General features: G+C 71.0%; 45 protein-coding genes (1 of these 45 running past the window's edge). 30 read left to right on the forward strand and 15 right to left on the reverse strand.

Annotated features, from left to right (window positions below):
* Nucleotides 1–614 precede the first annotated feature (614 nt).
* The 3 genes from AC3EO4_RS14740 to AC3EO4_RS14750 all read right to left on the reverse strand — a co-directional run bounded on the left by AC3EO4_RS14740 (nt 615) and on the right by AC3EO4_RS14750 (nt 3,016).
* Nucleotides 615–1,745 carry a MalY/PatB family protein gene (locus AC3EO4_RS14740; RefSeq protein ID WP_431896036.1) on the reverse strand — a complete coding sequence of 377 codons (1,131 nt, stop codon included), beginning with the start codon at nt 1,743–1,745 and terminating at the stop codon, nt 615–617.
* A gap of 260 nt (nt 1,746–2,005) precedes the next feature.
* A complete protein-coding gene (lexA, locus tag AC3EO4_RS14745; protein ID WP_379573577.1) occupies nt 2,006–2,713 on the reverse strand; it encodes a transcriptional repressor LexA in 708 nt (235 codons plus the stop codon).
* A 27-nt stretch (nt 2,714–2,740) separates the two neighbouring features.
* Nucleotides 2,741–3,016 (reverse strand): hypothetical protein, encoded by a 276-nt coding sequence (locus tag AC3EO4_RS14750; RefSeq protein ID WP_379573578.1) that lies wholly within the window; start codon nt 3,014–3,016, stop codon nt 2,741–2,743.
* A 922-nt stretch (nt 3,017–3,938) separates the two neighbouring features.
* Between AC3EO4_RS14750 and AC3EO4_RS14755 the strand changes: the two genes are divergently transcribed.
* The 6 genes from AC3EO4_RS14755 to soxR all read left to right on the forward strand — a co-directional run bounded on the left by AC3EO4_RS14755 (nt 3,939) and on the right by soxR (nt 12,287).
* Nucleotides 3,939–4,244, forward strand: coding sequence for a LysM peptidoglycan-binding domain-containing protein (locus tag AC3EO4_RS14755; protein ID WP_379573579.1), 306 nt, complete (start codon nt 3,939–3,941; stop codon nt 4,242–4,244).
* Nucleotides 4,245–4,406: 162 nt separating this feature from the next.
* Nucleotides 4,407–5,318 carry a diacylglycerol/lipid kinase family protein gene (locus AC3EO4_RS14760; protein ID WP_431896039.1) on the forward strand — a complete coding sequence of 304 codons (912 nt, stop codon included), beginning with the start codon at nt 4,407–4,409 and terminating at the stop codon, nt 5,316–5,318.
* A 1,627-nt stretch (nt 5,319–6,945) separates the two neighbouring features.
* On the forward strand, nt 6,946–7,185 hold the full coding sequence (locus AC3EO4_RS14765) for a hypothetical protein (RefSeq protein ID WP_379573581.1): 240 nt from the start codon (nt 6,946–6,948) through the stop codon (nt 7,183–7,185).
* 856 nt (nt 7,186–8,041) lie between these two features.
* A complete protein-coding gene (nrdR, locus tag AC3EO4_RS14770; protein ID WP_183647109.1) occupies nt 8,042–8,497 on the forward strand; it encodes a transcriptional regulator NrdR in 456 nt (151 codons plus the stop codon).
* Entirely contained in the window at nt 8,494–11,301 is a 2,808-nt protein-coding gene (locus AC3EO4_RS14775) for a vitamin B12-dependent ribonucleotide reductase (RefSeq protein WP_379573582.1), read from the forward strand. The genes nrdR and AC3EO4_RS14775 overlap by 4 nt, the downstream gene beginning before the upstream one ends.
* A gap of 530 nt (nt 11,302–11,831) precedes the next feature.
* Nucleotides 11,832–12,287: a redox-sensitive transcriptional activator SoxR gene (soxR, locus tag AC3EO4_RS14780; protein WP_431896042.1), complete on the forward strand. Its 456-nt coding sequence runs from the start codon at nt 11,832–11,834 to the stop codon at nt 12,285–12,287.
* 141 nt (nt 12,288–12,428) lie between these two features.
* Here the strand turns inward: soxR and AC3EO4_RS14785 are convergent, their stop codons facing one another.
* Nucleotides 12,429–13,442 carry a LacI family DNA-binding transcriptional regulator gene (locus AC3EO4_RS14785; RefSeq protein WP_431896044.1) on the reverse strand — a complete coding sequence of 338 codons (1,014 nt, stop codon included), beginning with the start codon at nt 13,440–13,442 and terminating at the stop codon, nt 12,429–12,431.
* 231 nt (nt 13,443–13,673) lie between these two features.
* Here AC3EO4_RS14785 and AC3EO4_RS14790 point away from each other — a divergent pair, with 231 nt between their 5' ends.
* Genes AC3EO4_RS14790 through AC3EO4_RS14800 form a run of 3 tightly spaced genes read left to right on the forward strand, consistent with a single transcriptional unit; the run spans nt 13,674 to nt 16,635 of the window.
* Nucleotides 13,674–14,981, forward strand: a complete 1,308-nt coding sequence (locus tag AC3EO4_RS14790) for an ABC transporter substrate-binding protein (RefSeq protein ID WP_379573585.1) — start codon at nt 13,674–13,676, stop codon at nt 14,979–14,981.
* Nucleotides 14,978–15,832: a carbohydrate ABC transporter permease gene (locus AC3EO4_RS14795; protein ID WP_431896046.1), complete on the forward strand. Its 855-nt coding sequence runs from the start codon at nt 14,978–14,980 to the stop codon at nt 15,830–15,832. Before AC3EO4_RS14790 ends, AC3EO4_RS14795 begins: the two co-directional genes overlap by 4 nt.
* The gene (locus tag AC3EO4_RS14800; protein ID WP_431896047.1) at nt 15,829–16,635 is read left to right on the forward strand and encodes a carbohydrate ABC transporter permease; all 807 of its coding nucleotides are present in this window, start codon (nt 15,829–15,831) and stop codon (nt 16,633–16,635) included. The genes AC3EO4_RS14795 and AC3EO4_RS14800 overlap by 4 nt, the downstream gene beginning before the upstream one ends.
* Before the next feature lie 5 nt (nt 16,636–16,640).
* Here AC3EO4_RS14800 and AC3EO4_RS14805 read toward each other — a convergent pair whose 3' ends face one another.
* On the reverse strand, nt 16,641–17,087 hold the full coding sequence (locus tag AC3EO4_RS14805) for a hypothetical protein (RefSeq protein ID WP_379573588.1): 447 nt from the start codon (nt 17,085–17,087) through the stop codon (nt 16,641–16,643).
* 104 nt (nt 17,088–17,191) lie between these two features.
* On the opposite strand from AC3EO4_RS14805, the gene AC3EO4_RS14810 reads away from it, so the two are divergent.
* Nucleotides 17,192–18,400 carry an amidohydrolase gene (locus AC3EO4_RS14810; RefSeq protein WP_431896049.1) on the forward strand — a complete coding sequence of 403 codons (1,209 nt, stop codon included), beginning with the start codon at nt 17,192–17,194 and terminating at the stop codon, nt 18,398–18,400.
* Between the two features lie 600 nt (nt 18,401–19,000).
* On the opposite strand, the gene AC3EO4_RS14815 is transcribed toward AC3EO4_RS14810, so the two are convergent.
* Nucleotides 19,001–19,519: a winged helix-turn-helix transcriptional regulator gene (locus AC3EO4_RS14815; protein ID WP_379573590.1), complete on the reverse strand. Its 519-nt coding sequence runs from the start codon at nt 19,517–19,519 to the stop codon at nt 19,001–19,003.
* A 44-nt stretch (nt 19,520–19,563) separates the two neighbouring features.
* Between AC3EO4_RS14815 and AC3EO4_RS14820 the strand changes: the two genes are divergently transcribed.
* Nucleotides 19,564–20,922, forward strand: coding sequence for an MFS transporter (locus AC3EO4_RS14820; protein ID WP_379573591.1), 1,359 nt, complete (start codon nt 19,564–19,566; stop codon nt 20,920–20,922).
* Here AC3EO4_RS14820 and AC3EO4_RS14825 read toward each other — a convergent pair.
* On the reverse strand, nt 20,830–21,402 hold the full coding sequence (locus AC3EO4_RS14825; protein ID WP_431896050.1) for a CGNR zinc finger domain-containing protein: 573 nt from the start codon (nt 21,400–21,402) through the stop codon (nt 20,830–20,832). The genes AC3EO4_RS14820 and AC3EO4_RS14825 overlap by 93 nt on opposite strands.
* A gap of 53 nt (nt 21,403–21,455) precedes the next feature.
* On the opposite strand from AC3EO4_RS14825, the gene AC3EO4_RS14830 reads away from it, so the two are divergent.
* Nucleotides 21,456–22,304, forward strand: coding sequence for an alpha/beta fold hydrolase (locus AC3EO4_RS14830; protein ID WP_379573593.1), 849 nt, complete (start codon nt 21,456–21,458; stop codon nt 22,302–22,304).
* On the opposite strand, the gene AC3EO4_RS14835 is transcribed toward AC3EO4_RS14830, so the two are convergent.
* Both AC3EO4_RS14835 and aceE read right to left on the reverse strand, forming a co-directional pair.
* Nucleotides 22,305–23,336, reverse strand: a complete 1,032-nt coding sequence (locus AC3EO4_RS14835) for a PrsW family intramembrane metalloprotease (protein WP_379573594.1) — start codon at nt 23,334–23,336, stop codon at nt 22,305–22,307. It lies immediately after the preceding gene.
* Between the two features lie 107 nt (nt 23,337–23,443).
* Nucleotides 23,444–25,879, reverse strand: a complete 2,436-nt coding sequence (aceE, locus tag AC3EO4_RS14840) for a pyruvate dehydrogenase (acetyl-transferring), homodimeric type (RefSeq protein ID WP_379573595.1) — start codon at nt 25,877–25,879, stop codon at nt 23,444–23,446.
* 37 nt (nt 25,880–25,916) lie between these two features.
* Here aceE and AC3EO4_RS14845 point away from each other — a divergent pair, with 37 nt between their 5' ends.
* The gene (locus tag AC3EO4_RS14845; RefSeq protein ID WP_379573596.1) at nt 25,917–26,522 is read left to right on the forward strand and encodes a GntR family transcriptional regulator; all 606 of its coding nucleotides are present in this window, start codon (nt 25,917–25,919) and stop codon (nt 26,520–26,522) included.
* On the opposite strand, the gene AC3EO4_RS14850 is transcribed toward AC3EO4_RS14845, so the two are convergent.
* Entirely contained in the window at nt 26,510–27,937 is a 1,428-nt protein-coding gene (locus AC3EO4_RS14850) for an MFS transporter (RefSeq protein WP_431896051.1), read from the reverse strand. The two genes, AC3EO4_RS14845 and AC3EO4_RS14850, sit on opposite strands and share 13 nt — an antisense overlap.
* Nucleotides 27,938–28,001: 64 nt before the next feature.
* Between AC3EO4_RS14850 and AC3EO4_RS14855 the strand changes: the two genes are divergently transcribed.
* Nucleotides 28,002–28,631, forward strand: coding sequence for a TetR family transcriptional regulator (locus AC3EO4_RS14855; RefSeq protein ID WP_431896052.1), 630 nt, complete (start codon nt 28,002–28,004; stop codon nt 28,629–28,631).
* 62 nt (nt 28,632–28,693) lie between these two features.
* Entirely contained in the window at nt 28,694–29,317 is a 624-nt protein-coding gene (locus tag AC3EO4_RS14860) for a pyridoxamine 5'-phosphate oxidase family protein (RefSeq protein WP_379573599.1), read from the forward strand.
* On the opposite strand, the gene AC3EO4_RS14865 is transcribed toward AC3EO4_RS14860, so the two are convergent.
* Complete coding sequence (locus AC3EO4_RS14865) at nt 29,318–29,491, reverse strand: hypothetical protein (RefSeq protein ID WP_379573600.1); 174 nt, start codon at nt 29,489–29,491, stop codon at nt 29,318–29,320.
* Between the two features lie 359 nt (nt 29,492–29,850).
* On the opposite strand from AC3EO4_RS14865, the gene AC3EO4_RS14870 reads away from it, so the two are divergent.
* From AC3EO4_RS14870 to AC3EO4_RS14920, 11 genes are all read left to right on the forward strand, one after another.
* Nucleotides 29,851–33,303: a WD40 repeat domain-containing serine/threonine protein kinase gene (locus AC3EO4_RS14870; protein WP_379573601.1), complete on the forward strand. Its 3,453-nt coding sequence runs from the start codon at nt 29,851–29,853 to the stop codon at nt 33,301–33,303.
* 16 nt (nt 33,304–33,319) lie between these two features.
* Complete coding sequence (locus AC3EO4_RS14875) at nt 33,320–34,273, forward strand: serine/threonine-protein kinase (RefSeq protein ID WP_431896054.1); 954 nt, start codon at nt 33,320–33,322, stop codon at nt 34,271–34,273.
* Nucleotides 34,246–36,663 (forward strand): WD40 repeat domain-containing protein, encoded by a 2,418-nt coding sequence (locus AC3EO4_RS14880; RefSeq protein ID WP_431896056.1) that lies wholly within the window; start codon nt 34,246–34,248, stop codon nt 36,661–36,663. Before AC3EO4_RS14875 ends, AC3EO4_RS14880 begins: the two co-directional genes overlap by 28 nt.
* Nucleotides 36,664–36,726: 63 nt before the next feature.
* Entirely contained in the window at nt 36,727–37,830 is a 1,104-nt protein-coding gene (locus AC3EO4_RS14885; protein ID WP_379573603.1) for an MFS transporter, read from the forward strand.
* Nucleotides 37,831–37,876: 46 nt separating this feature from the next.
* On the forward strand, nt 37,877–38,629 hold the full coding sequence (locus AC3EO4_RS14890) for an SDR family NAD(P)-dependent oxidoreductase (RefSeq protein ID WP_379573604.1): 753 nt from the start codon (nt 37,877–37,879) through the stop codon (nt 38,627–38,629).
* A 498-nt stretch (nt 38,630–39,127) separates the two neighbouring features.
* Entirely contained in the window at nt 39,128–39,844 is a 717-nt protein-coding gene (locus tag AC3EO4_RS14895) for a hypothetical protein (RefSeq protein ID WP_431896058.1), read from the forward strand.
* Nucleotides 39,841–41,034: a S8 family peptidase gene (locus AC3EO4_RS14900; RefSeq protein WP_431896060.1), complete on the forward strand. Its 1,194-nt coding sequence runs from the start codon at nt 39,841–39,843 to the stop codon at nt 41,032–41,034. Before AC3EO4_RS14895 ends, AC3EO4_RS14900 begins: the two co-directional genes overlap by 4 nt.
* A gap of 58 nt (nt 41,035–41,092) precedes the next feature.
* Nucleotides 41,093–41,344 carry a hypothetical protein gene (locus AC3EO4_RS14905; protein ID WP_379573607.1) on the forward strand — a complete coding sequence of 84 codons (252 nt, stop codon included), beginning with the start codon at nt 41,093–41,095 and terminating at the stop codon, nt 41,342–41,344.
* A gap of 15 nt (nt 41,345–41,359) precedes the next feature.
* Nucleotides 41,360–41,626: a hypothetical protein gene (locus tag AC3EO4_RS14910; protein WP_379573608.1), complete on the forward strand. Its 267-nt coding sequence runs from the start codon at nt 41,360–41,362 to the stop codon at nt 41,624–41,626.
* Entirely contained in the window at nt 41,619–43,022 is a 1,404-nt protein-coding gene (gene sthA / locus AC3EO4_RS14915) for a Si-specific NAD(P)(+) transhydrogenase (protein WP_431896062.1), read from the forward strand. The genes AC3EO4_RS14910 and sthA overlap by 8 nt, the downstream gene beginning before the upstream one ends.
* Nucleotides 43,023–43,190: 168 nt before the next feature.
* Nucleotides 43,191–45,113, forward strand: a complete 1,923-nt coding sequence (locus AC3EO4_RS14920; protein WP_431896064.1) for a S9 family peptidase — start codon at nt 43,191–43,193, stop codon at nt 45,111–45,113.
* Nucleotides 45,114–45,167: 54 nt separating this feature from the next.
* Here the strand turns inward: AC3EO4_RS14920 and AC3EO4_RS14925 are convergent, their stop codons facing one another.
* Together AC3EO4_RS14925 and AC3EO4_RS14930 are read right to left on the reverse strand one after the other, a co-directional pair.
* A complete protein-coding gene (locus AC3EO4_RS14925) occupies nt 45,168–45,659 on the reverse strand; it encodes a hypothetical protein (protein ID WP_379573611.1) in 492 nt (163 codons plus the stop codon).
* Between the two features lie 75 nt (nt 45,660–45,734).
* Nucleotides 45,735–46,175 carry a MarR family winged helix-turn-helix transcriptional regulator gene (locus AC3EO4_RS14930; protein WP_431896066.1) on the reverse strand — a complete coding sequence of 147 codons (441 nt, stop codon included), beginning with the start codon at nt 46,173–46,175 and terminating at the stop codon, nt 45,735–45,737.
* A 150-nt stretch (nt 46,176–46,325) separates the two neighbouring features.
* On the opposite strand from AC3EO4_RS14930, the gene AC3EO4_RS14935 reads away from it, so the two are divergent.
* The 4 genes from AC3EO4_RS14935 to AC3EO4_RS14950 all read left to right on the forward strand — a co-directional run bounded on the left by AC3EO4_RS14935 (nt 46,326) and on the right by AC3EO4_RS14950 (nt 52,136).
* Nucleotides 46,326–46,721 carry a DnaJ family domain-containing protein gene (locus AC3EO4_RS14935; protein ID WP_431896068.1) on the forward strand — a complete coding sequence of 132 codons (396 nt, stop codon included), beginning with the start codon at nt 46,326–46,328 and terminating at the stop codon, nt 46,719–46,721.
* Between the two features lie 232 nt (nt 46,722–46,953).
* Nucleotides 46,954–48,159: an ROK family transcriptional regulator gene (locus AC3EO4_RS14940; RefSeq protein WP_431896070.1), complete on the forward strand. Its 1,206-nt coding sequence runs from the start codon at nt 46,954–46,956 to the stop codon at nt 48,157–48,159.
* A 381-nt stretch (nt 48,160–48,540) separates the two neighbouring features.
* Nucleotides 48,541–50,223: an ABC transporter transmembrane domain-containing protein gene (locus tag AC3EO4_RS14945; protein ID WP_431896072.1), complete on the forward strand. Its 1,683-nt coding sequence runs from the start codon at nt 48,541–48,543 to the stop codon at nt 50,221–50,223.
* A 176-nt stretch (nt 50,224–50,399) separates the two neighbouring features.
* Entirely contained in the window at nt 50,400–52,136 is a 1,737-nt protein-coding gene (locus AC3EO4_RS14950; protein ID WP_431896073.1) for an ABC transporter ATP-binding protein, read from the forward strand.
* Between the two features lie 37 nt (nt 52,137–52,173).
* Here the strand turns inward: AC3EO4_RS14950 and AC3EO4_RS14955 are convergent, their stop codons facing one another.
* Complete coding sequence (locus AC3EO4_RS14955) at nt 52,174–52,389, reverse strand: MbtH family protein (protein ID WP_379573617.1); 216 nt, start codon at nt 52,387–52,389, stop codon at nt 52,174–52,176.
* 3 nt (nt 52,390–52,392) lie between these two features.
* On the reverse strand, nt 52,393–57,671 hold the end of the coding sequence (locus AC3EO4_RS14960; RefSeq protein ID WP_431896076.1) for an amino acid adenylation domain-containing protein. Its footprint extends 9,541 nt past the window's final position; only the last 5,279 of its 14,820 coding nucleotides appear in the window; the start codon falls outside the window, past its right edge; the stop codon is at nt 52,393–52,395.

The raw sequence follows: 57,671 nt of genomic DNA on the forward strand, positions 1-57,671 counted from the left end.
CGGCATTGCCCCGCGGTGCGCCTGCTCTACGGTGCGCCTGCTCTACGGTGCGCCTGCTCTACGGTGCGCCTGCTCTACGGTGCGCCTGCTCTACGGTGCGCCTGCTCTACGGTGCGCCCGCTCCACCGTGCACCGGCCACCCGCTCGCCTCTCGTGCCCCGCATACCGTCGGGGTCACGAGAGGCGGTCACGGGCGAAGGTCCTGGGTGAGGCCCACACCTGGTGCGACGTCCGTCCACGCCTGTGCCGACCGGAGCGGCCTGCCGCCGGCAGTGTCCTCCGTGTGGAAGCCTCGGCGAACATCGGGGGCAGGTACCTCTGTGCATCCGCGTTGTGCCCGGTGCGCATCCGCGTTGGTGCCCGGAGAGCGCACCCGCGCTGTGCCGGCGCGGTCGAGCCCGCCTGCCTTCCCGGCTGGGCGGGGAGGTCCAACCAAAAGTTTCCGGGGGCGACCTGGCAGCCCCGCCCTTTCCAGCTGGGATGGGGCAGTGTCGTTGACAGCGTCAGGCCGACCTGAGCGGAGGCTGTCCTGCCGTTTCAGGTTGGGATGGGGCGGTCTCGTTGACAGCGTCAGGCCGACCTGGGCGCAGGCCCCCCGCCGTGCGCAGGGGTTGTCAGCGGCCGGTGAGCGGTTCGGGCCGAGGTGACGTCGCCGCCGGGATCGCGCACACGCGAGTCAGGCGGTCCAGGACCTCGGTGAGGATCTCGGCCGAGGTCGCGAAGTTGACCCTGACGAACCTCTCCCCACCGGGCCCGAAGGTGGCGCCGTCGCTCACCAGGATGCGCGCCTCTCGCTCGAGCACCTCGGCCATCCCCGGACGGCCCACGTCCAGCCACGCCAGATACGTCGCGTCGGGCGCCACGTACCCGGGCACCCGTGAGGCGATCAGCTGCCGGTTGCGGTCCAGGACGGTCATGGTGTCGCTCAGCCACCCGTCGGCGTGCTTCCACGCGGCCACCGTGGCCTCGACGCCGAACACGTTCGCGCCGCCGTACAGGAAGGAGGGATGGGAGCGGAGTGTCTCGCGGATCCGCGGCGGGCCGAGGTGGGCCAGCGCGCAGCGGACGCCGCCGAGGTTGAAGGCTTTGGTCGCGGACGTGAGGGTGATCGTGCGTTCGGGCAGGATCGAGGCGAACGGGATGTGTTCGGCGGGGGAATAGACCAGGTCGGCGTGGACCTCGTCGGAGACGACTAGCAGGTCGTGCCGTTCGACCTGCTCGGCCAAGGCGGCCAGCTCGGATCTCGTGAAGACCCTGCCCGTCGGGTTGTGCGGGTTGACCAGGACGAGCGCGCGGCAATCAGCCAGGTCCGACAGGTCGGTGCGCAGCACGCGGCCCATCTCCTCGAGTGTGCCGAGGAACGGAGGGTAGGCCGGGGCGTGCATCGCGACCGTGTCACCAGGATCTGTGGCGATGTGGAGCACGACCTGGAGCGCCTGGTTGAGGTCGGAGAAGGCGCGGACGGCTGACGGGTCGGCGTCCCAGCCGTACCGGACGAGCATGCGTTCGGTGAACGCCTCGGCCAGCGGGCCCGCCTGCGGGTCGGCCGCCCAGGCGGGATAGCCCAGGTCGCCGCGGGCGCGTCGCTGGAGTGCCTCGACGATCGCGGGCGCGGTGGGGAAGTCCATGTCGGCGATCCAGCAGGCGATGACGTCAGGACCCGCGTTCGCCCATTTCAGGCCGTCTTTGGTGGGCCGGGGGAAGGTATCGTCCACCCGATCAGTGTCACCCAGAATGTGCGACATGCCCGATGGATACGGATTGCGAGCTGATCTGCCCGCTGGGAGGAGTCGACGGGCGAACCGCCGTGGTGGCCGAGAGCTCGGTACCGGAACACGTTCTGCGGCATGGCCCACCATGCCGGTTCGGCTGTGTCACCTCACAGTAAGGTCGGACGTTGCCTGATGCGGCACTGGAACACGTGCGCCATGAAGACCCAGCTCGGGGTACGCCGACTCGATCGACCCTCGGGAAAGGTGAGGGCCGATCGAGCGGCGAGACACGGCTAGAGGCGGCGGAGGACCGCCACGACCTTGCCGAGCACGCTGGCCTCGTCGCCCGGGATCGGGTCGTAGTTGGCGTTGTGCGGGACCAGCCAGATGTGGCCATCCTTGCGCTTGAACGTCTTCACCGTCGCCTCGCCGTCGATCATGGCTGCCACGATGTCGCCGCTCTCGGCCACCGGCTGCTGCCGTACGACCACCCAGTCGCCGTCGGCGATCGCGGCCTCGATCATCGAGTCACCGGCGACCTGGAGGAGGAAGAGAGTGCCCTCACCGACGAGCTGCTTGGGCAGCGCGAAGACGTCCTCGACGCTCTCCTCGGCCAGGATCGGACCACCGGCGGCGATGCGGCCGACCAGAGGCACGTAGGCGGCCGTCGGCCTGCTGACCGGCGACTCGTCCTCGCCACCGTCGGGGTCCACCCACAGCACCGGCTCGCCGGGGAGCCTGACCTCAAGGGCGCGGGGGCGGTGCGGGTCACGCCGCAGGTAGCCCTTGCGCTGCAACGCGGTCAGCTGGTGCGACACACTGGAAGTGCTGGTCAGCTGCACGGCCTCGCCGATCTCGCGCATGGACGGCGGGTAGCCGCGCTGCTGCACCGAGTCGCGAATCACCTCAAGGATCTTGCGTTGCCTGGGTGTCAGGCCCAGTGAGTCACGACGGCGGACCGCAAGGTCGCTGACGCCATTGCCGTCATTCGGCTCGCTCATGCTCTCCTCCTCGCCCGGCGGCATGCCTCACCGGCCCACCTTCCGGTCCGTGGTCTTCATGTCGCACACAGCGACCGTACCGCCGATGAAGATCAACTTCAAACAATTGTTCGAGTCTTCCTCGAAATCGTCGGTGACGTGGTGTACAACATCGTACGGGAGTTCGATCGACACCGTGTTCGATTCGCTGATCTTTATTTGACCTTTTCCTTGGGTCGACGGTGGCGGGAGGTCATCAGTGCGAGCGACCACAACGACAGATTCGACCAGCCAAGACGAACAACTCACCTTGATCGCGGACATCACGAGAGAGGAGCGCGTGCGTCCTCCCGCTCCTGGAGGCCGACTCCGCCTGGTTCCCCCACCTCGTGGTACGGCAGGGCGCGGCGCGGCGCCTCGCACGGCGAAGGGGCGCGGCGCAGGGGAAGCGTCCGCGGGGGCGGACGGACGGGAGGCCCTGGCCGCCGACGGCGGCGCCCAGGGCAAGCAGGTCGGCGGACGGCCCGCGGGGCCGCGCGAGGCCGGGGGTGGGCGGTCTGCCGGGTCACGAGGGGCATCGGGCGGACGGTCCACGGGGCCACGCGCGGCAGGTGGCGGGCGGTTGCGGGTCGTCCGCGACCAGGGGGTGCAGGACTCGGACGCGCGGGAGGGCACGAGCGGTCCTGAAGGCGGGACGAGAGAGCCGGGGGCGGAGATGGACGGCATGCGGGGCCGGGCGATCGCGACAGGCGATCGATCAGGGCGGACAGGACGCGGCGAAGGTACGCGCGGAGGGCGGGAGGGGCGCCAGAGCGGTCGACGGGGCAAGCGAGGCGGGCTGCGCGGTACGTCGCTGGGCAGGCCGGCCTGGCGACGAAGGGGCGGCGGTCTCCAGACGGGCGCGACACAAGGGCAGAACGCGTTGCCGGGCGGGAACCGGCCCCAGGAGGTGGGGTCGCCCACGGAGCGGACGCGGGAGGTGGGATCGGCGGCGGCCCGGTCCCACGAGGCGCGGTCGGCCACGGTGCCTCAGATCGCGCGGGCGGCGTTGCCCCTGAGTGAGGCCGTCGCGGATCGGCCCAGGCCGATGGCGGTCGACCGAGCCCCGAAGGTGCGCACCGCGGCGAATCGGGGGAAAGCGAGGAAGCGTAGAGCGCGCGAGACCAGGCCGAGGTCGGGCCGGGGTGGGCTCAGGGTGGTCCCGGCAGGGCCGGAGCCGGGTGGAGAGCAGATCCAGCACCCTCCCATGAGGCTGACCAGACGGGGGAGGGTCGTGCTCGTGGGGTTGTTCGCCGTATTGTCCCTGGGAGGCTTCGTGCTCGGCGCCAAGGCCACCAGTTGGGCCATCGCGCAGGAGATGACCGGGACGGGGCGCGAGGGGCTGCCCTGGGTGGTCGTCGAGAAGGGCGACACGCTGTGGACCATCGCGGCCGCGGTCTCTCCGGGCGACGACCCCTCCGCGGTGGCGGGAGAGATCATGCGGCTCAACGGGCTGAACAGCTCACTCATCCGCCCCGGCGGTCGGCTCTACCTGCCCGACCGCGCGCCCTGACCGGCACCTGGGGTATGCGTCGGCCGCCGGCCGAGAGTCGGCGCCCCTTCTTCCTGGGAGACGACGTCCGCTCCACGGCACGCGCTCGGCAACGGCCTGCCCTCGCCAGGTGTGTCGCCCCGGCACGGGAGGGCAGGTGAGCGGTTCTCCGAAGGAGGAACCGTGAAGCTGCTCGTGATCCGTAACTCGAAGGCAGGCGGGGCCGACGACGACCTCCGCCGCGCCGCGGTGGCGGCCCTGGAGGCCGGGGCCGATGTGCGGATCTGTGAGGATCCCGAGGATCTCGGCAGGGTGCTGGGGGAGCATTCCGACCGCGTACCCGTGGTCATGGGCGGCGACGGCACCCTGCACGCGCTGGTGGCGGCGCTCGCCGACCGCGGGGAACTGGAAAGCAGGCCGGTCGGGCTGGTGCCGATGGGCACGGGCAACGACCTGGCGCGCGCGGCTGGTCTGCCGCTCGACCCTTCGAGAGCCGCCCGCGTGGTCCTGGACGGGCACGTGCGCCCCATGGATCTCCTTGCCGATGACAGAGGCGGCATCGTGATCAACGCCGTCCATCTCGGAGTCGGGGCGCTGGGTTCGCGCGAGGCTGTACCGCTCAAATCGCTGCTCCGCCGGGCCGCGTACGTCGTGGGGGCGGTGATCGCGGGCGTGCGGGCGCCGGGCTGGAGGCTGCGCGTCGTCGCGGACGGCGGGACGCTCGCCGACGGGCGGCGCAGGGTCCTGCTGGTCGGCATCGGCAACGGCAGGTCGATCGGCGGCGGAACCCCTCTGACGCCCGACGCCCTGCTCGACGACGGGCTGGCCGACGTGGTGGTCTCCTTCGCCACGGGCCCGCTCGCCCGCCTCGCCTTCGCCCTTCGGCTGCGTCGCGGCGAGCATCCCGATCATGCCGACGTGCGCACCTGCCGGGCAAGGGAGATCACGATCGCGGGGGAGCCCGTTCCCGTCAACGCCGACGGCGAGGTGGGTCCCGAGGTGACGCGCCGTACCTGGACGGTCCGCCACGCGGCCTGGCGCCTTCTGGTCCCCGCACCCGGTAGGAGCGACGATTCCGTGACAAGCCGACCATGACCCGGCCGCCCGATGGAGATACGGGTACGGCGACCGGCGCATCGCCGGCGTTGCTGATCTCGACGGGCGCCCGATGGGGATACGGGGTACGGCCCTGTGTTGTTTCTGAAATGCCGCCAAGCCGGTGCACACACAAGGGGTGATGACGGCGGCCCCACTTTGATGCCGATAGCGCTGGTTCGGCGACCGGGCTGATGTTCGCGTGCTGATGTCGGCCGCGGATCCATGCGGACGTATGGTCGCACCGGGGTGGCGGATCCGGAGTGTGCTGACGGCACTCACGGCCATTCTCGCCCTGGCCGGTTGCTCCGCAACTGTGGCACCTCCGCAGATTCCACGGTCGCAGCCGTCATGGGATTCTCTGACGGATGCCGATTCGCGTGCCGCGGCCGATGACATCTGCCCAAGGGGTAAGGGGTCGAGAGGGTTGGACTGCCGGTCGAAAGCGCCAGGATATGAGGACTGCGTCACGCGCCATAAGGCGAAGAACTCGGCCACATCGTGCCAGCGAGCACTGATCGTCGGAATTGAAGGTAGATGCGGAGCGGGCGGCGTTCCCTGATGGAGAGGGCTGTGCCGCATCCGTCGAACCCCACTTGTCGTGCCGTACGGGAGCCCCCATCCGGTCTGACGTCGTGTGCGCTGCGAGTGAAAGAGAGTTCTCGCGCTGTCAGGGGAACGTTGATCCGGCTGTCGATTTCGACTGTTCGAAGGCCCGAGACGCCAACTATGAGTGCCGCGACGACCCGCGAGGTGACAACGCGTTCTGCTCGACATATATCGAGGTTCTCGGTTCGTGTCACACGCTTCTTGCGTGCGCCGGTGAAGGACTGTCCCCCATGAGTGCGCATTCGGGATCACTATGAGGATTCAATTGCTTGAGGGATCTGGGAGACGGCGTCTTCCAGCAGATCGCGACGTGCGACACCATCTGGCGTCATGCCGTGAGACTGCGGCGGTCACCAAGGGCTCAGAATGGACGGTCCTACGCGTTGTACAAGCGGTGCGGGCTGGGATGTAGCGAGCTACTCCCCACCTCCGAGAGACAGGGCGAACCTGCCGGAGCGGTGGGTGTGGCGTACGTGTATCCGTTGCACGGAGCCGTTGACCGTGTACATGTGTGCTGGGCGCCTGGGATGGGAGCTATTCCATGGTCGAGGCGGCCATGCACGCCTCTGGCGAACGGGGCGTTGGCGCCGTACATCGCCATGGTGAAATCACCTGTCAACCCCTGTGATCCGCATCTACAGCCGGTCAGACTTCCTCCCCTTCCGTGCCTGATGGTCCATCTCGTGCCTGATGGTTCATCTCGTGCCTGATGGTTCATCTCGTGCCTGATGGTTCATCTCGTGCTTGACGGTTCATCTCGTGCTTGATGGTCCATCTCGTGCTTGATGGTCCATCTCGTGAGGCGTCGCCGCCGCCGTGGTCGGCTCGCGTTCGCCGGTGGGAAGCGGGGGCTCGATCGCTGAGTTCGATCGCCACACCCCACCAGACGAACCAGGTCGTCATGATCGGCACCCAGGCGAGGCGGCAAGGCGCCGAGTGCGGTGTTGGCGGCGCTCCGAAATTGTCGGTGCCGTCTGGTGGGATGGAATCCACACCGGCGAGGTGAAGGAGGGATGGCATGGGCTTCGATTTGTGGCTGCCGTTCCTGAAGTGCTGGGGCAGGCAGTGGCCGTTCGCTCGCCTGGCTGCGCCTCGTTCGGCCTTCGAGCAGTCGATCATCGGCGGCCTGCCGGCCTTCTCACCTATCTCTGAGGGGGAGTCGGACGCGGCCGAGATGCGGCTTGGATGTGCGTTCACGCCCTCGTTACGCGCGTTACTCCCGGCGATCAACGACCGGCGGTACGCCGGCCTCGTCTGAGGGTTCCGTGTGGCCGGCGACCGGCGTATGCGAGCCTCGTCCGAGGTTCCGTGCGTCGAGCGCGGAGGTAGGCGGGCTTGGTCCGAGGTTCCGTGCGGCCAACGCGGCGGTAGGCGAGCCTCGTCCGAGGTTCCGTGTGCCGAGCGCGGAGGTAGGCGGGCTTGGTCCGAGGTTCCATGTGCCGAACGCGCTGGTGCGCGGGCTTGGTCCGAGGTTCTGTGTGGCCGGCGACCGGCGTACGCGGGCCTCATCCGAGGGTTCCGTCGTACGGCGGGTGGCGGCGCGGCGTTGAGGCAGAGGCGGATCAAAGGCCTCGGCGATCATGACGGCGTCATCCTCCGCCGGTCGGATGTGAGGGGACACGGATCTGGTCGTCCTGTCGCTCGGTCCGGGACGTACCGACGAGTGCTCGAATTGAGCCGCGCATTCGCCGGTGTCGTGGTCGAGAGTGGGCGCGCGGCGGCATAGGGTCTTGCCTCGTGCCGACGTTCGCCCCCTTCGCGGAGATCATCTGCGCCTGTCGACGAGCCGCGACGCGAGGGTGGCGGACCCGAGAACGGCGGCGCGGGCGGTCGTGCCGTGACGGGTCACAGGAGCGTGCGTACGTCACTCACGTGCGACACGCCCGACCCTGAGCGGCTGATCAGCGACTTCGATTCACCGGGCCCGGCCAACTTGCGTTCATGGTCGCGCGCTTCTACGGTTGGACCACAACATCTAGTAGTTACACCGATGTAGGTTCACCATAACTTGTGTTTCCGTGACCGGTCCATGGCAGCCCGTGGAGCGGGCGCGAGCATCTGCCGACGAGCATTTTACGAGTGGTGAGCCAGGTGGAGTGTCGAGGAGGCGAAGCGTGCACTGTCCGTTCTGTCGTCACCCGGACACCAGGGTCATCGACAGCCGCTCCACGGACGACGGAGGCGCGATCAGGCGTCGCCGTACCTGCCCTGAATGCGGGCGCAGGTTCACCACGCAGGAGACGGTCCTGCTGATGGTGAGCAAGCGCAGCGGAGTGACGGAGCCGTTCTCGAGGGACAAGGTGGTGGCGGGCGTACGCAGGGCCTGCCAGGGCCGGCCTGTCACAGAGGATTCGCTCGCGCAGCTCGGGCAGCGGGTCGAGGAGGCGATCAGGGCCAGAGGCGCGGCTGAGATCCCCTCCAACGAAGTCGGCCTGGCGATCCTCGGGCCGCTGCGCGACCTGGACGAGGTGGCGTACCTGCGGTTCGCATCGGTATATCGCGGTTTCGAGAGCCTGGCGGACTTCGAGGCCGAGATCAAGCAACTTAAAGCCGAGAAGGGGGAGTCATGACGGAGACGGTCAGCGGGTCAGCGACGCGTGGGGGCAAGCGCAAGGGGTTGAAGATGAAGAGGATCTTCACCAAGCCCGGAGTGCATCCCTATGACGAGATCACGTGGGAGCGCCGCGACGTTGTCATGACCAATTGGCGCGACGGCTCGATCAACTTCGAGCAGCGGGGTGTGGAGTTCCCCGAGTCGTGGTCGGTCAACGCGGCCAACATCGTGACGACCAAGTACTTCCGCGGCGCGGTCGGCACCCCGCAGCGCGAGTGGAGCCTGAAGCAGCTCGTCGATCGCGTGGTCGGGATGTACACCAGGACCGCGGTCGAGAACGGCTACTTCGCCACTGACGAGGATGTCGAGATCTTCGACCACGAGCTGAAGCACGCCCTGGTCAACCAGGTGTTCGCCTTCAACTCGCCGGTGTGGTTCAACGTGGGCACGCAGAGCCCGCAGCAGGTCAGCGCCTGTTTCATCTTGGCCGTCGACGACACCATGGAGTCGATCCTCGACTGGTACAAGGAAGAGGGTGTGATCTTCAAGGGCGGTTCGGGCTCGGGCGTCAACCTGTCCCGCATCCGCTCCTCCAAGGAACTGCTGTCGAGCGGTGGTACGGCCAGCGGCCCTGTGAGCTTCATGCGCGGCGCCGACGCCTCCGCAGGCACCATCAAGTCGGGCGGCGCGACCCGCAGGGCCGCCAAGATGGTCGTCCTCGACGTCGATCACCCCGACATCGAGGAGTTCATCGAGACGAAGGCGCGCGAAGAGGACAAGGTTCGCGCGCTCCGTGACGCCGGGTTCGACATGGACCTGGGCGGCAAGGACATCGTCTCGGTCCAGTACCAGAACGCCAACAACTCCGTCCGCGTCTCCGACGAGTTCATGCGCGCCGTCGACAAGGGCGGCAAGTTCAGCCTGCGCGCTCGCCTGACGGGTGAGGTCATCGAGCAGGTCGACGCCAAGGACCTCTTCCGCAAGATGGCCAAGGCCGCGTGGGAGTGCGCCGACCCCGGCGTGCAGTACGACGACACGATCAACGACTGGCACACCAGCCCCGAGACCGGCCGCATCACCGCGTCCAACCCGTGCTCGGAGTACCTGCACCTGGACAACTCCTCGTGCAACCTCGCCAGCATCAACCTGATGAAGTTCCTGAAGGACGACAACTCCTTCGACATCCAGAACTTCGTGAAGCTCACCGAGCTGATCATCACGGCCATGGACGTGTCGATCACGTTCGCCGACTTCCCGACCGAGAAGATCGGCGAGACCACCCGCGCCTACCGCCAGCTGGGCATCGGCTACGCCAACCTGGGCGCGCTGCTCATGGCGACGGGCCACGCCTACGACTCCGACGGCGGCCGCGCGGTGGCCGGGGCGATCACCTCGCTCATGACCGGCGTGTCCTACCGGCGCAGCGCCGAGCTCGCCGCGGTGGTCGGGCCGTACGACGGCTATGCCAGGAACGCCGACGCGCACAAGCGCGTCATGCGCAAGCACGCGGGCGCCAACGACAGCCTGCGCACCATCGGCACCATGGACGCCAAGATCCACACCGAGGCGTCCAAGCAGTGGTCCGACTGCCTCAGGCTGGGCGAGAAGAACGGCTACCGCAACGCGCAGGCCTCGCTGCTCGCGCCGACCGGCACCATCGGCCTGATGATGGACTGTGACACCACCGGCATCGAGCCCGACCTGGCGCTGGTCAAGTTCAAGAAGCTGGTGGGCGGCGGCTCCATGCAGATCGTCAACCAGACGATTCCGCGGGCGCTCAAGCAGCTCGGCTACCAGCAGGAGCAGATCGAGGCCATCGTCGAGTACATCGGTGAGCACGGCCACGTCGTCGACGCCCCCGGGCTGAAGCGCGAGCACTACGAGGTTTTCGACTGCGCGATGGGCGAGCGGGCGATCGCGCCCATGGGCCACGTCCGCATGATGGCAGCCGCGCAGCCGTTCCTGTCCGGCGCGATCTCCAAGACCGTCAACCTCCCCGAGTCGGCCACGATCGAGGACATCGAGCAGGTCTACATGGAGGGTTGGCGGATGGGCCTGAAGGCCCTGGCCGTCTACCGCGACAACTGCAAGGTCGGCCAGCCGCTGTCGGCCGCGGGTAAGAAGGAGGCCGCTGCCGGCGTCGAGGCGCAGGAGCCCGAGGTCAAGGTCATCGAGGTCAACCGGCCGACCCGGCGCCGGATGCCGAACCAGCGTCCCAGCACCACCACCCGCTTCACCGTGGGCGGCGCCAAGGGCTACATGACCGCCTCGTCCTACCCTGACGACGGGCTCGGCGAGGTCTTCCTCAAGATGTCCAAGCAGGGTTCGACACTGGCGGGTGTCATGGACGCCTTCTCCGTGGCGATGTCCATCGGCCTGCAGTACGGCGTGCCGCTGGAGACGTACGTCAGCAAGTTCGTCAACATGCGCTTCGAGCCCGCCGGGATGACCGACGACCCCGACGTGCGGATGGCGACCTCGGTGATGGACTACATCTTCCGCCGCCTGGCGCTCGACCACCTGCCCTACGACGAGCGGGCCGCGCTCGGCATCTTCTCCGCCGCCGAGCGTACGGCTCAGCAGCGCGGCGAGGACCCCGCGGTCGACAGGGAGGAGCTCGCGCAGTCGGCGCCGATCGAGGCGAAGGCAGTCGAGCCCGCCGCTCCCGCGCCTGCGCGGGAGACCAAGGAGCTGACGCTGGAGAGCCACCAGCGCTTCACCGCCGACGCGCCGCTCTGCATGACCTGCGGCACGAAGATGCGGCCCGCGGGCAGCTGCTACGTCTGCGAGGGCTGCGGCTCCACCAGCGGCTGCAGCTGACACCTGGCTGAACAGGGGGATTCGGAGGGCGACTTCCGAATCCCCCCGTTGTCGTTACGGCGTGGCCCGGTCGTCTCGAACCCCCGACCTGCGGGGATCTCTGGTCCCGGTGGGGCCGCGCCACCGGCCTGCGTGCTCGATGGCCGCGCTCCGACCTCGCGCATGCTCTCCGACCTCGCGCATGCTCTCCGACCTCGGTGAGGAGCCAGAGCGGAATAGCTACCCCGGGAAGTGGTGGCCGGACGGGGTGGCTTCGGGGTTTGGGTGGCGGGTGCGTGTCAGGTGAGGAGGCGGGCAGGAGTGACTTCGGGGAGTGGACGATCATGTCGAACCATGCGCCGAGCGAGCAGCCCGACAGGCGATGGTCGGCGTCATTCTCGGTGGTGTGGCCGGGGCCGATCAGGCACGTCGTCGCGGGTGCGTCGAGCCAGGCCCTGGGCCACGACGTCGGGCATCGGGGGACTCCTCGGTCGTCGAGGAGACCGCCCTCGTAGTTAAACCGAGGTTGAAGTCAAGCTAGCCTGGAGGGCGTGCCGGAGCCCGCAGCGATCTCCAAGGAACTCACGATCGGTGAGCTGTCGCAGCGCAGCGGCGTGCCCGCCTCCGCGCTGCGCTTCTACGAGCGGGAGGGCCTCATCGGCAGCCGCCGTACCATGGGCAACCAGCGCCGATACCATCGCAGCACGCTGCGCAGGGTGGCGTTCATCCGGGCCTCGCAGAGCGTCGGCATGCCGCTGTCGGTGATCGGCGACGTGCTGGGCTTCCTGCCGCCGGACGCGCCGCCCACGCGGGAGTTCTGGGTGCGGGCCTCGCAGTGCTGGAGCGAGGAGATCAACGCCAGGATCAAGAAGATGGAGCGGATGCGCGACAGGTTCACCGAGTGCATCGGTTGTGGCTGCCTGTCGTTCGAGCAGTGCACGCTGGTCAACCCCGGTGACGCGCTGGGAAGGCAGGGGTCTGGGGCCCGCCGCCTGCTGGAGCCCTGACTGGGGGCTCGGGTCGATAGGCGGACCACCAGCCTGGGGGCTGGGGTCGATAGGCGGACCACCAGCCTGGGGGGCTCAGGTCGACAGGCGGACCACCAGCCTGGGGGCTGGGGTCGATAGGCGGACCACCAGCCTGGGGGCTCAGGTCGACAGGCGCACCACCAGCCTGGGGTCGATCGTCATCGCCTCGACGCCCGAGCCCTGAGGCGCGGTCATGACCGCCGCGACCTGGTCGACCGCCAGGTGGCCGAGCCTGCGTTTGTCGATGTGGATCGTGGTCAGCGGCGGGTCGACCAGCTCCCCGATCGCCAGCCCGTCGAAGCCGAGAAACGCGCAGTTGCCCGGTACGGCGAGCCCGAGCCGCATGGCCCTCCGCATCGCCCCGATGGCGATGTGGTCGTTGTAGGCGAACACCGCGGTGACGTCGGGATGCGCGGCGAGCAGTTCGTCCATCGCCGCGGCGCCCCCGTCCACGGAGTTGACCGCGGGCTGGATCCACGTCTCGTCGACCGGCAACCCGTGCTCGGCGGCGAAGGCGAGGTAGAGCTCCCTGCGAGCGTTGTGTGTGCCAGGCCGGGCGTGCGCGTGGTCGTCGATCATCGCGATGCGCCGGTGTCCCTGCTCCATGAGGTGGTCGAGCCCCTGCCTGATGCCGCTGGCGAAGTCGATGTCCACGCCCGGCACCGCCGGTGCGCGGCCGCCTCGGTCGAGCAGCACGAAGGGGATGCCCGAGGCGGCGATCTTGTCGATGGCGCCCGTGTGGAGCAGGAACCCGACGCACGCGTCCACGTGGTTGGGCACGCTTTCGGCGACCGCGAGCTCCTTGTCCAGCTCTGAGCCCGTGGCGTACACGACGACCTGCCAGCCGCGCTCGTCGGCCGCCTCCAGCACGCCGGAGACCACCTCGGGGAAGAAGGGGTTGAGCACATCGGCGATGATCAGCCCGAGCGTGGTGACGTCCTGGCGCACCATGCCACGGGCGAACCTGCTGGGCCGGTAGCCCATCTCCTGGGCGACCTGGAGTACGCGCCGCCTGGTCTCGGGGTCGATCTCGCCCTTGTCGTTGATGGCCCGCGACACCGTCTGGCGGGAGACGCCGGCGGACCGTGCCACGTCGTCGATGGTGACCCTGCGCGACTTCTTCGTCCCTGGCACGACTGAGACTTTAGCCTCCTCTGGCTGCGCTGACGCCGCCACGCGTGAAGGGCGGAGGCAGCGTGTGGGAGCGCTCACGTGAACGCTCACGGGCCGATCATCGGTCCGCCGCGCGTGGCTGTCAACCACCCCTTGACATCGCCGACGTCACGTCGGAGGCTGCTCGTGAGCGTTCACGTGAACGCTCACGGACAACTCCGACGCCCGCCCCCAGACGGAGGTAGTTCCGCCATGCCTGACCACCGCAGAACGGTCCTGGCGCTCCTGGCCATCGCGGTCGCCGCGACCGCGTGCACCGTGGGGGAGACCGCCCAGCCGGCCCCCGGCGGCACCGGCAGCGCTCCCGCGCGGCAGCAGCAGGAGATCAGCTTCCTGACCTTCGAGACCCCCAACCTCACCCCGGAGTACTGGGACTCGGCGATCAAGCGCGTCACCGACAAGTACCCCGACATCGCGGTGAAGAAGCTCGTCGCGCCGACCGTCGACCGCACGGGCTACGCCAAGCAACTGCTGACCTCCGGCCAGTTCCCCGACGTGATGCTGGCCGTCTCCCCCGCCGACATCGGCGCCGCGCAGAACCTCTATGCGTGGAAACCCGAGGAACTCGGCGACTTCCTGGTGCCGGACGGCGGCGCGATCGACGGCAAGGTCTACCAGTTGCCCGCCAACACCCAGTCGATCCCCAACGTCTACTACCGCAAGTCGATGTTCGAGAAGGCGGGCATCAGCGCGCCGCCGAAGACCTACGCCGAACTTCTGGAGGCCGGCGCGAAGCTGAAGGCCAAGGGCATGACGCCGTTCGTGGTCGGCGGCGGCAAGGAGGCCTTTCCGAGCGTCCTCCCGCTCACCGCGACGGTGGCGACGGAGGTGTACAGGAAGACCCCCGGCTGGATGACCGACAGGAGAGCCGGCTCGGTCAGGTTCGCCGACCCCGACTTCGTCAAGGCGCTCACGCTCGTCGGCGACCTGGCGGGCAAGGGCTACATCGACAAGGGCATGCTCTCCCTCGACTACGCCGCCACCGAGCAGGCCTTTCTCGCGGGCAAGGGCGCGATGTACCCCATGGGCTCATGGTTCGCCGCCGCGGGTGACAAGAGCGACATCAAGGACGACCTCGGTGTCTTCGCATGGCCGACGGCCGACGGCGCGCCGCTCCTGCCCGGCTACACCGGCGGCGGGCTCGAGGTCAACGCCAACTCCAAGCACCTGGACGCGGCCAAGAAGTTCGCGCTGGCCTTCCAGCTCGACAAGAGCAACCTGGACAACTCCGTGAAGTCCGACGCGCTCTTCCCCGCGATCAAGGGCTACACCCCGCCCGCCGACACCGGCCCCGTCTTCAAGGCCACGTACGACCTGTGGTCGAAGAACGTCCAGGCGAACGCCATGGTGAAGGCCTTCTCGTGGGAGACGGGCGGCGACTCGCTGATCTCCGGCATGACGCCGAAGGTCTACGCCGCGGTACAGGACGTCATCCTGGGCAGGAAGAAGCCCGCCGAGGCCGCCGCCTATCTCGACACCGAATGGGACAAGGCCTCTTGAGGAGACTCGCGCACTTCGGCGTGTTCGCCGCACCCGGCATGCTCGTCTACCTGTGCTTCGTGCTCGCGCCGATCGTGGTGAGCTTCGGATACAGCCTCACCGACCACAACCCCTTCAACCCGCCGAGCAGGTTCGTCGGTCTGCGCAACTACCAGCTGCTCTTCACCGACGAGGAGTTCCTGACCGCGCTGAAGGTGACGGTGATCCTCACGGCGATCATCGTCATCGTGCCCAACGTCGCAGGACTGGCCATCGCGGTGCTCCTCGACCGCAAGGGCTGGTTCTACAACGCGTGGCGGGCCACGTTCTTCGTGCCCGTCGTGCTCAGCTCGGTCGTGGTCAGCGTGGTCTGGACGCGCATGCTCGCCGACGACGGCATCGTCAACCTGGCGCTCGGCACCGACATCGGCTGGCTGTCCGATCCCGACCTCGCGCTCTACTCGCTCGGCGGCATCATGTCGTGGCAGATGCTCGGTTTCTGCGTCGTCGTCTACCTCGCGGGGCTGCAGGCCGTACCGCACGAACTGCAGGAGGCGGCGGCCATCGACGGCGCGGGGGCCGTCGCCCGCTTCCGCAAGGTGACCTGGCCGATGCTGGCGCCCGCGGTCACCGTCAACACCGTCGTCCTGCTGATCACGGCGTTCAAGGCCTATGACCACATCCAGGTCATCACGAACGGCGGGCCGGGGTCGGGCTCGACCGCCACGATCGCGTTCGTGGTGCTGCAGACCGGATTCGTGGCCAACAGGCAGGGTTACGCCTCGGCGATGGCCATCGTGATGCTGGCGATCATCGCGTCGGCGTCGGCGGTGGCGCTGAGGCTGCTGCGGCGACGGGAGGTCGAGCTGTGAGAGCCCTGGTGACGACCGTGGTGGGGGCGCTGTTCGCGGTGCCGCTGTACGTCGTGCTGGCCAACACCTTCAAGCACGGCCCCGACATCGCGCCCGACCCGTTCGGGCCGCCGCTGCCGCCGACGCTGGACAACCTGGCGGCCGTGCTGTCGCGCCCCGACCGGCTGTTCTGGGCCAGCCTCGGCAACAGCGTCATCGTGACGGCGCTGTCGGTCGCGGTGCTGACGATCCTGTCGGCGATGCTCGGGCACTACCTCGCGCGCACGCCGTCGCGGTGGGGGAGAGCGGCCACGCTGTTACTGCTGTGCGGGCTGATGATCCCGCCGCAGGTCATCCTGCTGCCCGTGGTGCGGGTGCTCCAGCTCTTCGACCTGATGACGACCGTGCAGGGGCTGGTGCTGTTCAACGTCGGCTACTACGTGCCGTTCGGGGTGTTCGTCTTCTCGGGGTTCGTCCGGACGATCCCGATCGAGATGGAACAGGCGGCCGCCATCGATGGGGCGGGCCGCCTGGCCACCTTCTGGCGGGTGGTGTTCCCGCTGCTGCGCCCGGCCTCGGCCAGCGCGATCATCTTCTTCTCGGTGTGGATCTGGAACGACTTCCTCAACCCGCTGATCATCCTCGGTCCCAGCCAGGGGACGACGGTGACGACCGGCATCTATCGGGCGGTCGGGCAGTACCAGGTGGACTTCGGCACCGTGTTCGGGCTGATGTTCCTGGCCACGCTACCGATCCTGGTGTTCTACCTCGCCCTGCAGAGGCACTTCGTCAAGGGGCTGACCAGCGGGGCCACCAAGGGGTGAGGAGATCAGCCGCAGTTGCTCCACGCCTTGCTGCCGCCGTGGGAGACCGTCGACTTGCTGTATCCGTTGGCCATCGAGCCGAAGAACTTCACGCACATGCCCTTGCCCTGGAGCTTCACGGGCCCGGCGTAGTACTTGAACCGCCCGGAGTCGGAGTCCTTCTCGACATAGGGCGCGGTGCCGTTGCCGGCCGGACGCGAGACCTGCAGCTCGACCGTGGTGCGGGTGCTGAGCCCCTGGAGCTTGGACTTCATGGTGACGGCGCAGTTGAGCCCGTTCCTGCGGTTGTAAAGCAGGTAGACGGTGCCCAGCGACCCCACCGGCGCCTTGTTGACCACGGCGAAGCCACTGCCGCAGACCCCTTCGGGGGTGTAGCCGGCGGCGTTGGCGGCCGCGGGGACCGCCAGGATCCCGCCGATCATCACCGCAGCCGCGAGAGCAGACTTGAGCACGCTGCCATTCCTTTCGTCAGACTGCAGATCATCATGCCGGACATCTCCTGACAATGGGGGCGAAATCTGGAAAGCGGGCCGGTCAGTTCCGCTAGGTTGCATGCATGAATATCGCGATCACCAGCGGATATGTGGTTCCTGTCGACGGCGAACCCATCGACGGCGGCACCGTGCTCATCCAGGACGGCACGATCGTGGCCGTCGGGCGCGACATCGACATTCCCGAGGGCGTGCCGATCGTCGACGCGGCGGGCGGCTGGGTGCTGCCCGGCTTCGTCGAGGCGCACGGCCACCTGGGCGTCCACGAGGAGGCCGACGGCTGGGCCGGCCAGGACACCAACGAGATGACCGACCCCAATGGCGCCAGGTTGCGCGCGCTCGACGCCATCAACCCCGGCGACCTCGGTTTCGGCGACGCGCTGTCGGGCGGCGTCACCACGGCCGTCATCAAGCCGGGCTCGGGCAACCCGATCGGTGGTCAGACGGTGGCGGTGAAGTGCTGGGGCCGTACGGTCGAGGAGATGCTCGTCCGCGAGCCGGTCAGCGTGAAGAGCGCGCTCGGTGAGAACCCCAAGCGCGTGTACGGTGACCAGAAGAAGCTGCCTTCCACCAGGCAGGGTGTGGCCGCGGTGATCCGTGACGCGTTCCGCAAGGCGCAGGACTACCGGGCCAAGCGCGACCAGGCCGAGGCGGAGGGCAAGGCGTTCGACCGCGACGGCACGCTTGAGATCCTGGTGAAGGTGCTGGACGGGGAGCTGCCCTGGTGCCAGCACACGCACAGGGCCGACGACATCGCCACGGCGCTGCGCCTGGCCGACGAGTTCGGCTACCGAGTGATCATCAATCATGGCACCGAGGGCCACCTGATCGCCGACCTGCTGGCCGAGCGGCAGATCCCGGTGATCATCGGCCCGCTGTTCACCAGCAGGTCGAAGGTGGAGCTGCGCAACCGCTCGCTGCGCAATCCCGGCATCCTGGCGCGGGCGGGGGTGGAACTGGCCATCACCACCGACCACCCGGTGGTGCCGATCCATTTCCTGGTCCATCAGGCGACGCTGGCGGTGAAGGAGGGGCTCGACCGCGACACGGCGCTCCGGTCGATCACCGTGAACCCCGCGAAGATCATGGGTCTTGACGACAGGGTGGGCTCGCTGAAGCCAGGGCTGGACGGTGACGTGGTCATCTGGTCCGGCGACCCGCTGGACGTCATGAGCAGGGCGCTGCAGGTGTTCGTCAACGGGCGGGAGGTGTACTCCTACTCGACCGACACCGGGGAGGGCACGGTCACCGACCCGTACTACCGCGAGTCCTGACGTCGTGCCGGGCGGGGCGCCGGCCCGCGGTTTCCCTCGTTCGGCCGGTGTCCTGCGAACGCCCATCCGGCCCTCAGGGACTCGTGGCCCTCACCGCCGCCCGGACCCCAGGTCTCCGGTTCCCCGGTTCGCTGAGCCCGGGCGGGTCGCCCCCGGGTGTCCGTCCGCCTGGTGTGGCCGTCCCTCGCACCGGCCCATCCCCCGGTCGCCGTTTCTCCAATCCCCGGTCCCGGATCGGGCCGGGTCCCGGGCGGGTCACCCCGGCGTGTCCGTCCGCCCGGTGTGCCCGTTCCCTCGCACCGGCCCATCCCCCGGTCGCCGTTTCTCCAATCCCCGGTCCCGGATCGGGCCGGGTCCCGGGCGGGTCACCCGGGGTGTCCGTCCCCTCGCACCGGCCCATTCCCAGGTCGCCGGTCGCTCGGGCGGGCCTGGTCCTCAGGCCCGCAGGGTCCCGGTTGGGCCCGGTCCCGGGTCGGCCTCATCCCGGGTCGGACGGGTCTCGGTGGGTCGGGTCTCGGGTCGCCGGTCCTTTTGGATCCGGTGTGTCCTCAGGTAGCCCTGCGCCGTGGGCGATGGATGACGAGAGGCTTGAGGCGGCCGTCAGGGGAGGGGTTCGAGCATGCGGTGCGACCGGCGGAGTGCCACACTCACGGCGTCCGACCTGGAGGTCTCCAGCCCCGGCCCCGGCCGTACCTCGACCTCCTCGAGGCCCACCCGCACCCCGCACGCCGAGCAGTGCGCCGCCTGGTCCAGGCGGGTGCCGCAGGCGCTGTGGAAGAACAGCCGCCGCGCCCCCGCCGAGGTGAGGTGGCGCTCGCCCCACTGCGCCAGCGCCAGCACGGGCAGCCAGAGCTCTCTGCCCACCTCCGTCAGCACGTACTCCTCGCGGGGCGGGTTGTCCTGATAGCGCCGCTTGTCCAGCACTCCTGCCTCGACCAGCGCGGCCAGGCGCTGTGACAGCACCGCCCTCGGGATGTCGAGGTGGGCGAGGAAGTCGCCGTAACGGCGCACGCCGTACATCGCGTCCCTGATCACCAGCAGCGTCCAGCGCTCGCCGATCAGTTCGAGCGCCTTGGCCAGCGAGCAGTCCTGCCCGTCGTAGTTCTTGCCGAGTGCCATGACCCCACGTTAGTTCATTCATTGAACCGTGCTAGGTTCAATGAATGAACCGACTGACCGTGGCGGCCTCGGCGCCGCTGCTCGTGCTCACGAACTACACGGCCCCGATGGTCACGCTGCCCGACACCGCCATGGCGCTGGGTGCGGGGCCGACCGGCCCGGTGTGGATCCTCAGCGCCATCGCGCTGGGCCTGTCGTCCCTGTTGCTCGTCGCCGGCGGGCTGGCCGACGACTACGGGAGGAAGCGGACGCTCGTCGCGGGCACCGCGGTGCTCGCCGTGGCGAGCGTGGTGGCCGCGACCGCGCCGAACGTGCCGGTGTTCGTCGCCGCCCGGCTGGTGCAGGGCGCGGCCAGTGCCGCGGTGCTGGCCGCGAGCCTGGGCATCGTCGGCCATGCCTTTCCCTCCGGCGCTCCCCGCCTGCGGGCCACGGCCGTCTACGGCGCGATGATGGGCCTGGGTACCGCCGTCGGCCCGCTGCTGTCAGGCCTGCTGGCGGTGCTGACGAGTTGGCGGGCGATCTACTGGGTGGTGGCGGTCGCCGCGCTCGCGCTGACGGTGGCGGCGGCCGTGACGTTGGAGGAGTCGCGGGCCGCGCAGCGGCGCAGGATCGACCTGCCGGGCGTGCTGCTGCTGACGCTCGGAGTCGCCGCGCTGGTCGCGGGGGTGACCGAGGGCCGGATGGGCTGGGCGCGGCCGATCGTCGCCGTCGCCTTCGCCGTCTCCGCGCTCCTCCTGGTGGCCTTCGCGGTGGCCGAGCACCGCAGCCGTGAGCCGCTGCTGGACCTCGCGCTGTTCAGGCGGCCGCGGTTCCTGGTCGCCACCGGGGGTGCGCTCGTCGTCGGCGCCGCCGTCATCGGCCTGCTCAGCTACCTGCCCACCGTGCTCCAGGCCGCCCACGGGATGACCCCGCTGTCGACCGCGCTGCTGTTCGGCGCCTGGTCCGGCACGTCGTTCGTGTCCTCTCTCGCGGTCGGCAGGGTGCGCCTCGGCGCGAGTTCGAGACTGTCGCTCGGCCTGGTGCTGAGCGCGGTCGGGTTCGCGGGGCTGCTCGGCGTGGTCGCGGACTTCTCGCTGCCGCTGACCATCGCGGGCCTGGTCGTCAGCGGCGTCGGCAGCGGACTGATCAACTCTTCGCTCACCCATCTGGCGATCGAGAGCGTGCCGCAGCACCGCGTCAGCATGGGCTCGGGCGCCAACAACACCGCCCGCTATGTCGGCTCGTCGCTCGGGGCGGCGGCCATGGCCGCCGTGATCGGCGCGCACGGCATGGAGGCGGGCGTGCTGGTGACCCTGATCGCCTGCATCGTCCTACTGGTCGGTACGGCGGGCGCGGTGCAGGCGCACCTTCTCGCGGTTCCCGCACCGCTTCATGGAGCACCACTGCCTGGTCCCCGCGTTTGACCTGTCGGCGAAGCGCAGGCCGCACGTGGGGGAGGCGCACACCCGTACCTGGTGCAGGTCGGGCCCGCCGATCAGTTCGACGGCGTCGCTGGCGATCTCCGCCAGCCCCGCGACCACGGGGTCGGCGGGCGGCAGCCGGACGACCGACAGGTCGGAGCCCAGCTCGACCAGGGCCGGCTGTCTGCGCGAGGCCCAGCGGTTGATCGGCTCGGGGAAGCCGCTCTCGCCCGCGGCGGCCGCGTCGACGCACCGGCAGATGGCCTCGCGCAGCTCTCTCGCCGCCATCAGCAGCGTCGTCCCGGCCACCGAGGACTCCTGCGGGCTCGGGGCGAACGGCAGGTCTTCGGGCAGGCCGAGCCACGCCAGCAGGTCCTCGGGCTCGCGCAGCAGTTCCCGGCCGCCGGTCTTGCGGTCTCGGTAGGTGTTGACGAAATCCAGTGCGGGCCGTCCGCCGTCCCACACCCAGTCTCGCGTTCGCATGTCTCTAACCATATGATGGGGTTAAGCCTGTAACCACACGATGGAGTTACACGATGGTGGAATCACGGATGGCCCAGGTCGGCGACCTGCGCATGCACTACCTGATCGAGGGCGAGGGGCCGCTGCTGATGCTGCTGCACGGCTGGCCCCAGACCAGCCACTGCTGGCGCCACCTCATCTCCCCGCTGGCGGAACACTTCACGGTCGTGGCACCCGACCTGCGCGGATACGGGCTGACCGACAAGCCGCGCACCGGGTTCGACAAGCGCACGATGGCCGCCGACGTGCGCGAGCTGGCACGACAGCTCGGCCATGAGCGGGTCGCACTGGTCGGCCACGACAGGGGAGGGCGCGTCGCCCACCGTTACGCCCTCGACCACCCCGACGAGGTGGAGCGCCTGGTCGTCATGGACATCATCCCCACCAGGGAGATGTGGCGGCGCTTCGACATGATCTCGGGCGTCGCGCTCGGCACCTGGCACTGGACCTTCCACCTGCAGCCCGACCTGCCCGAGCGGCTCGCGGGCGCCGACGTGCGCGGTTACCTGGGCTACTTCTTCGAGAAGTGGACCGTCCAGCGGGCCGCTCTCGACGTGGAGGAGTACTACCGGGCCTTCTCACAGCCGGGGGCTCTCAGGGCCGGGTTCGACGACTACCGGGCCTCGTTCCCCGACGACGCGGCCCATGACGACGCCGACTACGACGCGGGCAGGCGGCTGGAGATGCCGGTGCTCGCCCTGTGGGGCTCGGCGGGCCTGCCCGCCCGCGTCGGCGTCGAGGAGGTGTGGCGTGACTACGCCAGGGACGTGCGGGGCGCGGAGATCTCCGACTGCGGCCACTTCCTGGCGGAGGAACGCCCTGACGTCGTGCTGTCCCACCTGCGCGACTTCCTGAAGGTGTAGTCACCAGCGCCGGGCCGCGCCCATGACGTGCAGCAGCGCCTCGCGCTGCCCGGTGAACTCGGCGGGCGCCATGCCCTCGCGCTCGGCGCGCATGTGGAGCATGGCCAGCTCCGTGGCCGCGTGCTGGTAGTCGGACATGGCCTTCGACAATCCCGCCTTCCTGGCCCACCTGCGGGCGTGCCTGCGCGCCTTGAGCGAGCTCAGCATGCCGACGTCCTGCGGCGTGACGACGCCGGTGGGCAGGTATGCGGGCAGGACCCCACCGATCTTGCCGAGCACCCTCTGGCGCTCCCTCACGGTCACCACCACGAGCACGATGATCACGGCGAGCTCGAGCAGGTAGGCGCCGCCCAGCGCGGGAAGGCTTCCCAGCGTCGCCGCGCCGTTCCACGCGCCGTGCAGCAGGACCGCGCCCAGATAGCCGAGCGGGATCGCCAGCCACCTGACGGGGTGGCGCCTGGTGGCGGCGTAGGCCACGCCGAGCCCGATCATCGAGGTGTAGACGGGGTGGCCGAGCGGCGAGATGACGCCGCGCATCACGAACACGCCGACGGCGTCGCCCGCCCCGCCCTCGACGAAGGCGACGAGGTAGTAGCCGACGTTCTCCACGAGCGCGAAGCCGAGGCCCGCCATGGCGGCGTAGATGATGCCGTCGGTCAGGCCGTCGATCTCCTTGCGCCTGCGCAGGAGCAACAGAAGCGCCGCCCCCTTCAGTGCCTCCTCGGTGACGGGGGCCAGGACGACGACGCCGATGTTGCCGGCCACCGTCTGGCCGTACCCCGCGCTGCGGACCAGGGCCTCACCGGCCATGCTCAGCACGACGGCCAGCACGACGGCCACGCCCGCGCCCCAGACGAAGGCGAAGGCGAGGTTGAGCCTGGGTTCCGGCTCCAGCCTGTCGAGCGCCAGCACGGCGGCGAGCAGGATGGGCAGGGGCGCCACGGCCATGAGCGCCGCCAGGCCGAAGCCGGAGGGTTCGTTGGACAGCAGCATCGAGGCCAGCACCAGCAGAGCGCAGATGCCGGAGATCACGAGGCCGATGATGAGCGATTTGCTTGGTCGCGGATAGAGCACCGCAGGGCGAGTCACAGAGGTCACGCTCTCACAGTGCTCTCCTCCGATAGATGGACAGTTGACTCCTACTTACCGGCCTTGAGCACGGCCTCGACGATCGAGCGGGGGTCGACGCCGAAGTGCTCGCGGACGGCCTCGCGGGTGTCCGACAGGCCGAACCCGTCGGTGCCCAGCGAGGTCCACGGCCGCTCGATCCACGGGCTGATCTGGTCGGGCACGGCCCTCATCCAGTCGCTCACCGCCACGATCGGTCCATGCGTGCCCTCGAGGGCCTGTTTCACGTACGGCACGCCGCCCGTCGACATCGCGTCGCGGCGCAGCTCGCTCCACGAGGTGACCGACCAGACGTCGACCCCGACGCCGTGCTCCTCGGCCAGCAGGCGCTGGGCCTCCAGCGCCCAGTGGATCGCGGTGCCGCTGGCCAGGATGTGCGCCTCCCCTCCGCCCTCGGAGAAGCGGTACAGGCCTCTGACGATCCCCTCCTCGACGCCTTCCGGCATGGCGGGCTGGGGCAGCGGCTCGTTGTAGACGGTGAGGTAGTAGAAGACGTCCTCGCCCGCCTCGCCGTACATCCTCCGCAGGCCTTCGCGCACGATGACGCCGACCTCGTAGGCGAAGGCCGGGTCGTAGCTGAGGCACGCGGGGTTGGCCGAGGCGAGCAGCTGGGAGTGGCCGTCGGCGTGCTGCAGCCCCTCACCTGTCATGGTGGTGCGGCCCGCGGTCGCGCCGATGAGGAACCCGCGGCCGAGCTGGTCGGCCAGCGCCCACATCTGGTCGCCGGTGCGCTGCCAGCCGAACATCGAGTAGAAGATGTAGAAGGGGATCATGGGCTCGCCGTGCGTGGCGTAGCTGGTCGCCGCCGCGGTGAAGGAGGACATCGAGCCGGCCTCGGTGATCCCCTCGATGAGGATCTGCCCGTCGGTGGCCTCCTTGTAGGCGAGCAGCAGGTCCCTGTCGACGGCCTCGTAGCGCTGGCCGAGCGGCGAGTAGATCTTCGCGGTGGGGAACAGCGACTCCATGCCGAAGGTCCTGGCCTCGTCGGGCACGATCGGCACCCAGCGGCCGCCGGTCGCCGGATCCTTCATGAGGTCCTTGACCAGCCTGACGAAGGCCATCGTGGTGGCGACAGGCTGTTTGGAGCCTTTCGCGAGCGCGGCGAACGGCGCGGACGGCACCTCCAGGCGGCTCGGCCGTACGGTGCGTCGCGGTATCGGCCCGCCCAGCGCGGCCCGCCGCGCGGCGAGGTAGCGGACCTCGGGCGAGTCGGGCCCCGGGTGCAGGTAGGGAGGAAGCTCGCCGTCCAAGGAGGGAACGGGCAGCCCGAGGCGCTCGCCCATCACCCTGAACTCCTCCTGGGTCAGCTTCTTCATCTGGTGGTTGGCGTTGCGCGCCTCGACGCCCGCTCCCAGCGTCCAGCCCTTCACCGTCTGCACGAGGATCACCGTGGGCACGCCCTTGGTGTCGAGCGCCCTGCGGTAGGCGGCGTACACCTTGCGCGGCTCGTGCCCCGCCCGCGAACCGCCGACGACGCGGCGCAGCTCCTCGTCGGTGAGGCTCGTCTCGATGCCCTCGAACAGGTGTCGCCTGATGTAGGCGCCGTCCGAGGCGGCGAACGTCTGGAACTGCCCGTCGGGGACCGCGCCCAGCCTGGCCACGAGCTCGTCGGACTCCAGCAGCGGATCCCATTCGGCGCCCCACAGCGCCTTGACGACGTTCCAGCCCGCGCCGCTGAAGACGCTCTCCAGCTCCTGCACGATGCGGGTGTTGCCGCGCACCGGGCCGTCCAGCCGCTGGAGGTTGCAGTTGATCACGAAGGTCAGGTTGTCGAGCCCCTCCCGCGCGGCCAGCGTGAGGGCGGCCGTCGCCTCGGGCTCGTCCATCTCGCCGTCGCCGAGGAAGGCCCACACGTGGCCGGAGGAGGTGTCCTTGATGCCGCGGTTGTGCAGGTAGCGGTTGAACCTGGCCTGATAGACGGCGTTCAGCGGGCCGAGGCCCATCGACACCGTGGGGAACTGCCAGAAGTCGGGCATCGCGCGAGGATGCGGGTAGGACGACAGCCCGCCGAGGGTCTCCCGGCGGAAGCGGTCGAGGCGCTCCTCGCTCAGCCTTCCTTCGAGGAAGGCGCGCGCGTACACGCCAGGCGAGGCGTGCCCCTGGAAGTAGACCTGGTCGTCCTCGCCGTGGAAGAAGTGGTTGAACCCGACCTCGTACAGCCAGGCGGCCGAGGCGTAGGTCGCCATGTGGCCGCCCAGGCCCAGCTTGCTGCCGCGGGTGACCATGGCGGCCGCGTTCCACCGGTCGTAGGCGGCGATGCGCTCCTCCAGCTCCAGGTCGCCCGGGTAGGGCGGCTCCTCGGCCGTGGGCACGGTGTTGACGTATCGGGAGCTCGTGGACAGCCGCCTGACGAGGTAGTCCGCGCGCTCCTGCCCCTTGGCCCTGACGACCGCCTCGAGCGACTCCAGCCACTCCGCGGTCTCCTGGGGGTCCAGATCCATCTGCATATTGCCATTAAACACCCTATGATCGATCATTGGGCGTATGAGGCCCGTAGTCAGGTCGCCGCTGCGCGACCAGATCCGTCAGTTGGTGCTCGAAGGGCTGGTCAGCGGTCGTTGGGCGCCTGGCGACAGGCTGGTCGAGCGGCGCATCGCGGCCGAGCTCGCGGTGAGTCAGGCTCCCGTGCGAGAGGCGCTGCGCGAGCTGGAGGCGCTCCGGCTGGTGGAGTCCTCGCCGAACAGGGGTGCGAGGGTCCGCGCGTTCAGCCGCGCCGACCTGCGCGAGGTCTACCACGTGCGGGCCGGCCTGGAGGAGACCGCGGCCCGTCTCGGCGCGCCCGACGTGGAGGCGCTGGAACGTCACACCGCGCTCCTGCACGCCGCCGCCGCGGCGGGCTCCCTCGACGACCAGGTACGGCACGGCGTCGCCTTCCACCGTGAGATCGTCGCCGCCTCCGGCAACCAGCTCCTGCTGTCGGTGTGGGAGTCGCTGGGCATCGAGGTATGGACCCACGTGTCGATCCGCCTGTTCCGCGCCGAGCTGCACGAGAACGCCGCGGACCACGAGCCGATCGTGGAGGCTTTCAGAAGGGGGGATCCCGAGGTCGGCCGCCTGGTCCGCGAGCACGTCCTCGGCTACGCGGACTGACCGGGTGTCGAGGGCCGCAGCAGCGCGTGGATGCCGGCCGCCATCGCGAGCGTGATCACCGCGACCGCCCACAGGACGAGGTGGAAGGCACCGGTGAACTGATGGCCGTGGCTCGCCGCGCCCGCCGCGATCCGGCCGGCCAGCTCCGCGTCGCCCACTCTGGCCTGCAGGAGGCTGACCAGCGCCGAGCCGTACACCGCGATGACGATCGCCTCGCTGCCGATGCGCAGCGTGTTGACGAAGCCCGCGGCCATCCCCGCCCTCTCGGGTTCCACCATGCTCATCGCCAGCCCGTCGCCGACGCCGAAGCCGAGACCGGCGCCCACCCCGACCAGCAGCATCGGCCCGGCGGGCAGCGCCGTGTCCGTCACCGCGAGCCACGCGTTGCCCAGCCCGAACAGCAGCACCGCCACGGTCACCAGCGTCCTGGCCGGCACGCCGCGGTTCAGCAGCCAGCCGCCGGCGGGCGGGGCGATCAGCACGGGCGCGGTCATCACCAGCATCCACAGGCCCGCCTGCTGCGGCGAGGCACCGTGGACGCCGGCGAAGTAGGTGGGCAGGTAGGTCAGCAGCGTCACCATGCCGAAGCTGGTCGCGACGGGCACGAGGCTCAGCGCGAGAAAGCGCCTGTTGCACACCAGCGTGAGGTCGAGCACGGGGTGCGGGCTGCGCCGTTCGATCCTCGCGAACGCGACGAGCAGCGCCGCCGCCGCGGCCAGCGGCACCAGCACGCCGGGGCCGCCCCAGCCCGCCTGCGGCCCCTGGACCACCGCGATCGTCAGCAGGGCGAGCCCCGCGACGAACGTCACCGCCCCCTTCACGTCGACCCGCGGCCGCCGTCCGGCGCGTGACTCGGTGACGAACGGGACGCCGAGCAGGGAGAGCGCCAGGATCAGCGCGTTGGACAGAAAGATCGCCCGCCAGCCGTACCCGCCCGCCAGCCAGCCCGAGATCGTCGGGCCGAGCGCGAGCCCGATCCCGGCGACGGTGCCGAGCAGCGCGAACGCCCTCGTCCTCGCCGGACCGTCGAACGTGGTGGCCAGGATCGCCGCGCCCGAGGCCATCACGCCCGCCGCGCCCACGCCTGACAGGGCCCTGGCCGCGTCCAGCAGCCAGATGCCGTCCGAGAGGGCGGCCACCACCGAGCCCGCCGCGAAGACCGCGGCACCGGCCGCGAACACCGCGCGCCGGCCGAACAGGTCGGCCAGCGACCCCGCGACCAGGGTGAAGGAGGCGAAGGTGAGGTTGTAGGCGTTCATCACCCACTGCAGGGGGGCGCCCGCGGAGTGCAGGTCGGCGCCGATGCCCGGCAGCGCGACGGCGGCGCCGGAGATGGACATGGGGACGACGAGGAAGCCCAGCAGGACCACGGTCATGGTCAGGGCGGGGTTCGGAGTTCGCGTTCGGATTGCCACTCAGCAGAAAATGCCACTTAGTGGCGTTAGCTGTCAATCGGCACTTCTGGAGTAGGCTGAGCGCATGGATCTGCGTGAGCTGCCGCTCAGGGAGCGCAAGAAGGCGCGCACAAGACAGGCCCTGACGGAGACGGCGCTGCGGCTGTTCACCGATAAGGGCTTCGACCACACGACGCTCGACGAGCTCGTCGACGCGGTGGAGGTCTCCAAGCGCACCTTCTTCCGCAACTTCCCCAGCAAGGAGGACGTGGCGCTGGCCGCCGACACCGAGCTGTGGTCGACGTTCCTGGCCGAGGTCGACGCGATGGAGGTGTCAGGGCTGGTGCTCGACGCGTTCAGGTCGGCGCTGCGGGTGAGCCTCGCGCGGATGGAGGAGGGATGGGGCGAGAGGTTCCTCGCGACCAGGGCCCTGTGCGCCGTAACCCCCGCGGTCGAGGCGCACAGCCTGCGCTACTGCGACCAGACCACCCAGGCGGCCTTCGCCAGGATGGGCGCCAGGACGGGGTTCGACGCCGGCGACGTCCGGCTGAAGCTGGTGATCGAGGTGGCGATCGCCGCCTGGCGCCACGCGGCGATCGGCTGGACGGCCGACGGCGGGCCGGGAGGGCTCGCGGGCCTGCAGGAACGCCTCGACGCGGCTTTCGCCGCGATCCCCGAGAGCATCGCGCTGACCGGCGTGAACCTGCCCCGGTAGCGGCCGGCCCGCGGTCATGGTCGAAGATGGGCCCCGCAGGCGAGTCCGACAGAGGGGATCCCATGGGCTGGGACGAGATCACATCCGAGGAAGAGCTGCGCGACCTGCTGGGGGAGGTGATGCCCAGGGCCGTGACCAAGGAACGGGTCTCGCTTCACGAGCGTGACAAGGAGTGGCTGGCCAACTCGCCGTTCTGCCTGATCGCCACCGCGGGCGCCGACGGCACCTGCGACGTCTCGCCCAAGGGCGACCCCGCCGGCTTCACGTACGTCATCGACGACACGACGATCGCGATCCCCGACCGCCCGGGCAACCGCAGGGCGGACGGCTTCCACAACGTCCTGGTCAACCCGCACGTCGGCCTGCTCTTCACGATCCCGGGCCGCGGCGAGACCCTCCGCATCAACGGCAGGGCCAGGCTCGTCAAGGAGGCCCCGTTCTTCGACGAGATGATCGTCAAGGGCCATCGCCCCAGGCTGGCACTGGTCGTGGAGATCGAGCAGATCTTCTTCCACTGCGCCAAGGCGTTCCTGCGCTCGAAGCTGTGGGAGCCGGAGACATGGAACCCGGACGCGATGCCGTCGCACGCGACGATCATCAAGAGCCTGCAGAAAGTGGAGGAGTCCCTCGAGGAGCTGGAGCGCTACTACGGGGACTCCTACAAGGAGAAGCTGTACAAGGCCTAGTCAGGCGGCGGGCAAGGGTCCCGTCGGCAGCCGGATGACGTTGCGGCCGCTGTAGGCGCTCAGATCGACGACGGTCGGATCGGTCTGGGCCGGCTTGCGGCGGCCGGCCTTCCTGATGTCGCGGACCTTGTGCCGGGCCACACGCGGCGGCACCACCTCAAGCCTCGTCCTCACAGAGCCCCCCGGCGTGATGTTTTCGTTACATCACATTACTTACAGAATGCCCCATAAGTGCCATGTAAAGATCGCGTCAGTACGGAAGCCGCCGCCCGGACGGCGACCGCAGATCCAGGTCCTGAGGCCGGGTCGGCTGGCGCTTGGACGGTGTCTTGACGATCCTGATGCGTCGCATGGTCTGCCCCCTTCGCTTGCCTCAACCATGGATCCAGCCGCTTGACAGCCGCTTGGCGTGCGCTTGCGGGCCGCCTTCGCGTCAACCTAACCGGCCCGCTCACCTGCGCTCAACGCATTTTGACCGGTATTCCGGCCGCCCCTTCGCCAACTTCGCGGCGCAGGAGGGCGTCTAACCCGCCGTGGAAGATCCAGAGCGCATCGGGGACTACTGGCTGGCGGGACGGCTCGGCGAGGGCGGGCAGGGGGTCGTCTACGAGGCCTACGACAGCCAGGGCCGCAGGGTGGCGGTCAAGGTGCTGCACACCGCCGACGCCGCACGGCTGGCCAAAGAGGCGACCGCGGCCCAGCGGGTCGCCTCGTTCTGCACCGCCCGCGTCCTGCACGTCGAGACCGAGGGGCCGAGGCCGCACATCGTCTCGGAGTACGTCGAAGGCCCGAGCATGCGCAAGGTGGGCAGGCTCTTCGCCGGCGACGACCTTCACCGCCTCGCCACCGCCGTCGCCACCGCGCTGACCGCCATCCACGAGGCCGGCGTGATCCACCGCGACCTCAAGCCCGACAACGTGCTGCTCAGCCCCGGCGGGCCGCGCGTCATCGACTTTGGCATCGCCAGGACGGCGGACATGTCGCTGACCAGGAGCGGCGAGGTCGCGGGCACGCCCAGCTACATGGCGCCGGAGATCTTCACGGGCCAGCGCGCCACGCCCGCGGTCGACGTGTTCGCGTGGGGCGCGGTCGTGCTGTTCGCCGCGACGGGCGAGGACCCCTTCCGCGCCGACCACCTGGGCGGCGTCATGCACAGGGTGCTGTCCTCGCAGCCCGACCTGAGCGTGCTGCCCGAGCCCCTGGCCACGCTGGTGGCCGCCGCGATGGACAAGAACCCCGCCGCCAGGCCCGCCGCGAGGGACCTGCTGCTCGCGCTGGTCAGCGGCGCGGACACCGGCACCAGGGGGCTGCTCGCCGCCGGCAGCCGCTCCGCCGTGGGCATCAACGTGGGGGACACGGCCGATCCCGCGCTCGGCACGATCGCCGAGGACGCCTACGAGGGTCTCGACGCGCAGGAGCGGGAGCTGGCCCCCGAGGTGTTCCTCAGGCTGGTGGCCGTGGACGAGGACGGTCAGGAGGCGGGCAGGTGGACGCCGAGGTCGGAGCTGCTCGACGGCCGTAGCCGCGAGTCGGTCGAGCGGATCCTGCGCGTCTTCTCCTACGTCGTCACCGAGAAGGACGGCATGGTCGCGCTGTCCCGTCCCGCCCTGCTGCGCGCCTGGCCCAGGTTGCGGATGTGGGTGGACGCCGACAGGGAGGGGCTCGCCGTCCTCACCCGGCTCAGCAGCGCCGCCAGGCAGTGGGCCGACCACGGCCGCCGCGACGGTGACCTGCTCCAGGAAAGCCGGCTGGAGAGCGTGCTGAGCTGGGCCGCGACGGCGCGCAGGCACGTCACGCTCACCCCGACGGAACGCGACTACCTGCGCGCGGGAACCGAGCTGACCAGGAGACGCGCGCGCAGGCGCCGGCTGACCACGGGGGCGCTGTCGGTCCTGCTCGTGGTCGCGCTGGCGGCGGGTGGGCTCGCCGTCTGGCAGGCCAGGCGCGCCGACGGCCAGAGAGACGCCGCCACGGCGCGCAACGTCGCGATCGAGGCCGCGTCCCTTCGCGCGGGCGATCCCGTCAAGGCGATGCTGCTGACCGTCGCCGCCTGGCGGATCTCGCCCGACGCGGACACCCGCTCCGCGCTCGTGTCCTCCTACCAGCAGAGCGAGCGGGCCGCCTTCCACGACCCGCCGGTCGACGGGGTGGCGCTGCGCGCGCTCACCCACGACGGGCGCTCCCTGGTCAGCGTGAGCGAGAGCGGCGTGGCGGTCTACGACGTGCGCTCGGGCAGGAGGACGCGAGGCTGGGCCGTACCGGGGCTCGACAGCGAGTACCTGTTCGACGTCTCGGTCAACGGCAGCGGGCGGCGCGTCGCCGTGACGACCGACAAGAGGATCACCGTGTGGGACGTCGCCACGGGCAGGCTCGTGGCGGAGAAGGCGATGCCCGAAGGATCGGGCGGGCGCGGCGCCGAGTACGGCGACAGCGAGTCCACGCTGGCCGTCAGCCTCACCGACGAGCTGATCCATCTGTGGGACCACGAGCGGGGCCGCACGTTCGGCGGGGTCCTCGACGAGGGATACGCCGCGTCGCAGTACCCGCTCGTCGACAGGACGGGACGGCTGCTCGTCGTTCCCGGCGACCCGCGCTTCTACGTCCGCCACCTTCCCGCGTGGACCAAGGACGACAGGCTGAGCGCGGCGTGCAAGGGCCAGCCGTACGCGGCGGCGTTCAGCCCCGACGGCAGGACGCTGGCCTGCGCGGGAAGCGAGATCCAGCTCGTCGATGTCGCGACGGGCAGGACGCTGCCGCTGCCGGGCGGGGACAAGCAGTTCTGGCCCGCGGCGCCGTCCTGCGAGCTGTGCGAGGCGGCCGCCAAGGGCCTGCGCTTCAGCCGCGACGGCCGCTACCTGGCAGCCTTCGCCGACAGGTCGCTGCGCGTCTGGCAGGTCTCCGGCCAGCGGCAGGTCCTCGCCTACCAGGCGGAGGGCGAGCTGACCGACGTCAGGTTCGACGGCCACGCGCTGCGCTACCTCCTCGACGACACCGTCGTGACCCTCGACCTGAAACCGCGCGTCACCGACTTCCGCACCACCCGCGCGCAGTGGGGCACCGAGCTGAGCCCCGACGGCAGGTGGGCGCTGGTCAGACCGGACGAGAACACGATGGCGCTGTGGGACCTGGCCGCCCGGCGGCGGATCTGGACCATGCGCGGCTCCGGCCGGACGGTCTTCGACCAGCGGGGCGAGCGGCTGGCCACCATCCCCGACAGCGGCGAGATGACGCTGCGGGACCTCAGGACCCGCCGGCCGCGCTGGTCGGCGCCCGTGCCCTTCGGTATGCCGCCGGTCCAGGCCGAGTTCACCCGCGACGGCCGCACGCTGGTCATCACCACCTCGCTGACGCAGACCGACTTCAGGCTGACCCGCCTCGACGCGGGGACGGGGCGCGTGCTCGGCACGTCCACGACCCGCAGTTCCGGCGGCGTGCTCACCCCTGACGGCAAGCGCATGGCGTCGAACGACGGCAGGTTCTACGACCTGACGACAGGCAGGCCGCTCGGCGCCGGGTTCGGCTCGGGCGCCCTGGCCGTCAGCGACCGGTCGGTGATGGCCGTCAGCGGCGACCGGGCGGGCAGGATCGCGCTGCGCGGGCTCGACGGAGGGCCCACGTCCGCGCCCCTGCTCCGGGGCGTGAACGAGCGGGTCGCGCACCTGGCGTTCTCTCCGGGGGGCGACCTGCTGGCCACCGTGGGCGACGACCCGGGCACGCTGCAGCTCTGGGACGTGCGGGCGCGCCGGCGGCTCGGCGGCCCGGTCGGCGCGTACGCCGACGGCGTGCCCGGCGAGGGCGGCCTCGCCTTCAGTCCCGACGGCGGAGCCCTGTACGTCGCCGAGCACGACGGCCTGATCCACGAGTTCGTCGTGGACCCCTCGAAGATGGCGCGACTCGTCTGCGATCGGGCGGGACGCGAGCTGACCGAGCGGGAATGGAGTGAATTCTTCGATCAAGTTCCCTATCGCCAACTTTGCGGCTCCTGAGCGCATCCAACACGCCATGGGCGAAGCACTGATCGACGGAGACCTCCAGCGACTGGGCGGCTACTGGCTCGCGGGCAGGGTGGGGGCGGGCGGCCAGGGAATCGTCTACGAGGGCTACGACGCCCAGGGTGAGCGTGTCGCGATCAAGGTGCTGCGCGGCGACCCCTCGACCCAGCCGCGCCTGGCCAAGGAGGCCGTCGCGGCCCGGCGCGTCCCCGCCTTCTGCACCGCCAGGGTGCTCGACGCCGACCTGGAGGGCCCGCGGCCCTACATCGTCTCCGAGTACGTCGAGGGGCCCAGCCTGCGCCAGGCGGCGCGGCTGTTCCGCGGCGACGAACTGCACAGGCTCGCCACCGCCATCGCCACCGCGCTGACCGCCATCCACGACGCAGGCGTCGTCCACCGCGACCTCAAGCCGGACAACGTGCTGCTCGGCCCCGACGGGCCACGCGTCATCGACTTCGGGGTGGCCCGCACGCTGGAGATGTCGCTCACCTCGGCGCAGTTGCTCGCCGGCACACCCGGCTACATGGCGCCGGAGGCGTTCTCCGGCGAGCGCGTGGGCATGCCCGCCGACGTGTTCGCGTGGGGCGCGACCGTCCTGTTCGCCGCGACCGGCGAGGATCCCTTCAGCGCCGACTCGCTCGGCGCGGTCATGCATCGCGTGCTCTCCCACGAGCCCGACCTGTCGGCGCTGGCCGGCCCGCTGCACGCGCTGGTGGCGGCCGCGCTGGCCAAGGACCCCCGGCAGCGGCCCACCTCAAGGGAACTGCTGCTCGCGCTGGTCAGCGGCGACGGCCTGGACACCGCCAGGCTGCTGGCCCAGGGGGCGGGCTCGGCCGCCGCCGTGGGAGCCCAGCCGCGGGACCTGCGCACGACCCCGCGCTCGGCACGCTCGCCGAGGACGCCTACACGGCGCTGGGTCCCGCCGAGCGGGAGCTGGTGCCCGAGCTGTTCCTCCGCCTGGTGACCGTCACCGACCAGGGCGACCTCACCGTACGGCAGGCCGCCCGCGCCGAGCTGCCCGCGGACATCGAACCCGTCCTCGACAGGTTCGCCTACCTGGTGTCCGGCGGCGACCCCGTCAGGCTGCTGCGCCCCGCCCTCCCGCTGGCCTGGCCGAGGCTGCGCGCCTGGATCCAGGCCGACAGGGACGGCCTGGCCGTGCACAGGCGCATCGCGAGCGCCGCCGGCAGCTGGGCCTCGGGCGGGCGAAGGGAGGCCGACCTGTTCCAGGGCAGCGTCCTCGACGACGCCCAGCGCTGGGCAGCGGCCGGCCGCAGGAACATCACGCTCACCCCCGCCGAGCGCGACTTCCTCGAGGCGGGCGCGGCGCTGGCCAGGAGAAGGGGGCGCAGGGTCAGGGCGATCTCCGTCGCGCTGGCCGTGCTCCTGGTGCTGGCGCTGGCGGCGGGCGGCCTCGCCTTACGGCAGAGCCGGGAACTGGCCGCGCAACGGGACGTGGCCGAGTCGGGACGGCTGGCGGCGCTGGCCGACTCCGTCCGCGGCAAGGATCCGGTGCTGGGCATGCTGCTCGGCGTCGCCGCGCACCGCATCGCCGACACGCCGCAGGCGCGGGCCGCGATGGACCACGGCCTCACCTCGGCGGCCACCAGATCCTTCCGCGACCCGGCGACGACCGCAGGCAGGGCTCTCAGCCCCGACGGCCGCCGCCTGTTCAGCGAGTCCGACGGCCAGGTCAGGGTGTGGGACACGCGTACCGGGCGAAGGACGGCGGCCTTCCGCCACCAGAGCGGCACGTTCCTCAGCATGGCCGTCAGCCCATCGGGCCGCACGATCGCGATCGCGACGGAGGAGGGAGGGGTCCGGCTGTGGAACGCGGCCACGGGTGCCGCTCTCAAGCCGCGCCTCAAGCTCTTCGACGGCGCGGGGGACTCCGACTTCGGCCTGTCCTACAGCCGGTCGGAGGATGTCGTCGTGATGTCCATGGGGCAGGGCCTGACGTTCTGGAACACCCGCACCGGCACCAGGGGCACCGCGCCGACGCTCGGGGGCCTGCGCGCGGTGACGCCTGACGGCAAGGCGGCCGTCTACACGTTCATGGACAAGGTGCTCAGGCAGCCGCTGCCCAGGGGCAAGGCCGTGACGCTCTGGCGGACCTGCCGGTCGTGCTACGACATGGCGCTGAGTCCCGACGGCGCCACGGTGGTCGCCGGACGGGAGGGCGACCAGGACATGGTGGTGTACGACACCCGGACGGGCAAGCAGGAGGACAGCGTCTATTTCATGGGCTGGGCCGGTGGCACCCTCTCATGGAGCAGGGACGGCAGGTTCGTCGCCGCCCTGGGCGCGAGCCGGCTCCAGGTGTGGAGGGCGGACGACCGCGAGACGGTGTTCGAGCAGCCCGTCCCCCCCGGCGCCGCGGAGCTCGCCTTCGATCCCGACCTGCGCACGCTGCGATATCTGGTGGGAGACACCGTGGTCAGCGTGGACTTCGGCGCCAAGCCGCCCGCGGGCCCGCGAGGCGACCTGCTGAGCCCGGGCGGGCGGCACCTGCTGTCGGGCTCCAAGGTGCGGGACCTGGTCACCGGCAGGAGCACGGCCATGCCCGTCGAAGGCTCCTCCGAGACCGTCTTCAACCGGGGCGGCTCGGCGCTCGCCATGATCCGCGACTCCTCCGTCGTCGTCCACGACGTCGCCACGGGCAGACGGCTGTCCGAGGTCCCGCTCGGCGAGGAGTCGGGCCGGTTCCTCGCCTTCAGCCCCGACGGCACGCGCCTGGCCGTCGCGACCGAGAAACACGTGCTCGTGGTCGACCCCACGACGGGAAGGCGGCTGTGGGGCAGAGCCGTCGAGACCGTCGAGCGGGTGGTCTTCACGCCCGACGGCCGCCGTCTCGGCGCCGACACGCGGTTCTTCGACGCGGCGACGGGGAGCCCCACCCCCTTCCAGCCGCTGGGCGCGAACGTGCGCGACCTGACCGTTTCCGGAGCGGGCGACTTCTATGGATGGCCCGACGGCTCGGCACGGCTGGCGTACTGGCGGCAGGGAACGGCGGAGCCGTCGTCGGCCCCGCTGCGTGACCTGCCCTTGTCCAGGCCGGAGCTGATGTTCTCCGCCGACGGCGTGTTCGTCGCCGCCGGAGACACGGACGGGGTGACGGTGTACGACCTCGCCTCGGGTGTCGCGGTCGCCACGATGGCGGACGCCGAGGCCGGTCAGGTCCGGTTCTCCGGAGACCGGCTGCTGGCGATCGTCGACGGGAGGCTGGTGGAGCATCCGCTGGATCCCGCCGCGGTGGCGGCGAAGGTGTGCGCGAGGGCGGGGCGGTCGCTGAGCGCGGAGGAGTGGGCGGCCTACGTGCCGGGCCTGCCGTACAGGGAGGTCTGCTCGAAGTGAACGACCTGCGCCAGGCGAAGCCTCCCCCTACGCTACGGCCATGACGCGGATCCTCTCGTTCACATGACGCTGCCCAGGCTCGTCGCCGTCTGCGCGGTGTGGGGCGTGTTCTGGGGGGCGTGGTCGGCGCTGCTGCCCGCCGTACAGACCCAGGTCGGAGCCGCCACCGCCGATCTCGGGCTGGCGCTGGCCGGCGTGCCGGTCGGGGCGATCCCGGCGATGGCGCTCACCGGCAGGCTGGTCAGAGGCAGGGAACGCGCCGCGCTCGCCGCCTCCACCGCGCTGTTCGCCGTCGCGGTGGCGGGCATCGGGTTCGTCACGACCCCGGCGGCGCTTGGCCTGGCGCTCGTGGGGCTCGGGGCCACCAGCGGCGCTCTCGACATCGCGCTCAACACCGCGACCGGCAGGGCCGAGCGCGAGTCGGGACGCCGGCTCTTCCAGCCGGTGCACGCCGCCTTCCCCGTCGCCGTGATCGTCGCCGCGCCGGCCACGGGGCTCGCCCGCTCCCTCGGGTACGGCCCCGCGCAGGTGCTGGCCGTCATCGCGGTGCTCGTGCTGGCCTGCGCCGTGTTCGCGCTGGGCCTGTCGCTGGGCCGGGGCGTCCAGCCGGTCGGCGAGAGCAGGCCGAAGGGAGCGTGGCGGCACGCCGCCGTCCTGGGCGGGCTGGCCGCGGGCGCGCTCGTGATCGAGAACTCCGTCGAGCAGTGGTCGGTCCTGCTGCTCGAGGACCACAGGGCCGCGCCCACCCTGCTGGCCAGCGCCGCTCCCGCCGTCTACATGGGCGCCCTCACCGCGGGCCGCCTGGGCGCGCAGGCGATGCCGAGGGTGGGCCTGCGCACCCTCTACCTGCTGGCGGGGTTCGGCGGCGGGGGAGGGATCGCGCTGGCGGGGCTGGCGCCCGCGGCGTGGCTGTCGCTGGTCGGGTTCGGGCTGACCGGGTTGGCGCTCGGGCCGCTGGTGCCCGCCATGCTCAGCAAGGCCGCGGTGGGAGACGAGGACGGGACGCTGGTGTCCGCGGTGTCCACGATCTCCTACGCGGGGTTCGTCGTCAGCCCGTTGCTGGTCGCGGGGCTGTCGGCGGCGTTCTCGCTGCCGGTGGCGCTGGCGCTGCTGGGTCTGCTGGCCGTACCGCTCCTCGGCGGATATTTGACCGAGCGTTCTCGATAGGGCATATTCGAGACCGTTCGTTCTAGATTGCGACGGAGGATTGGTCATGCGATTCAGCGGCAAGGTCGTGCTTGTGACCGGGGGCGGATCCGGCATCGGCAGGGCGAGCGCGCAGGCGTTCGCCGACGAGGGGGCCACGGTGGTCGTGGCGGGCAGGAGTGCGGGGCCGCTGGAGCGGACGGTCGAACTCATCACTGAGTCCGGCGGCACGGCCGGCCACGTGCGGGCCGACGTGGCGAACGCGGCCGACGCGGAGGCGATGGTGGCCGAGGTCGTCGCGCGGTACGGCAGGCTCGACATCGCCTTCAACAACGCCGGCGTCTTCGCCGGAGGGGCGGTCACCGACCTGGACGAGCAGGCGTGGGCCCGGGTCATGGACGTCAACGTCACGGGCGTGTGGCTGTCGATGAAATACGAGATCGAGCACATGCGCCGCAACGGGGGCGGCGTCATCGTCAACACCGCGTCCAACCTCGGGGCGCACAAGCGCTACAGCGGCATGGCCGCCTACATCACCTCCAAGGCCGCGGTGAGCGCGCTGACCAAGGCGGCGGCGCTGGAGTACATCGGGGAGGGCGTACGCATCAACGCCGTCAGCCCCGGGCCCGCGGAGACCACGATGTCGCTGCGGCCGGGCGAGAGCGAGGCGGACAGGGACGAGCGGATGAAGTCGGCGCTGCCGCTCGGCAGGGTGGGCAGGCTCGAGGAGATCGCGGGAGCGGTGCTGTACCTGGCCTCGGCCGAGGCCGGTTTCGCCGTGGGCACCGACCTGGTGGTCGACGGCGGGGCGTCCGCCTGAGACCACTGATCGTTCTGTCGGCGGCGGCAGATAGGGTCGGACGCGCTCAACGGCCGTGCGACAGGAGTGACGATGACATATCCCCCGCCCACCGGTCAGCCGGGCGCGCCCGGCCCCTGGACGGGACCCCACTCGCAGCAGCCCCAGCCGCCCGGCCAGTGGCCGCCCGCGCCGCCGTATCCGGCTGAGGCCCCGTGGGGTGCTCCGCCCGCCCAGGGGCCCGCGCAGGCCCCCGGACATCCGCCCGTACAGGCGCCTCCGCCCGCTTCCGGGTATCCGCCCGCGCCCGGCCATGCGCCGGCTCCCGGGTATCCGCCTGTGCCCGGCCATGCGCCGGCTCCCGGATATCCGCCAGCGCCCGGGTATCCGCCCGCCGGGGCTCCATGGGGGCCGCCGCGGCCGGGGCAGCCCGGTCACCCTCCCGCCGGCGCGCCCCAGGAGCAGGCGCCGCGCGGGCCTGGCGGGCACAGGGCCGAGGGCCCGCCGGCCCGCGGTGCCGTGCGCGTCGTCCTGGGGGTGCTGTTCGCCGGGTTCGGCGTGCTGGCCGTCCTCGGCGGCGGCGGCGTCATCGCCAAGGCCTACGGCAACAGCAGCCAGATGATCCCCAACAAGCGGTACCTGGCCAACCTCTGGATCAACGTCCCCGTCGAGACGCTGTTCCCCGCCACGATCGGCCGCCTCGACCCCGACGGCGAGATCTCCGGCGACCGGGGCTGGACGCGGGTCGCCGTCTCGCAGGACACCTCGTGCGAGGCGGCGCTGTCGGGCGCGATCGCCAAGGAGGCCAGGCAGCGCGGCTGTGTGGCCGCGCTGCGCGCCACCTACCTCGACGGCACGGGAGGCACCGCGGCCACCGCGGCCGTCCTCGCCTTCCGTGACCAGGACGACACTCGTGACCTGGAGCAGATCGTCCACGAGGAGCAGGAGAAGTCCGACCACGCGGTACGCGCGCTGGCCGCGCAGGGCCTGCAGTGGAAGGACGCCGCGCGCGCGGGCAGCGCGGGAAGAGGAGCGATCGACATCGACCTGCCCTACGTCGTGGTGGTGAGCGCGGGCCCCGCCGACGGCCGCAGGGCCGGACGGCTACCCGAGCCGTGGGGCAGCAGGGCCTTCCCGCAGAAGCAGGACCGCTCGCCTTGGGCGGACACGGCGAAGGGCGTGGCGGAGGCGCTGGCCAGACGGCTGGCCGACGAGGGAAGGAAGGTCAGGGCATGAACGTGCTCCAGATCGTCACCGTCGCCGCCCTGCTAGCGGGACCCGCCGTTCCCGCCGCGGTCACGGCGCAGGCACCGCAGGGCTGGGAGCAGACGGCCATGCGGGTACCGGCCGCGCATCGGCTCGCCCAGGGCAAGGGCGTCACCGTCGCCGTCCTCGACACCGGGGTCGTCGCGGGACACTCCGAGTTCAGAGGCCGCGTCACCGGCGGCCCCGACTACATCGGCGGCGGCGCCCGGCCGGGACAGTCCTACTGGGGAGAGCACGGCACCTCGATGACCTCGAGCGTGCTGAAGGTCGCGCCGCAGTCCCGCGTCCTATCGGTGCGGGTCATCTGGGACCACCTCGACCCCGCCCGCAAGAAGGTCGACGCCTTCATCAAGGAGAACGACTTCAAGTCGGCCGAGAAGGTCGGCAAACCGGGCAACGCGCTGGCCAAGGGCATCCACTACGCCGTCGACAAGGGTGCCAGAGTCATCTCCATGTCGCTGGGCAGCGACGAGTGGGGGTGGGGCGGCTACGAGGACGACACCGCCGCTGCCGTCGACTACGCGCTCGGCAAGGGCGTCGTCCTGCTGGCCAGCTCCGGCAACGGCGGCTCGACCGACAGGAACGACGTCGACGCCAACAACGTGGTCTCCTACCCTGCGGCCTACCCCGGTGTGATCGGCGTGGCCGCCTCGGGCCCGACCGGAAGGCGCGCGGACTTCTCCCAGGTCCACACCTACACGACGATCGCCGCGCCGGGGATCGACATCTGGGCGGCCAACAACAGGGGCGGTCACGACAACGGCAGCGGCACCTCCCCCGCGTGCGCGCTGGCGGCGGGGACCGTGGCGCTCATGCTCTCCCGCAACCCCGACCTCACCCCGCGTCAGGTGCGCGACATCCTGGTCAGGACCGCCAAACGGCCCACCGTCGCCTATACGACCTACCTCGGGTTCGGCGTGATCGACGCCGCGGCCGCCGTCCAGGCCGCCGGTACGGCGAAGGCCGCCAAGGCCGTGCCGTACAAGGGGAAGAAGTACTTCGGCCAGGGCCCCACCGACCGGCCGACGGTGAACGCGCCCCTCGATCCCGACTACCTCATCATCGGCGGCGGGGCGGCGGGCATCGGGCTGCTCTGCCTGGTCGGGGCCTTCTTCCTGCTGCGACGTAGATCATCGGCCAAGAGTGGGCGCAGACGATGAATGAGGTCCGCTCTCGGGGTATCTCGCTGGAAGCGACCCCGAGAGCGGAGGACCGGCCATGGCTGTCTGTGAAGTGTGCGGCAACGACTACGACATGAGTTTCGAGGTGCGCGCCCAGGGCGCGGTGCACGTCTTCGACTCCTTCCAGTGCGCCATCCACGCGATGGCGCCCATCTGCGAGCACTGCGGGCAGAGGATCATCGGTCACGGCGTCGAGGCCGATCGCCGCTGGTTCTGCTGTGCCCACTGCGCACACCAGGAGGGGGCGATGGCCATCGTCGACAGGGTCATGGCGGGTTCGTCCTCTTAGGGGCACACTGACCTTGTGGCCGACGTTGATGTACTTGTCGTGGGCTCCGGCCCCGGTGGGCAGAAGGCGGCCATAGCCGCCACCAAGCGGGCGCGTCCCGACTCCGTCGAGTTCGACGAGGAAACCGTCATCGACTCCGACGGCATCCTCACCCTGCCCGGGGCGCCGGACTCCCTCGACGTCGTCGGCATCGTTCTCTCCCCTGTTCGTGCGTGGTGCGATCGCGGCGCAGGCAACTTCCCGAACGGGCTCGTCAGCCGGGAGGTCTGCGCCGATGTATGACTTCGATCTCCTTGTTCTCGGGTCCGGGCCTGGCGGGCAGAAGGCGGCGATCGCCGCAGCGAAACTCCGCAAACGGGTCGCGGTGGTCGAGAAGAAACACATGCTCGGAGGCGTGTGCATCAACACAGGGACGATCCCGTCGAAGACCCTGCGGGAAGCCGTCCTCTACCTGACCGGTCTCAACCAGCGAGAGCTGTACGGAGCGAGCTACCGGGTGAAGGAGGAGATCACGGTCGCGGATCTCGGGATGCGCACGCAGCACGTGATCGGCCGGGAGATCCAGGTGATCCGGAGCCAGCTGGGCCGCAACCACGTGACGGTCCTGCAGGGCACCGGGCGGTTCCTGGACGCTCACACCATCGGAGTCACCGGGGACGAGGAGAGGAAGATCACGGCCGAGAAGATCGTGATCGCCACGGGGACTTCGCCGGCCCGCCCGTCCAGCGTGGAGTTCGACGACAAGATGATCATCGACTCGGACGCGATCCTGCATCTCGATCGGGTGCCCGAGACCCTCGTCGTCGTCGGAGCCGGGGTCATCGGCATCGAGTACGCCTCGATGTTCGCGGCGCTCGGCACGAAGGTCACCGTGGTGGAGCGCCGTGAGCGGATGCTGGAGTTCTGCGATCTGGAGATCGTGGAGGCGCTCAAGTACCACCTGCGCGATCTGGCCGTCACGTTCCGGTTCGGTGAGAACGTCGCCGCGGTCGAGCGGCGGCCGCGTGGGGCCTTGACGGTCTTGGAGAGCGGCAAGAAGATCCCCGCCGACTGTGTCATGTACTCGGCGGGCCGGCAGGGCAAGACGGCGGAGGTGTGCCTGGAGAACGCCGGACTCGCCGCTGACGACCGAGGCCGGATCCAGGTGGACGAGAACTACGCCACGTCCGTCCCGCACATCTACGCGGTCGGCGACGTGATCGGCTTCCCCGCGCTCGCGGCCACCTCGATGGAGCAGGGACGGCTGGCAGCCCAGCACGCGTGCGCCGAACCGGTGGCGGAGATGCAGGAGCTGTCGCCGATCGGGATCTACACCATTCCCGAGATCAGCTTCGTCGGGAAGTCCGAAGACGAGCTCACCCGTGACAAGATCCCGTTCGAGGTGGGTGTCTCGCGGTATCGGGAACTCGCCAGGGGGCAGATCATCGGCGACTCGTACGGGATGCTCAAGCTGCTCGTCTCCTCCGAGGACCGGCGGCTGCTCGGCGTCCACGTCTTCGGCACGGGAGCCACCGAGCTGGTTCACATCGGGCAGACCGTCATGGGATGCGGCGGCACGGTCGACTATCTGGTCAACGCCGTGTTCAACTATCCGACGCTCGCGGAGTCGTACAAGGTCGCCGCCCTGGACGCGATGAACAAGATGCGAGTGATCGCTCGGCTGACAGCCGAGCTGTGACCTTCTGATCGCTGCTCAGTTGCCATATCGCTTGGTTTGAGGAAGTCGGCCCGGCTCGCCTCGTCGAGTGCACGCGATCTCGGCGATCTGGAATGCCGACCGATTCTCACGGCCCAGTGGCATGATCGCCACTGGGCTGATCATTCCACGTGCTACGGGAGGACGAGCTTGATCGACGAAGTCTCACCGCAGGTGATCGTGGACGGTGTCGCGCCGCTCCATCCGGTCATTTCCCCGGATGGCCGCTGGATCGCCTACACGGCCGCCACGATCGGGCGGAAGGAGCGGCACCCGAGCAGTGCGATCTGGGTCGCCGCGACTGATGGGAGCTCATCGCCCAAGAAGCTGACCGCTGGTACGGCCAAGGACTCCCTGCCGCGCTGGGCGTCGGATTCAGGCTCGCTGTTCTTCGGCTCCGATCGGATGAAGCCGGGCACCGTTCAACTGCATCGGATATCCCTTCACGGCGGTGAGGCGCAGGCGCTGACCACTGGGAAGAGCGGGATCTCCCACTACCTCCCGCTTGCTGACGACCGGGTGGTCGCGGTGGTGGCCGCTGACGAGCCGACCGGCGAGGATGAGCACGACGCGAAAGTGTGGGGAGAGCAGGCGCCCTACGGGCGGTTACGGCTCCTTGACCTGGACACCGGCGTGTGGCGTGTGGTGGACGGACTCGGTGACAGGCACGTCGTCGACGTGACGCAGTGTCCGGACGGCAGGCTCGCGGTGCTCAGCCGAGCCACTCCGGAGTTCGACCCGTTCAGCCCTGCCGGCGAGTTGCATGTGGTCGAGGTGAAGACGGGGGACGTACAGGATCTCGGCCAGACCGCGATGGAGGCGTCCTCGCCGACCTGGTGGAACCCCGGCGGCGTCTGGCACGTGTGCTACCTGGCGACGACCCCGCCCGGCCCGGTGGGCGGCCGCGCCGTCTTCGATCTCATCGTGCCCGAGAGCGGTGCCGCAGGGGAGCATCGCAACCTGACCAGCGGAATGTCCGTCTGCCCTTCTGGTTTGGCGCAGATCGCCGATGGGCCGCCGCTGGCGCTGTTCGCCGACGCGCTTGACACCGCGATCTACCGGCTCGATCCGGAAACGCGACGGTTCCAGTGGCTGTCCTCCGTGACCGGCTTGGCCGGTGCACTCACCGCGTGTCACTCGGGCGAACTTGTCGCAGCCCTGGTGAGCACGCCGTACGAGCCGATGAACGTTCACGCCGGGCCGCCTGCCGGTCGGCTCATCAGGATCAGCGACACCAGGCCGGAGCTGCGCGCGCTCAGGTGGGGAACTCAGGAACGCCTGTCCTACAGCGCGTCCGACGGGCTTGAGCTCGACGGGCTGCTGATCCTGCCGGCTGGCCGGGGGCGTCAAGACGGCCCGTTTCCGCTCGTCACGCTGGTGCACGGCGGTCCGTACGACAGGTTCGCCGACCGGTTCATGCTCGGCATGGGCCTGTCGGGACAGTGGTTCGCGACCGCGGGATACGCGGTCTTCCTGCCTAATCCGCGTGGCGGTGAGGGCCACGGGCACGCCTTCGCGGCGGCCGTCGCGGGAGCGGTCGGGATGGACGAATGGACCGACATCGTCAGTGGCATCGACCTGCTGATCGCCGACGGCGTCGCGGACCCGGATCGGCTCGGGATCGGTGGATGGAGTCATGGAGGGTTCATGGCCGCGTGGGCTGTCGGGCAGACCGGCAGGTTCAAGGCCGCGGTGATGGGCGCCGGTATCAGCGACTGGGGGATGCTCGTCGCCACCGGCGAACTGGGGACCTTGGAGGCGGGGCTCGGTGGTAGCTGCGGCTGGGAGGGCACCGGCCCGCACCGGCACGACGAGCTCAGCCCTGTCTCGTACGCCTCGAAGATCCGCACCCCGGTTCTGATCCTGCATGGTGAGGACGACACGAATGTGCCGGTTGCCCAGGCCACGTACTTCCATCGAGCCTTGCGGCGGTACGGGGTCGCGCACGAGTTCGTCGTCTATCCGAGGGAAGGCCATGCGATCCAGGAACGTCATCACCAACTCGACGTTCTGCGGCGCACCCGCGCGTGGTTCGATCGGTGGCTCGCCGACCCTGCATCGGATCACGCCTGACGACCGGAGCGGCTGACGAGCGGCCGCCAGTGGGGAGGTCCGGACGCCGCCGCCTCAGGCCTGGGCTCCGGGGCGCACGATCATGAGGACCACGACGACCGCCCACAGCAGGTTGTAGATCCCGGCGAGCATGCTCAGCGTGCGCAGCCGCGTGCCGTCGTCCGGTGCGGCGAGGGCGTCACGTTGCCGCGGATAGATCTGCAGCGCGAGCAGCCCGCCCGCCACGGCGGTGAGGACCATGGAGACCGTGATCCAGAGCTCGCCCATCCGGCCCTGGACGAGGGCCAGGGTGATCCCCGCGACCGGCACGACGACGCCGAGCATGCCGTAGCCGCGGGTGATGCGGTGCAGCGCGACGGCCACGGCCCTGTCGCGCTCCCCTTGGGTGTCCTGCAGCGGGTCTGCCGGCGCGCCCGCGACGCCCTGGGCCGCCGTGACGCTCGTGGCGACGGGGGCGTAGCGGGGGAACAGGCTGGTCGCGATGGCCGAGCCACCGACCAGCACGATGCTTGCGAGCACATGGATCGACAGCAGCACGGCATCCACGGGGTCTCCTCCTCGTCGCAACCTTCAGGCAGGCTGAAGCCTAGCAGAAGGTTTCAGCCTGCCTGAAGGCGGGCGTCAGGGGCCGGTCCCGAACGCGGCACGTACGGCGTCGGCGATCTGGCGCTGGATCGGGTCGGCGTCCGGACCGAACAGCCGCTCATCCACCTCGGCCAGGGCCTTCGCCGCCTCCTGCATGAGGCGCCTGCCGTCAGGTGTGATCTCGATGGCCGAGGCGGACCCGGGGCGGGCGGTGTTGTCACGGACGAGCCCGGCGCCGGACAGCGCCTTCACCGCCGTGTGGACGCTCTGGACGGTGATCCCTGACATGCGTGCCAGGTCGCTGAACGACACCCCGGGCACGCCGGAGATGTGCCCGAGCAGGCCGAGCCTGCTGACGGTCAGTCCCAGCGGCGCGAGGGCGGCCCCGAGCTCGGTCTCGATCCGGTGCGCCAGCGTGAGCAGCACGATCGATGGGCTGGTCTCCGGTGGACCCGGACGGGCGTTCTCGATGGTCACCTCCCCAGTCTCCCGCACCGCCCGCCGGCGGCCCGCCGGATCGCGTCGCGTCGGCCGCGAGCGCGGGGACACGGCGTGCGACCCAGGCACGGGACCGATCGTTTCGCGTGTCAGGATGGTGACGTCGCCTGATACGCGGGAGGAGCGTCCATGACCGATCGCTTCGAGACGTTGATCGACCGGCAGATCCGTGAAGCGCAGGAGCGCGGCGAGTTCGACGACCTGCCGGGCGCCGGCAAGCCGCTGCCGAACAGGAACGAGCTGAACGACGAGCTTTGGTGGGTCAAGCGCAAACTCGCCGACGAGAGCCTGACCATGCCGCTGCCTCCCTCGCTCGCCCTGCGCAAGGAGGCGGAGAGCGCACTGGCCGAGGCGCGGGCCGCCGCCACCGAGGACGAGGTCAGGCGCATCCTCGAAGAGATCAACGGGAAGATCGCCGAGGGCAACAGGAAGGCGATGTCGGGTCCGCCGCTCAACCTGATGCCCTATGACGTCGAGGAGTTCCTGGACGCCTGGCGCGAACGCCGGCCGGGCGGCGGTTCCTGACCGGTCCGGCCGGGGTCGCTCAGCCCAGCTCCGCCGCCAGGTCGTCCAGGCGGTCGAACTGGATCAGCAAGCAGGTAGGCTCGGGCCTCTCTGATTGGTTGGGCCAGTGTCCGAACGAATCCCTCCTGTGGAATCGCTCCCACGTGGGAGGGGTCGCGAGGAATTGGTCTGGGGGCGCCGACGTGCGGCATGATGGGGCCAGCCTGGCCGATCGTGGGGAACGGGGCTGACCTTGATCACTTCCTCAGCGGACCCGCGGCCCGCGGACTTCACCGACGTCAGGGCGGCCAATCTCGCCGTCGTCCTGAGGTTCGTGCGCGACAACGCGCCCTGCTCGAGGGCCGACATCGCCGCTTCCACGGGGCTCAACAAGGCCACCGTGTCCAGCCTCGTCGCCGACCTCATCGACCGGCGGCTGCTGCGCGAGGTGGGCCTGACGGAGCACCGCGTCGGCCGGCCGGCCACGATGCTGGTCCTGGACGGCTCGCCGTACGCGTCGATCGGCCTCGAGATCAACGTCGACTACCTGACGGCGGTCGCGGTGGACCTGTCGGGGGAGCGGCTGCTGTCGTGGCGGCGCTCCTTCCCCGGCGCGACGGCCACGCCCGCGCAGGCCGTGTCCGCGATCGCCGCTCTCACCAGGCGCGTCATCAGCCGCATGACGAGGGACCGGCGGCAGGCGCTGGGTGTGGCGGTCGCCGTTCCCGGCCTGATCGACACCGGCGGCACGGTCGTGGTGGCGCCCAACCTCGGCTGGCGCGGGGTGGACCTGGCGGGCGACCTCGCCAAGGCGCTCCACGACCCGGGCCTGCCCATCCAGGTGGAGAACGACGCGAACCTCGCGGTCCTGGCGGAGCATCGGTTCGGTCCGCTCGGCGGCACCCCGAACCTGGTGTACCTGACCGGCGAGGTGGGCGTCGGCGCCGGCGTCATCCTCGACGGGCGGCTGCGGCGCGGCGGCCAGGGGTTCGGCGGGGAGATCGGGCACATCGAGATCGATCCCGAGGGGCCGGCGTGCCGCTGCGGCCGTACCGGCTGCCTGGAGGCCGTCGCGGGCATCGGCGTGCTCGTCTCGTCGACCGACCCCGCGGAGGTGGAGCCGGAGATCGAGGAGGTCGTCCGCAGGGCGAAGGCGGGCGACCGGCCGACCCTCGACCGGCTCGCCAGGGTCGGCCGCGACCTCGGCAAGGGCATCGCGATCGCCACGAACCTCCTCAACCCCGAAGCGGTGATCCTGGGCGGCTACTACGTCCCGCTCGCCCCGTGGCTGCTGCCCGCGGCCGCCGCCGAGGCGAGGGACCGGACCATCGCGGCGGACCTGGGCGGCTGCCGCATCGTCGCCTCCACGCTGGGGTACGGCGCCGCGGCCCTCGGCGGCGCCGCGCGCGTCCTCGACTCGGTCGACTCCGGCCGGCTCCCCTCACGCCCGACCTCCTGACACCGACCTTGCCGCCCGATTCGTCGGCGCGAGCAGGCCGCCCGCCGTACGGGGGCCGAACTCGTCCTGGCGCTGCGGAGGCGGTCGCCTGGCGCTGGTCGCCTGCGGATCGGGCCGGCGCCGCGGAGGCGGTCGCCTGGCGCTGGTCGCCTGCGGATCGGGCCGGCGCGCGTCCATCGCCGCCGGGCTGCTCCTGGCGGACGGAGACCGGCCGGTCGTGCTGACCGGCACCGGCGTGGCCGACGTGGCGTCGGCGTCCGGTGGGCGCCGGCACGTCACCTGACCGGCCTCGGGGGTGGATCGCCCTCCTGCGATCGATCATATTAGGTTAGGCTCACCTTAGTGCGAACCCGCGCGCGACGAGCCGGAGGAACCGCAGCAGTGCCCATCGAAGGCCGTGACGTCCTGCGACGTGCCATCACCGGACAGTGGAAGCTGAGCGCGGGCGGAGCCGTGCTCGCCGCGAGCCACCAGACAGGAGAGGCCCTGGTCCCCGTCGTGGTCGGCGTGGTGATCGACCAGGCGGTCTCGGGCGGTGACGGCCGCGCCCTCGTCGCCTGGATCGCCGTCCTGGCGCTGGTGTTCGCCGGGCTGTCCACCAGCTACCGGTTCAGCGCCCGCGCCGCGGAGAAGGCGGCCGAACTGGCCGCGCACGAGCTGCGCCTGGCACTGACCGGCCGGGTGCTGGAGCACAGGGCGGGCGCGGAGACGGGACGGCTGCCCGGAGAGCTGGTCTCCATCGCCACCGCCGACGCCAAGCGGGTGGGCGCGGTCAACGTCGCGCTGAGCGCGGGGGCCGCGGCGCTCGCGGGCCTGCTGGCCGGAGGCGTGGCGCTGCTGCTGGTGTCCGTGCCGCTCGGCCTGCTGGTGCTGCTTGGTGTCCCGCCGCTGCTGGCGCTGGCACACCTGCTGGGCAAGCCGCTGGAACGGCGCAGCGGCGCTGAGCAGGAACGGGCCGCCAAGGCCTCAGGAGTCGCCGCCGACCTGATCGCGGGACTGCGGGTGCTCAAGGGGATGGGCGCCGAGCGGGCCGCGGTCGACCGGTATCGCGCGACCAGCAGGGACGCGCTCACCGCGACGGTGCGGGCGGCCAGGGCGCAGGCCTGGCACGACGGCGGCATGCTGATCCTGACCGGTGTCTTCATCGCGATCGTGGCGCTGGTGGGCGGGCGGCTGGCCGCGCAGGGCGACATCAGCGTAGGCCAGTTGGTGGCCGCCGTCGGCCTGGCGCAGTTCCTGCTCACGCCGCTGTCGATCCTGGCGTGGGCCAACGGAGAGCTCGCCCAGGGCAGGGCGTCGGCCGCGAGGATCGCGTCGGTGCTGTCCTCACCGCCCGCGGTGGCGGGAGGCGAGGACGACCTGCCGCCGGACGTGCGCGGCGGGATCGCGTTGAAGGAGGTCTCCTACGGCCTGCTGCGCGACGTGAGCGTCGAGGTGGCGCCTGGCGAGCTGCTCGGCGTCGTCACGATCGACCCCGCCGTCGCCACCTCGCTGCTGAAGGTGCTCGGCAGGGCGGCCGACCCCGAGTCGGGCGTCGTCGAGCTGGACGGCGTGCCGCTGTCGAGCATCGAGCCAGGGCAGGTGCGCAGGGCGATCGTGGTGGCCGAGCACGACGCCGACCTGTTCGAGGGCACGCTGCTGGAGAACGTCGGCGCCGCCGCCGAGCCCGGCGCGGCCTGGCCCGCCATGGAGGCGGCCGCCGCCGACCAGGTGGCGGCCGCGCTGCCGTACGGGACGCAGACCCCGCTCACCGAGCGGGGCCTGTCGCTGTCGGGCGGCCAGCGGCAGCGGGTGGCCCTGGCCAGGGCGCTGGCGGCGGCACCGCCGGTGCTGATCCTGCATGACCCGACCACCGCGGTCGACGCGGCCACCGAGGCCAGGATCGCCCGGGGGATCAGGACCGCGAGGGAGGGGCGCACCACGATCATGGTCGTCACCAGCCCCGCGCTGCTGGCGGGGGCCGACAGGGTGATCTTCGTGGACGGCGACGGCCGGATCACCCACGGCACCCACGCCGAGCTCGTCCACGACCACGAGACCTACCGGGCCGCGGTCCTGACCTGACGGGCCGCGGTCCTGACCCGAGGGGCCGCGGTCCTGGCCCGAGGTGCCGCGGTCCTGGCCCGGGGGCCGCGATCCTGCACCCGTCCGGCGAGGAACGCGAACGAGGACCGTCCGGAGAAGAACGAGCACCGCCCGCCGACGACAACGAGCACGAACCCGCCGCGAGGAGAGCGCCGATGACGACGACCGAGGACCGCGAGCTGCTGCCGACCGCCACCGCGGCGCAGACCAGGGCGGCGGTGTGGCGGCTGGCCGGGCCCCACAGGTTCGCGGCGCTGGGCGGCTTCGCCGTCCTGGTCGTCGCGACAGGGATCGGCCTGCTCACCGCCCCGGTGCTGGGCCACATCATCGACCTGGTCGCCCGGGCAAGCCCGGCGGCGGCGATCACCGAGCCCGTGACCTGGCTCGTGGCGATCGCGGTGGGCCATGGCGTGGCGACCGCGCTCGGGGTCTCCCTCGTGGCGCGGCTGGGCGAGGGGATGCTCGCCGCCCTGCGCGAACGCTTCGTCGACAGGGCGCTGCGGCTGCCGCTCGACCAGGTCGAGCGGGCCGGTTCGGGCGACCTGACCTCCCGCGTCACGAGCGACGTGGCGGTGATCACCAACGCGGTCCGCGACGCGCTGCCCGCGCTGGCCCGCTCGGTCCTGACGATCGGGCTCACCCTGGTGGGCATGGCGGTCCTCGACTGGCGCTTCCTGCTCGTCGCGCTGGTCGCGGTGCCGATCCAGGCGCACACGCTGCGCTGGTACGTGCGCCGCGCCGTGCCGCTCTACGCGTCGCAGCGGGTGGCCGTCGGCGCCCAGCAGCAGCAACTGCTCGGCACGGTCGGCGGCGCGCCGACCGTGCGCGCGTTCAGGCTCGCCGACCGGCACCTGTCGATGGTGGGGGCCGCCTCACGGGCCGCGGTCGACCTCGCGGTGGCCGGCGTCAGGCTGGTCACCGGGTTCTACGGCAGGCTGAACCTGGCCGAGTGGGCCGGGCTGTCGGCGGTGCTCGTGACGGGCTTCCTGCTGGTTCGCGGCGGCGAGGTCTCGATCGGCACGGCAGGCGCCGCGGCCCTCTACTTCCACAGTCTGTTCACGCCCATCAACATCGCGCTCGGCCTGGTCGACGACGCGCAGGCCGCGGGGGCGGGCCTGGCCAGGCTGGTCGGGGTGGTCGACGCCGCCGCCGTGCCCGCGCCGCCCCTGGCCTCCGGCTCGCCCGCCCCTGACGTCCGCGTCTCGGACGTCGGGTACGCCTACAGGAGCGGCCATCCGGTGCTGCGCGGGGTCGACCTGGACATCGCGGCCAAGGAGACGGTCGCGCTCGTGGGGGCCAGCGGAGCGGGCAAGACCACGCTGGCCAAGCTGATCGCGGGCATCCACGAGCCGGACAGCGGCTCGATCACCGTCGACGGCGATGACAGGAACGTCGCGCTGCTCACCCAGGAAGTGCACGTCTTCACCGGCACGCTCGCCGACGATCTGAGGCTGGCCAGGCCGGAGGCCGGAGGCGAGGACCTGGTCGCCGCGCTCGACCTCGTCGGCGCGCTGGCATGGGTGCGGGCGCTGCCCGAGGGACTCGACACCGTGGTGGGGGAGAGCGGCCACCGGCTCACCGCCGCCCAGGCCCAGCAGCTCGCGCTGGCCAGGCTGGTGCTGGCGGATCCGCCGGTGGTCGTGCTGGACGAGGCCACGGCGGAGGCGGGCAGCGCGGGCGCCAGGGCGCTGGAGGCGTCGGCCGCGGCCGCGATCGAGGGCAGGACCGCGCTCGTGGTCGCCCACCGGCTCACCCAGGCGGCGGCCGCCGATCGCGTGGTCCTGCTGGAGGAGGGCCGGGTGGCCGAGACCGGCACGCACGACGAGCTCGTGCGTGCCGGCGGCCGCTACGCGGCCCTGTGGGAGGCCTGGTCCGGCCACCGCGAGCGGTAGCGGGGCCGGGCCCCGCACGTGAGCAGCAGCGCAGGGCTCAGCCCTGCTCCATGGCCTCGACGAGGCTGCGGGGCCGCAGGTCGGTCCAGTGGGTCTCCACGTACTCCAGGCAGGCCTCGCGCGTCTCCTCGCCGAAGACCACCTGCCACCCTGCGGGCACCTCGGCGAACGACGGCCACAACGAGTGCTGGCCCTCGTCGTTGACCAGCACCAGGAACCGGCCGTCCCTGTCCTCGAACGGGTTCGTGCTCATGCCTTAACTCCTCACTTCGGTGTTCAGAATGCGGACCAGCTCGTCCGCCATGGACTGGACCGTGGCCTGGTCGAACAGGTCGGTCGCGTACTCCAGCAGGCACTCCACGGGACCGTCGCCGCGCGGCTCGAAGAAGCTGAGCGTGAGGTCGGCGTTGAGCGCCCCCGTCGGGAGGTGCTCGAAGGCCTGCTCGCCCATGTCGGCCTGCTCATGGTGGACGATCATCACCTGCGGAGCCCGCAGGCCCAGCGCCCCTGCCACCCTGTCGAACGGCACGTCCTGCCGGTCGAGCGCGGTCAGGTCGCTCTCCCTGACCCTTGCGAGCAGCTCGCGGAAGGTCGGTTCGCCCGAGGTGTCGGTGCGCAGGACGACGGTGTTGAAGAAGCAGCCCACCAGGCCGGTCAGCTCCTCCTCCGCGCGGCCCGCCACCAGCGAGGCGATCGGCAGGTCGGTGCCCGCCCCTCGCCGGGTGAGCAGGGTCGCGAACGCCGCGTGCAGCACCATGAACATGCTGGCGCCGCTCTCGGCGGCGAGCCTGTCGATGCCCCTGTGCAGCTCCGCGTCGAGCGCGACGCCGACGTGGCCGCCGCGCACGCCCTCGCCCTGCCTGTCGTACGGCAGCGCGAGCGTCCGCGGCATCCCGTCCAGCGCCCGCCGCCAGTGGTCGAGCTGCCCGTCGTCGGCCACCTCGTGCGCCCACCGCGTGTAGTCGCCGTAACCGACCGGCAGCGGCTCCCATTCGGGGGCGCGGCCCCGCCGCCTGGCCTCGTAGGCGGCGGCGAAGTCGCGCACGAGCGGCACCACCGACCACTCGTCGACGGCGAGATAGTGCATGGTCAGCAGCAGCGCCTGCGCGCCCGCCTCGTCGGTGAGGAGCCTGGCCCGCAACGGGGGCCGCCCCTCCAGGTCGGCGGGTTCGGTCGCCAGCGTGCGCAGCCCCTCGTCGAGGTCGCGCACCCGGATGCGCTCCAGCCACTGCGCCGCCGGCACCTGGACGAGTCCGCCGTCGCGGAGCACCAGGGCCGTACGCAGCGGCTCGTGGCGGGCGGTGACGTCGGCGAGCGCCGCGGCGGCGGCATCGGCGTCGGGGGAGCGCAGCGCGAACGCCATGTCGTAGGGCGCGCCCTCCCTGTGTCTGGACCACTGCCATTCCTGGGGCGGCGCCGCGGGCAGGTCCAGTCGCCGCAGCCTGGCCCTGTCGCCGAGGTCGCCCTCGTCGAGCACGGCCGCCAGCGCGGCGACGGTGGGCGCGTCGAAGACCGCCCGCAGCGCGAGGCGGGCGTCCATCGTCGTGCGGATCCTGCCGAGCAGCCGCATGGCCGACATCGAGTGCCCGCCGAGCTCGAAGAAGTTGTCGTGGACACCGACCTCGGGCAGGCCGAGGACCTCGGCGAACAGCTCCGCGAGCCGGTGCTGGCGTCCCGTACGCGGTCGGGTGGCGCCGGTCAGCGCCGACCAGTCGGGCGCGGGCAGCGCGGCGCGGTCCAGCTTGCCGTTGGGCGTCAGCGGCAGTGGCCGGTCGAGCACCACCACCGCGGAAGGCACCATGGCGGGCGGCAGCAGCGCCGCCACGTGCGCCCGCACCCGCGCGGGGTCGAGCGGGCCCGCCGTCGAGACGGCGTAACCGATCAGGCGCGGCTCCGGCCCGCTCGTGTCCGTCACGACGGCCGCCTGGGAGATCGACGGGTGCCTGGTCATCGCGCCCGCGATCTCGCCGGGCTCGATCCTGAAGCCGCGGATCTTGACCTGGTCGTCCGCCCTGCCCAGGAAGTCGAGGTTGCCCTCGGCCCGCCAGCGGGCCCTGTCGCCCGTCCGGTACATCCTGGCGCCCGGAGGGCCGAACGGGCAGGCCACGAACCGCTCGGAGGTCAGGCCGTGCCTGCCGAGGTATCCGCGCGCCAGGCCGCGTCCCGCGACGTACAGCTCGCCCGCCACGCCGGGCGGCACCGGGCGCAGGCGTTCGTCGAGCACGTAGGCGTGGGTGTTGGGGTCGGGAACGCCGATCGGCACCGCCCCTGCCCAGCCGGGCTCGGCCGCCCACAGCGTCGAGTTCACCGTGGCCTCGGTGAGGCCGTAGGCGGCCAGCAGCCGCAGCCTGCCCGCCCACCGCTCGATCACGTCCGGCGGGACCGTCTCCGTGCCGACCAGCACGGTGCAGCCCTCGGGCGGCTCGCAGCCGGCGGGCAGCGCCGCCACCAGGGAGGGCGGCAGGATGGCGTGGGTGATCCGCTGCTCGTTCATGAAGTCGGTCAGCTCACGGCCCGGCACCCTCGCCGCGTCGGGGACGAGCACCAGGCTGCCGCCGTGGCACAGCGCCATGCTCAGCTCGAAGGCGGTGACGTCGAACCCGATCGAGGCGAAGTGGAGCACCCTGCTGTCGGGGGTGAGCCCCATCCTGTCGACGGCCGTGGCCACCAGGCTGCCGATCCCCTCGTGGGTGACGAGAACGCCCTTCGGCCGTCCCGTCGAGCCCGAGGTGTAGATGACGTAGGCCGCCTGGTCGAGCGTGACCTCGGGATAGGCGGGCCTGCGCCGCTCCCCGCCGCGGGCGTCGTCGAGCAGCAGCACGTCCAGCCCTTCGACCGGATGGGCGGCCACGACCACCTTCGCCCCCGAGTCGCCCACCATGTACGCCAGGCGGTCCACGGGATGGGCGAGGTCGAGCGGGAGGAAGGCCGCGCCGAGCTTGAGCGCGCCGAGCATCACCGCGACCATGTCCACCGAGCGCGGCACCGCCACGCCGACCACGCTCTCCTCCCGCACGCCGTGGTGGGCGAGCACCCCGGCCATCCGGTCGGAGAGCGCGTCCAGTTCGGCGTAGGTGACCGAACGGCCGCCCTCGACCACCGCGACGGCGTCGGGGCGCTCGGCGACCCTGCGCAGGAACATCCCGTGCATGCTCTCCTCGGCCACCTGACGGTCGGTCGCGTTGAAGCCCGTCACGACCAGTTCCCGCTCGTCCCTGGTCAGCACGTCGATCTCGCCGACCCGGACCGAGGGGTCGGCGGCGACGATCTCCACGAGTCCCGCCAGCCGCTCTCCGATCGCGGCGACCGTGGACCTGTCGAACAGGTCGGAGCGGTATCCGATCACGCAGGAGATCGCGGCATCCTCGGCGAAGCCGAACACCAGGTCGAACGTGGCGGTGCTCGCGTCCACGGGCGCGGGCAGCGTCTCGAGCCCCTCCAGGGCGAAGTCGTCGGCCGCGCGGTTGCGGTAGCCGACCATTACCTGGAACAGCGGGTTGCGGCCGGGTGACCGTACCGGGTTGAGCTCCTCCACGACCGCCTCGAACGGCACGTCCTGGTGGGAGAAGGCGGCCAGGTCGTGCTCCCTGAGCCGCGCGACCAGCTCGGCGAACGTCGGGTCGCCCGACACGTCGGCGCGCAGCACGAGCGTGTTGACGAAGAAGCCCACGAGATCGTCCAGGGCCTCGTCGGTGCGACCCGAGATCGGCACGCCGAGCGGGAGGTCGTCACCGGCGCCGAGACGGTGCAGCAGCGCGGCGACCGCCGCGTGGCAGACCATGAACATGCTCGCGCCCGACCTTTGGGCCAGCCGTCGCAGCCGCTCGCTGTCCTCCTCGCCGAAGTCGACCCGCAGCTCGCCGCCCGCCGCGGTGGGGCGCGCGGGGTACGGCCTGTCGGCGGGCAGTTCGAGCCGCTCGGGCGCCCCGCGCAACGTCTCGGCCCAGAACGCGAGCTGGCGGGCGGCCACGCTCTCGGGGTCCGATCTGTCGCCGAGCAGCCGCCGCTGCCAGAGCGTGTAGTCGACGTACTGCACCGGCAGCGGCTCCCACGCGGGGGCCACGCCCCTGCGGCGGGCGGCGTAGGCGGCCGACAGGTCGCGCAGGAACGGCCCGTCCGACCACTCGTCGGTCGTGATGTGGTGCAGCAGCAGCGCCACCACGTGGTCGCGCTCGCCGAGCCTGACGACGGTGGCCCGCAGCGGCAGCTCGGCCGCCAGGTCGAAGGGCCTGGCGATGATCGCCTCCAGCGACGCCTCGTCTCCGTCGACGACCTCGACGGAGGGGATCGCCTGCTCCACGCTCACCACGCGCTGGAAGGGGCGGCCCTCCCGCTCGACGATCAGCGTGCGCAGCGCCTCGTGGCGGGCCGTCAGGTCGGCCAGCGCGGCCGCCAGCGCCTCGACGTCGAGTTCGCCGCGCAGCCGCATCACCAGCGGGAAGTTGTACAGCGCCGACGGACCTTCCAGCTGTTCGATCACCCACAGCCGCTGCTGCGCGAACGACAGCGGAGGCTCGGCGGGACGCTCGGCCACCGCGGCCAGCGCGGGGCGCACGTCGTGCCCGGTCAGTCTGACGGCCAGCTCGGCGACGGTCGGCGCCTCGAACAGGTCGCGGATCGCCAGCTCGGCGCCGAGGGCCGCGCGGGCCCTGCTGACCAGCCGGGTGGCCAGCAGGGAGTGCCCGCCCAGATCGAAGAAGTCGTCGTCGACGCCGACGCCCTCCACACCCAGCAGTTCGCCGTACAGCTCGCACAGCACGCGCTCGCGCGCCGAGCCGGGCGGGCGGCTCTGCCCGCCGCCGCTGACGGCGGGCCGGGGTAGCGCCCGCACGTCCAGCTTGCCGTTCACGGTGAGCGGCAGGCGGTCCACCGCGACGAGCGCGGCGGGCACCATGTAGCCCGGCAGCCTGTCCTTCAGGAACCCGCGCACCTGCGCCGGATCCCCGTCCTCGCTCCGGAGCACGACATAGCCGAGCAGCCGCCTGCCGCCGTCGGCGACGACAGCCGCGTGGGAGACCAGCGGGTGCTCCTCCAGCGCCGCGGCCACCTCGCTCGGCTCCACCCGGTATCCCCTGATCTTCACCTGGTCGTCGGTGCGGCCGAGGAAGTCGAGGGCGCCGTCGGGGCGCTGCCGTACCAGGTCGCCCGTGCGGTACATCCGGGCGCCCGGCACGCCGAACGGGTCGGCGACGAAGGCCGCGGCGGTCAGCGCGGGGCGACGGTGATAGCCGCGGGCCAGGCCGACGCCCGTGATGTACAGCTCGCCCGGGGTGCCGGGCGGCACCGGGCGCAGCGCGGAGTCGAGCACGTACGCGCGGGTGTTCCAGATCGGCCTGCCCACGGTCGGCGTGGCGCTGTCGTCCGTGGACGCGCCAAGCGTGTTGATCGTGTACTCGGTCGGCCCGTAGAGGTTGTAGCCGAAGGTGCCCTCGGTGTCGCGCAGCGCGGACCACACCGTCTCGGAGACGGCCTCGCCGCCCAGCAGCACCAGCGGCGGCCGATGCCCTTCGAGCAGGCCCTGCTCGATCAGGTGAT

Source organism: Nonomuraea sp. bgisy101 (genome assembly GCF_057708945.1).

Coding starts and splice junctions, on each gene's coding strand:
- AC3EO4_RS14740 (WP_431896036.1), bottom strand. CDS start 1,745: ATGTCGCACATTCTGGGTGACACTGATCGGGTGGACGATACCTTCCCC.
- lexA (WP_379573577.1), bottom strand. CDS start 2,713: ATGAGCGAGCCGAATGACGGCAATGGCGTCAGCGACCTTGCGGTCCGC.
- AC3EO4_RS14750 (WP_379573578.1), bottom strand. CDS start 3,016: ATGTCCGCGATCAAGGTGAGTTGTTCGTCTTGGCTGGTCGAATCTGTC.
- AC3EO4_RS14755 (WP_379573579.1), top strand. CDS start 3,939: ATGAGGCTGACCAGACGGGGGAGGGTCGTGCTCGTGGGGTTGTTCGCC.
- AC3EO4_RS14765 (WP_379573581.1), top strand. CDS start 6,946: ATGGGCTTCGATTTGTGGCTGCCGTTCCTGAAGTGCTGGGGCAGGCAG.
- AC3EO4_RS14775 (WP_379573582.1), top strand. CDS start 8,494: ATGACGGAGACGGTCAGCGGGTCAGCGACGCGTGGGGGCAAGCGCAAG.
- AC3EO4_RS14790 (WP_379573585.1), top strand. CDS start 13,674: ATGCCTGACCACCGCAGAACGGTCCTGGCGCTCCTGGCCATCGCGGTC.
- AC3EO4_RS14810 (WP_431896049.1), top strand. CDS start 17,192: ATGAATATCGCGATCACCAGCGGATATGTGGTTCCTGTCGACGGCGAA.
- AC3EO4_RS14815 (WP_379573590.1), bottom strand. CDS start 19,519: ATGGCACTCGGCAAGAACTACGACGGGCAGGACTGCTCGCTGGCCAAG.
- AC3EO4_RS14820 (WP_379573591.1), top strand. CDS start 19,564: ATGAACCGACTGACCGTGGCGGCCTCGGCGCCGCTGCTCGTGCTCACG.
- AC3EO4_RS14825 (WP_431896050.1), bottom strand. CDS start 21,402: ATGCGAACGCGAGACTGGGTGTGGGACGGCGGACGGCCCGCACTGGAT.
- AC3EO4_RS14830 (WP_379573593.1), top strand. CDS start 21,456: ATGGTGGAATCACGGATGGCCCAGGTCGGCGACCTGCGCATGCACTAC.
- aceE (WP_379573595.1), bottom strand. CDS start 25,879: ATGCAGATGGATCTGGACCCCCAGGAGACCGCGGAGTGGCTGGAGTCG.
- AC3EO4_RS14845 (WP_379573596.1), top strand. CDS start 25,917: ATGAGGCCCGTAGTCAGGTCGCCGCTGCGCGACCAGATCCGTCAGTTG.
- AC3EO4_RS14855 (WP_431896052.1), top strand. CDS start 28,002: ATGGATCTGCGTGAGCTGCCGCTCAGGGAGCGCAAGAAGGCGCGCACA.
- AC3EO4_RS14860 (WP_379573599.1), top strand. CDS start 28,694: ATGGGCTGGGACGAGATCACATCCGAGGAAGAGCTGCGCGACCTGCTG.
- AC3EO4_RS14875 (WP_431896054.1), top strand. CDS start 33,320: ATGGGCGAAGCACTGATCGACGGAGACCTCCAGCGACTGGGCGGCTAC.
- AC3EO4_RS14885 (WP_379573603.1), top strand. CDS start 36,727: ATGACGCTGCCCAGGCTCGTCGCCGTCTGCGCGGTGTGGGGCGTGTTC.
- AC3EO4_RS14890 (WP_379573604.1), top strand. CDS start 37,877: ATGCGATTCAGCGGCAAGGTCGTGCTTGTGACCGGGGGCGGATCCGGC.
- AC3EO4_RS14900 (WP_431896060.1), top strand. CDS start 39,841: ATGAACGTGCTCCAGATCGTCACCGTCGCCGCCCTGCTAGCGGGACCC.
- AC3EO4_RS14905 (WP_379573607.1), top strand. CDS start 41,093: ATGGCTGTCTGTGAAGTGTGCGGCAACGACTACGACATGAGTTTCGAG.
- sthA (WP_431896062.1), top strand. CDS start 41,619: ATGTATGACTTCGATCTCCTTGTTCTCGGGTCCGGGCCTGGCGGGCAG.
- AC3EO4_RS14935 (WP_431896068.1), top strand. CDS start 46,326: ATGACCGATCGCTTCGAGACGTTGATCGACCGGCAGATCCGTGAAGCG.
- AC3EO4_RS14950 (WP_431896073.1), top strand. CDS start 50,400: ATGACGACGACCGAGGACCGCGAGCTGCTGCCGACCGCCACCGCGGCG.
- AC3EO4_RS14955 (WP_379573617.1), bottom strand. CDS start 52,389: ATGAGCACGAACCCGTTCGAGGACAGGGACGGCCGGTTCCTGGTGCTG.